Source organism: Thiocapsa sp. C2-2m (assembly GCF_041903745.1).
In the GTDB taxonomy this organism is placed as follows: domain Bacteria; phylum Pseudomonadota; class Gammaproteobacteria; order Chromatiales; family Chromatiaceae; genus Thiocapsa; species Thiocapsa roseilacustris.
Genome location: NZ_JBBWVD010000031.1, coordinates 1 through 56,485, shown reverse-complemented (window position 1 = coordinate 56,485; position 56,485 = coordinate 1). Strand labels below are relative to the sequence as shown.

At 64.1% G+C, this 56,485-nt stretch carries 55 protein-coding genes and 1 pseudogene (1 of these 56 cut by a window edge); 14 read left to right on the top strand and 42 right to left on the bottom strand.

What is annotated here, in order from left to right; all coding sequences use genetic code 11:
• Nucleotides 1–536 carry the 5' portion of an endonuclease III gene (gene nth, locus AADX97_RS21365; RefSeq protein ID WP_374236464.1) on the bottom strand. 103 nt of this gene lie to the left of the window's left edge, so 536 of the gene's 639 nt are visible here — the first part of the coding sequence; its start codon is at nt 534–536; the stop codon falls past the left edge of the window.
• 62 nt (nt 537–598) lie between these two features.
• Between nth and lexA the strand changes: the two genes are divergently transcribed.
• On the top strand, nt 599–1,267 hold the full coding sequence (lexA, locus tag AADX97_RS21360; RefSeq protein WP_374236514.1) for a transcriptional repressor LexA: 669 nt from the start codon (nt 599–601) through the stop codon (nt 1,265–1,267).
• On the opposite strand, the gene AADX97_RS21355 is transcribed toward lexA, so the two are convergent.
• The 11 genes from AADX97_RS21355 to ndk all read right to left on the bottom strand — a co-directional run bounded on the left by AADX97_RS21355 (nt 1,231) and on the right by ndk (nt 13,877).
• On the bottom strand, nt 1,231–2,004 hold the full coding sequence (locus AADX97_RS21355; RefSeq protein ID WP_374236465.1) for a hypothetical protein: 774 nt from the start codon (nt 2,002–2,004) through the stop codon (nt 1,231–1,233). The two genes, lexA and AADX97_RS21355, sit on opposite strands and share 37 nt — an antisense overlap.
• Nucleotides 2,005–2,050: 46 nt before the next feature.
• Nucleotides 2,051–3,412: a TrpB-like pyridoxal phosphate-dependent enzyme gene (locus AADX97_RS21350; protein ID WP_374236466.1), complete on the bottom strand. Its 1,362-nt coding sequence runs from the start codon at nt 3,410–3,412 to the stop codon at nt 2,051–2,053.
• 636 nt (nt 3,413–4,048) lie between these two features.
• Nucleotides 4,049–5,647, bottom strand: coding sequence for a right-handed parallel beta-helix repeat-containing protein (locus tag AADX97_RS21345; protein WP_374236467.1), 1,599 nt, complete (start codon nt 5,645–5,647; stop codon nt 4,049–4,051).
• A 56-nt stretch (nt 5,648–5,703) separates the two neighbouring features.
• Nucleotides 5,704–7,104 (bottom strand): ribosome biogenesis GTPase Der, encoded by a 1,401-nt coding sequence (gene der / locus AADX97_RS21340; protein WP_374236468.1) that lies wholly within the window; start codon nt 7,102–7,104, stop codon nt 5,704–5,706.
• 5 nt (nt 7,105–7,109) lie between these two features.
• Entirely contained in the window at nt 7,110–8,411 is a 1,302-nt protein-coding gene (gene bamB, locus AADX97_RS21335; protein ID WP_374236469.1) for an outer membrane protein assembly factor BamB, read from the bottom strand.
• Nucleotides 8,412–8,428: 17 nt separating this feature from the next.
• Complete coding sequence (locus AADX97_RS21330) at nt 8,429–9,055, bottom strand: YfgM family protein (RefSeq protein WP_374236470.1); 627 nt, start codon at nt 9,053–9,055, stop codon at nt 8,429–8,431.
• 61 nt (nt 9,056–9,116) lie between these two features.
• The gene (gene hisS / locus AADX97_RS21325) at nt 9,117–10,391 is read right to left on the bottom strand and encodes a histidine--tRNA ligase (RefSeq protein ID WP_374236471.1); all 1,275 of its coding nucleotides are present in this window, start codon (nt 10,389–10,391) and stop codon (nt 9,117–9,119) included.
• A 57-nt stretch (nt 10,392–10,448) separates the two neighbouring features.
• A complete protein-coding gene (locus AADX97_RS21320; RefSeq protein ID WP_374236472.1) occupies nt 10,449–11,519 on the bottom strand; it encodes a RodZ domain-containing protein in 1,071 nt (356 codons plus the stop codon).
• Between the two features lie 11 nt (nt 11,520–11,530).
• Nucleotides 11,531–12,325, bottom strand: coding sequence for a type IV pilus biogenesis/stability protein PilW (gene pilW, locus AADX97_RS21315; RefSeq protein ID WP_374236473.1), 795 nt, complete (start codon nt 12,323–12,325; stop codon nt 11,531–11,533).
• A complete protein-coding gene (gene rlmN, locus AADX97_RS21310) occupies nt 12,322–13,440 on the bottom strand; it encodes a 23S rRNA (adenine(2503)-C(2))-methyltransferase RlmN (RefSeq protein ID WP_374236474.1) in 1,119 nt (372 codons plus the stop codon). The genes pilW and rlmN overlap by 4 nt, the downstream gene beginning before the upstream one ends.
• An 8-nt stretch (nt 13,441–13,448) precedes the next feature.
• Nucleotides 13,449–13,877, bottom strand: a complete 429-nt coding sequence (ndk, locus tag AADX97_RS21305; protein ID WP_374236476.1) for a nucleoside-diphosphate kinase — start codon at nt 13,875–13,877, stop codon at nt 13,449–13,451.
• Between the two features lie 290 nt (nt 13,878–14,167).
• Between ndk and AADX97_RS21300 the strand changes: the two genes are divergently transcribed.
• Complete coding sequence (locus AADX97_RS21300) at nt 14,168–15,124, top strand: acetyltransferase (RefSeq protein ID WP_374236477.1); 957 nt, start codon at nt 14,168–14,170, stop codon at nt 15,122–15,124.
• Between the two features lie 200 nt (nt 15,125–15,324).
• Here the strand turns inward: AADX97_RS21300 and AADX97_RS21295 are convergent, their stop codons facing one another.
• From AADX97_RS21295 to AADX97_RS21260, 8 genes are all read right to left on the bottom strand, one after another.
• On the bottom strand, nt 15,325–16,116 hold the full coding sequence (locus AADX97_RS21295; RefSeq protein WP_374236515.1) for a bifunctional UDP-sugar hydrolase/5'-nucleotidase: 792 nt from the start codon (nt 16,114–16,116) through the stop codon (nt 15,325–15,327).
• A gap of 314 nt (nt 16,117–16,430) precedes the next feature.
• Complete coding sequence (locus tag AADX97_RS21290; protein WP_374236478.1) at nt 16,431–17,321, bottom strand: TonB family protein; 891 nt, start codon at nt 17,319–17,321, stop codon at nt 16,431–16,433.
• A 7-nt stretch (nt 17,322–17,328) separates the two neighbouring features.
• Complete coding sequence (locus AADX97_RS21285) at nt 17,329–17,733, bottom strand: ExbD/TolR family protein (protein ID WP_374236479.1); 405 nt, start codon at nt 17,731–17,733, stop codon at nt 17,329–17,331.
• 6 nt (nt 17,734–17,739) lie between these two features.
• Complete coding sequence (locus tag AADX97_RS21280; protein WP_374236480.1) at nt 17,740–18,129, bottom strand: ExbD/TolR family protein; 390 nt, start codon at nt 18,127–18,129, stop codon at nt 17,740–17,742.
• Nucleotides 18,119–18,928 (bottom strand): MotA/TolQ/ExbB proton channel family protein, encoded by an 810-nt coding sequence (locus AADX97_RS21275; protein WP_374236481.1) that lies wholly within the window; start codon nt 18,926–18,928, stop codon nt 18,119–18,121. Before AADX97_RS21275 ends, AADX97_RS21280 begins: the two co-directional genes overlap by 11 nt.
• 46 nt (nt 18,929–18,974) lie before the next feature.
• Nucleotides 18,975–19,400, bottom strand: coding sequence for a Tat pathway signal sequence domain protein (locus AADX97_RS21270; RefSeq protein ID WP_374236482.1), 426 nt, complete (start codon nt 19,398–19,400; stop codon nt 18,975–18,977).
• A 619-nt stretch (nt 19,401–20,019) separates the two neighbouring features.
• Complete coding sequence (locus AADX97_RS21265) at nt 20,020–20,568, bottom strand: L,D-transpeptidase (protein ID WP_374236483.1); 549 nt, start codon at nt 20,566–20,568, stop codon at nt 20,020–20,022.
• Nucleotides 20,569–20,765: 197 nt separating this feature from the next.
• A complete protein-coding gene (locus AADX97_RS21260) occupies nt 20,766–22,346 on the bottom strand; it encodes an MFS transporter (protein WP_374236484.1) in 1,581 nt (526 codons plus the stop codon).
• A gap of 262 nt (nt 22,347–22,608) precedes the next feature.
• On the opposite strand from AADX97_RS21260, the gene AADX97_RS21255 reads away from it, so the two are divergent.
• Complete coding sequence (locus AADX97_RS21255) at nt 22,609–23,172, top strand: hypothetical protein (protein ID WP_374236485.1); 564 nt, start codon at nt 22,609–22,611, stop codon at nt 23,170–23,172.
• Nucleotides 23,173–24,128: 956 nt separating this feature from the next.
• On the opposite strand, the gene AADX97_RS21250 is transcribed toward AADX97_RS21255, so the two are convergent.
• From AADX97_RS21250 to chrA, 3 genes are all read right to left on the bottom strand, one after another.
• Nucleotides 24,129–26,390 carry an NADP-dependent malic enzyme gene (locus AADX97_RS21250; RefSeq protein ID WP_374236487.1) on the bottom strand — a complete coding sequence of 754 codons (2,262 nt, stop codon included), beginning with the start codon at nt 26,388–26,390 and terminating at the stop codon, nt 24,129–24,131.
• Between the two features lie 153 nt (nt 26,391–26,543).
• On the bottom strand, nt 26,544–26,687 hold the full coding sequence (locus AADX97_RS21245; RefSeq protein WP_374236488.1) for a hypothetical protein: 144 nt from the start codon (nt 26,685–26,687) through the stop codon (nt 26,544–26,546).
• A 406-nt stretch (nt 26,688–27,093) separates the two neighbouring features.
• Entirely contained in the window at nt 27,094–28,497 is a 1,404-nt protein-coding gene (chrA, locus tag AADX97_RS21240; RefSeq protein ID WP_374236489.1) for a chromate efflux transporter, read from the bottom strand.
• A gap of 259 nt (nt 28,498–28,756) precedes the next feature.
• On the opposite strand from chrA, the gene AADX97_RS21235 reads away from it, so the two are divergent.
• The 6 genes from AADX97_RS21235 (at nt 28,757) to AADX97_RS21210 (ending at nt 33,306) form a co-directional block, all read left to right on the top strand.
• A complete protein-coding gene (locus tag AADX97_RS21235; protein ID WP_374236490.1) occupies nt 28,757–29,095 on the top strand; it encodes a CbbQ/NirQ/NorQ C-terminal domain-containing protein in 339 nt (112 codons plus the stop codon).
• A 157-nt stretch (nt 29,096–29,252) separates the two neighbouring features.
• Complete coding sequence (gene phnD, locus AADX97_RS21230; RefSeq protein ID WP_374236491.1) at nt 29,253–30,212, top strand: phosphate/phosphite/phosphonate ABC transporter substrate-binding protein; 960 nt, start codon at nt 29,253–29,255, stop codon at nt 30,210–30,212.
• Between the two features lie 312 nt (nt 30,213–30,524).
• A complete protein-coding gene (gene phnC, locus AADX97_RS21225; protein WP_374236492.1) occupies nt 30,525–31,349 on the top strand; it encodes a phosphonate ABC transporter ATP-binding protein in 825 nt (274 codons plus the stop codon).
• Nucleotides 31,346–32,185 (top strand): phosphonate ABC transporter, permease protein PhnE, encoded by an 840-nt coding sequence (gene phnE, locus AADX97_RS21220; protein WP_374236493.1) that lies wholly within the window; start codon nt 31,346–31,348, stop codon nt 32,183–32,185. The genes phnC and phnE (AADX97_RS21220) overlap by 4 nt, the downstream gene beginning before the upstream one ends.
• Nucleotides 32,185–33,000, top strand: a complete 816-nt coding sequence (gene phnE, locus AADX97_RS21215) for a phosphonate ABC transporter, permease protein PhnE (RefSeq protein ID WP_374236494.1) — start codon at nt 32,185–32,187, stop codon at nt 32,998–33,000. Before phnE (AADX97_RS21220) ends, phnE (AADX97_RS21215) begins: the two co-directional genes overlap by 1 nt.
• A gap of 78 nt (nt 33,001–33,078) precedes the next feature.
• Entirely contained in the window at nt 33,079–33,306 is a 228-nt protein-coding gene (locus AADX97_RS21210; RefSeq protein ID WP_374236495.1) for a hypothetical protein, read from the top strand.
• Nucleotides 33,307–33,536: 230 nt separating this feature from the next.
• Here the strand turns inward: AADX97_RS21210 and AADX97_RS21205 are convergent, their stop codons facing one another.
• From AADX97_RS21205 to AADX97_RS21155, 11 genes are all read right to left on the bottom strand, one after another.
• Entirely contained in the window at nt 33,537–34,517 is a 981-nt protein-coding gene (locus AADX97_RS21205) for a LysR family transcriptional regulator (RefSeq protein ID WP_374236516.1), read from the bottom strand.
• 484 nt (nt 34,518–35,001) lie between these two features.
• Nucleotides 35,002–35,271 carry a 4a-hydroxytetrahydrobiopterin dehydratase gene (locus AADX97_RS21200; protein WP_374236496.1) on the bottom strand — a complete coding sequence of 90 codons (270 nt, stop codon included), beginning with the start codon at nt 35,269–35,271 and terminating at the stop codon, nt 35,002–35,004.
• Between the two features lie 12 nt (nt 35,272–35,283).
• Nucleotides 35,284–35,760, bottom strand: a complete 477-nt coding sequence (locus AADX97_RS21195; RefSeq protein ID WP_374236497.1) for a bacterioferritin — start codon at nt 35,758–35,760, stop codon at nt 35,284–35,286.
• 53 nt (nt 35,761–35,813) lie between these two features.
• On the bottom strand, nt 35,814–36,122 hold the full coding sequence (locus tag AADX97_RS21190) for a BMC domain-containing protein (RefSeq protein ID WP_093036077.1): 309 nt from the start codon (nt 36,120–36,122) through the stop codon (nt 35,814–35,816).
• 197 nt (nt 36,123–36,319) lie between these two features.
• Entirely contained in the window at nt 36,320–36,625 is a 306-nt protein-coding gene (locus tag AADX97_RS21185; RefSeq protein ID WP_007195590.1) for a BMC domain-containing protein, read from the bottom strand.
• A 122-nt stretch (nt 36,626–36,747) separates the two neighbouring features.
• Nucleotides 36,748–37,044, bottom strand: coding sequence for a carboxysome peptide B (locus AADX97_RS21180; protein WP_374236498.1), 297 nt, complete (start codon nt 37,042–37,044; stop codon nt 36,748–36,750).
• Nucleotides 37,044–37,319 (bottom strand): carboxysome peptide A, encoded by a 276-nt coding sequence (locus AADX97_RS21175; RefSeq protein WP_374236499.1) that lies wholly within the window; start codon nt 37,317–37,319, stop codon nt 37,044–37,046. The genes AADX97_RS21180 and AADX97_RS21175 overlap by 1 nt, the downstream gene beginning before the upstream one ends.
• On the bottom strand, nt 37,319–39,031 hold the full coding sequence (locus AADX97_RS21170) for a carboxysome shell carbonic anhydrase (RefSeq protein WP_374236500.1): 1,713 nt from the start codon (nt 39,029–39,031) through the stop codon (nt 37,319–37,321). The genes AADX97_RS21175 and AADX97_RS21170 overlap by 1 nt, the downstream gene beginning before the upstream one ends.
• Before the next feature lie 90 nt (nt 39,032–39,121).
• Nucleotides 39,122–41,173, bottom strand: coding sequence for a CsoS2 family carboxysome shell protein (locus tag AADX97_RS21165; RefSeq protein ID WP_374236501.1), 2,052 nt, complete (start codon nt 41,171–41,173; stop codon nt 39,122–39,124).
• Between the two features lie 588 nt (nt 41,174–41,761).
• On the bottom strand, nt 41,762–42,106 hold the full coding sequence (locus AADX97_RS21160) for a ribulose bisphosphate carboxylase small subunit (RefSeq protein WP_374236502.1): 345 nt from the start codon (nt 42,104–42,106) through the stop codon (nt 41,762–41,764).
• Nucleotides 42,107–42,351: 245 nt separating this feature from the next.
• Complete coding sequence (locus AADX97_RS21155; RefSeq protein WP_374236503.1) at nt 42,352–43,767, bottom strand: form I ribulose bisphosphate carboxylase large subunit; 1,416 nt, start codon at nt 43,765–43,767, stop codon at nt 42,352–42,354.
• A gap of 322 nt (nt 43,768–44,089) precedes the next feature.
• On the opposite strand from AADX97_RS21155, the gene AADX97_RS21150 reads away from it, so the two are divergent.
• Nucleotides 44,090–45,754 carry a SulP family inorganic anion transporter gene (locus tag AADX97_RS21150; protein WP_374236504.1) on the top strand — a complete coding sequence of 555 codons (1,665 nt, stop codon included), beginning with the start codon at nt 44,090–44,092 and terminating at the stop codon, nt 45,752–45,754.
• A 108-nt stretch (nt 45,755–45,862) separates the two neighbouring features.
• Complete coding sequence (locus AADX97_RS21145) at nt 45,863–46,909, top strand: cyclopropane-fatty-acyl-phospholipid synthase family protein (protein ID WP_374236517.1); 1,047 nt, start codon at nt 45,863–45,865, stop codon at nt 46,907–46,909.
• Between the two features lie 65 nt (nt 46,910–46,974).
• On the opposite strand, the gene AADX97_RS21140 is transcribed toward AADX97_RS21145, so the two are convergent.
• Nucleotides 46,975–47,298: a DUF2892 domain-containing protein gene (locus AADX97_RS21140; RefSeq protein ID WP_374236505.1), complete on the bottom strand. Its 324-nt coding sequence runs from the start codon at nt 47,296–47,298 to the stop codon at nt 46,975–46,977.
• Nucleotides 47,299–47,454: 156 nt separating this feature from the next.
• Here AADX97_RS21140 and AADX97_RS21135 point away from each other — a divergent pair, with 156 nt between their 5' ends.
• Complete coding sequence (locus AADX97_RS21135) at nt 47,455–48,024, top strand: L-threonylcarbamoyladenylate synthase (protein WP_374236506.1); 570 nt, start codon at nt 47,455–47,457, stop codon at nt 48,022–48,024.
• 126 nt (nt 48,025–48,150) lie between these two features.
• Here AADX97_RS21135 and AADX97_RS21130 read toward each other — a convergent pair whose 3' ends face one another.
• Nucleotides 48,151–48,696, bottom strand: a complete 546-nt coding sequence (locus AADX97_RS21130) for a thermonuclease family protein (RefSeq protein WP_374236507.1) — start codon at nt 48,694–48,696, stop codon at nt 48,151–48,153.
• A gap of 27 nt (nt 48,697–48,723) precedes the next feature.
• The gene (gene nhaD, locus AADX97_RS21125; RefSeq protein ID WP_374236518.1) at nt 48,724–50,208 is read right to left on the bottom strand and encodes a sodium:proton antiporter NhaD; all 1,485 of its coding nucleotides are present in this window, start codon (nt 50,206–50,208) and stop codon (nt 48,724–48,726) included.
• A gap of 215 nt (nt 50,209–50,423) precedes the next feature.
• Here nhaD and AADX97_RS21120 point away from each other — a divergent pair.
• Nucleotides 50,424–50,926 (top strand): annotated as a pseudogene (locus AADX97_RS21120) (acyl-CoA thioesterase).
• Nucleotides 50,927–52,233: 1,307 nt separating this feature from the next.
• On the opposite strand, the gene AADX97_RS21115 reads toward AADX97_RS21120, so the two are convergent.
• Nucleotides 52,234–52,698, bottom strand: coding sequence for a DsrE family protein (locus AADX97_RS21115; RefSeq protein WP_374236508.1), 465 nt, complete (start codon nt 52,696–52,698; stop codon nt 52,234–52,236).
• A gap of 441 nt (nt 52,699–53,139) precedes the next feature.
• On the opposite strand from AADX97_RS21115, the gene AADX97_RS21110 reads away from it, so the two are divergent.
• Nucleotides 53,140–53,547 carry a DUF4332 domain-containing protein gene (locus AADX97_RS21110; protein WP_374236509.1) on the top strand — a complete coding sequence of 136 codons (408 nt, stop codon included), beginning with the start codon at nt 53,140–53,142 and terminating at the stop codon, nt 53,545–53,547.
• Between the two features lie 96 nt (nt 53,548–53,643).
• Here the strand turns inward: AADX97_RS21110 and AADX97_RS21105 are convergent, their stop codons facing one another.
• Genes AADX97_RS21105 through AADX97_RS21090 form a run of 4 tightly spaced genes read right to left on the bottom strand, consistent with a single transcriptional unit; the run spans nt 53,644 to nt 56,277 of the window.
• Nucleotides 53,644–54,243, bottom strand: coding sequence for a DUF4276 family protein (locus tag AADX97_RS21105; protein ID WP_374236510.1), 600 nt, complete (start codon nt 54,241–54,243; stop codon nt 53,644–53,646).
• A complete protein-coding gene (locus AADX97_RS21100) occupies nt 54,240–55,310 on the bottom strand; it encodes an AAA family ATPase (RefSeq protein ID WP_374236511.1) in 1,071 nt (356 codons plus the stop codon). Before AADX97_RS21100 ends, AADX97_RS21105 begins: the two co-directional genes overlap by 4 nt.
• A 4-nt stretch (nt 55,311–55,314) precedes the next feature.
• Nucleotides 55,315–56,076 (bottom strand): AAA family ATPase, encoded by a 762-nt coding sequence (locus tag AADX97_RS21095; RefSeq protein ID WP_374236512.1) that lies wholly within the window; start codon nt 56,074–56,076, stop codon nt 55,315–55,317.
• 9 nt (nt 56,077–56,085) lie between these two features.
• A complete protein-coding gene (locus tag AADX97_RS21090; RefSeq protein ID WP_374236513.1) occupies nt 56,086–56,277 on the bottom strand; it encodes a hypothetical protein in 192 nt (63 codons plus the stop codon).
• Nucleotides 56,278–56,485 lie beyond the last annotated feature (208 nt).

Sequence of the window (56,485 nt, the reverse complement as noted above, 5' to 3'; positions counted from 1 at the left end):
AGCCAGTGGTGGGCGTCCTTCAGAAAGACCTTGGGGACACGGCGCAGCAACGCCTGCTCGACCGCGAGCGGGTTCTTTCCGGGCGCGAGGCCGGTGCGATTGGCCACTCGGAAGATATGGGTGTCGACGGCCATTGTCGGCTCGCCGAAGGCGGTATTGAGAACCACGTTGGCCGTCTTGCGTCCGACGCCGGGGAGTGCCTCCAGGGCCTTGCGCTCGCGCGGGACCTCGCCGCCGTGCTCTGCGACCAGGAGCGTGCAGGTCTTGATGATATTCGCTGCCTTGCTGTTGAAGAGTCCGATGGTCCGGATATGGGCCTTGAGGACCTCTTCGCCGAGGGCGAGCATCGCCTCGGGCGTATCGGCCACCGCGAACAGGCGCGCCGTGGCCTTGTTGACCCCCTTATCGGTCGCCTGTGCCGACAAGATCACCGCCACCAGAAGCTCGAAGGGCGTGCGATACAACAGCTCCGTCGTCGGCGCCGGATTGGCGGCGCGAAGGCGCTCGAAGAGACGACTGCGCTTTTCTTTGTTCATCGATGGATAATCCTGCTGGACTGTCTAAAATGACAGCCCATGACGTCGAGCGCTTCTCCGACATGAGCGATGACCTGACCTCTCGACAGCGGCAGATCCTGGAGTTGATCAGGTCGCATATCCGCGAAACCGGGGTGCCGCCGACACGCGCGGAGATCGCGCAGACCTTCGGCTTTCGTTCCGCCAACGCAGCCGAGGATCATCTGCGAGCCCTGGCACGGCACGGCGCGATCGAGCTGACGCGAGGCCGTTCGCGTGGCATCCGGCTCGTCGATCGGGCCGCCGCCGGTGAGCTCGAGCTTCCGATCATCGGGCGTGTCGCTGCCGGCAGTCCCATCCTGGCCGCAGCGCACATCGAGGACTGGTGCCCGGTCAATCCGGATCTGTTTCGCCCCCGTGCGGACTATCTGCTGCGGGTTCGCGGCAGCAGCATGTGCAATGCCGGCATCCTCGACGGCGATCTTCTGGCGGTTCATATCGCATCCGAGGTATACGACGGTCAAATCGTGGTGGCACGTTTCGGCGACGAGGTCACGGTTAAGCGCCTACGTCAGCACGGGCAAGGGGCCGACCGGGTGTATCTGTTGCCCGAGAATCCCAGTTTCGAGCCGATCCCGGTCGATCTGCGAACGCAAGAATTCGTCATCGAGGGATTGGGGGTCGGCGTGATTCGGCGTTTCGCAAGTGGCCGGACTCAAGGGACGACCAGCGTGACGCCGGGCATCAGTTGATCGGGGTCTTCGAGAACATGGCGATTGGTCTCGAACAGCGTACGCCATCGACTGCTGTCGCCGTAGCAACGGCTGCTGATCAGTGCCAATGAGTCGCTCGGACGAACCCGATAGGCGCCTTGCGCATCGACTACCCTGGCTAGAGCGAGTTGATGTCGGTGCAGCAGCCTCTCGGCGTCGGCGATCGTCTGCTTGGCGGTCGCGTCCCGTGTCAAGTCCGGAATCCGCAGCGTCTCACGCAGCCGCTCGTAGGCCTCGCGGGCAGCCTGCCGTGCCCGGTCTGCGTCGAGTGTGCCGCCGTCCTGTTGGGGAACCCGTGCGCGGAGCGCCTCGAACCGGCGTTCGAGTGCCTCGTGGGCCGTGGTCAGCGAGAGTCGGCGGGCATCGAGCTCGGAGAGTCGCCGATCACGCTCGCTGAGGGTCCGCTCAAGGTCGAGCAGCGCCTCCTTGAGGCGTTGCACCTCGCCGTTCAGGCGCTCGATCTCCTGGCTTCCCTCCGCAAGCCGGCGCTCCGCCTCCGTGCGGGCTTGCTCGGCGCTCTTGCGCGCATGCGCGGATTCCTTGAGTTTCCCCTCCATGCCTAGGAGACGCAGGGACATCGCTTCGATTTCGGCATCGGGCGAGACTGTCGGCTCCCGATCGGCCGACGGCTCCTCGGCCCCCCAGGCTGCAGCCGCAACGAGCAGCATCAAGATCCCGTGAAATGCGCTGGTGTGCCGAGAACGATTCCCGGTCATATGAATCTCCTGGCGTCGTCTCGGCTCGGGGTCTCTTGTCAGGGATCTAAGCCACGCTCGGAAGCCCTGCCAAGGCCATCGCGACCTCGTCCTCGGCGTAGGTCAGATCCTTCAGCTTACCGGCCAAGTAATCGGTGTAGGCCTGCATGTCGAAGTTGCCGTGTCCGCAGAGGTTGAACAGGATCGTCTTGGCCTCGCCGGACTCGCGACACTTCTCGGCCTCGACAATCGCGGCCTTCACGGCATGGTTGGCCTCGGGCGCCGGGATGATGCCCTCGGCCTTGGCGAATTGGATGCCGGCGGCGAAGCAATCCAACTGATTGTAGGAGGTCGGGGTGATGAAGCCGAGCTTGGTCAGATGGCTGATCTGCGGCGCCATGCCGTGATAACGCAGCCCGCCGGCGTGGAAGCCCGGCGGTACGAAGCTGGAGCCGAGCGTATACATCTTGACCAGCGGGGTCAGCTTGGCGGTATCGCCGTAGTCGTAGGCGAAGAGACCCTTGGTGAGGGTCGGGCAGGCCGATGGCTCGACGGCGATCAGCTCGATGTCGCGGCCGCCGCGCAGTTTCTCGCCCAGGAAGGGGAAGGCAATGCCGGCGAAGTTGCTGCCGCCGCCGGTGCAGCCGATGATCATATCCGGGTAGTCGCCGGCCATCTCCAACTGCTTTTGTGCCTCTATGCCGGTCACCGTCTGGTGCAGCAGGACGTGGTTCAGCACGCTGCCGAGCGCGTACTTGGTGTCGTCGCGCTGGGCGGCTAGCTCGACGGCCTCGCTGATGGCGATACCGAGGCTGCCGGTGCTGTCGGGATGCTCGGCGAGGATGGCACGTCCGGATGCGGTGGTTTCGCTCGGGCTGGCGATACATTGGGCCCCGAAGGTCTCCATGAAGGCGCGACGGTACGGCTTCTGTTGGAAGCTCACCTTGACCATGTAGACCACGATCTCGAGGCCGAACATGGATCCTGCCAAGGCGAGCGACGAGCCCCATTGACCCGCACCGGTCTCGGTGGTGATGCGCTTCACGCCCTCCTGCTTGTTGTAGAAGGCCTGCGGGATGGCGGTGTTGGGCTTGTGGCTGCCGGCGGGACTGACGCCCTCGTACTTGTAATAGATCTTCGCCGGCGTCTTGAGCGCCTTTTCCAGTCGACGCGCCCGATAGAGCGGCGAGGGGCGCCATTGCCGGTAGACCTCGCGCACCGGCTCGGGGATCTCGATCTCGCGCTCGGTGCTCATCTCCTGCTCGATCACGGCACGCGGGAAGATCACCGCCAGATCGTCCGCCGTAATGGGCTGTTGGGTGCCCGGATGCAGGACCGGGTCGAGCGGGGTGGGGAGATCGGCGTTGATGTTGTACCAAGTGCGCGGGAGATGTTGCTCGTCGAGCAGATACTTGACTGAGTCGCTCATGCTGTGGTCGAACCTCGGTAGTGGGTATGGCGACCGGCCAACCTCGCCGCCGGTCTTTGTCGTCCGTCGGCAAGTGTGCCATTTTTGTGACCGATCTTGAATCCCGTCAGGGTCAAGAGCGTCGAGATTCTCCGCGCGGGGACGGCCTATGCGGCATCCGAAGCCCTGTCGCGCGACTCGGCAACGTGAAAGATGCGCAAGCGGTGATCTAATGAATCGGTAAGAAGATCTGTGTCAGGATCTCGTTCTCGTTCTCGTTCTCGTTCTCGTTCTCGTGCCGGACCGAGCGCGGATCCTCCGCATCTCTGGAGACGATGCGCTCGGGTGGAAATAACCGTTCAGCATCGCGAGACCCAGGTCGTCATCCTTGGCGATGCCGTTCGGCATCGTCGGCACCACGAAACGCAGCCCGAAGGGCGTCCGCCCCCGCATGCCCCAGGTGACGCCGGAACCGCAACCCGGCCGTGGCGAGTAAGACCTCGCGCAGGAGCACCGGCTCGACCGCGAGCTGGATGGTCTGCGCAATGTCGGTGATCGGGGATTTCCGAATTACGTCGGTCCTCGGTCGTGCGGCACACGGCCGATAGCGGGATCGAATCGGCGTCTTCCCGTCGGGATATTCAACCGTCCCGGTTGTCAGTAGGCGAGCTCATGGGCGCCGATATCGAAAGCGCCGCGTTGAGGCAGGGTGGTGCCGTAAAAGTCTCGCGTGCCGGTCGTTAATCCAAAGTGGGATCCGAGATCGAGTCCGCGGTTGATGAGCGGTGAGTTGGTCGTCAAGCGATACTCAAGCATCTTCGCCAATCCATTCGGGTTATTGATGGTCCCGCCGAGACCCGGTCTCACGAGTCCGGGGTTGAGATTGAATCCGGTCGGAACGCCCTGAAGCATTTCTTGGCCGGTTCCCTGGAAGGACGAGAGACTCGAGTAGATCGTCGACCCCCACTGAATCTTGAAGGGAGCACCGTTGGACCAGTAGGTGTTGCCCTGTACGGTAAGTCCCTGTTGGCCACTCGCCACGCAAAGCAGAGGAGCGCCGCCGGTCGTGAAGATGATGTTGTTGCGAATGGTCAGAGAGGATGTTTGGGATGGCACCCGAATGCCGCAGACATTGCCGGTTGTCGACGGTGAGAGATAGATCGTGTTGTTGTAAATGTGGCTGTTGGAGATCTCCAGCGGTGCCTTGCTCCAGACCATGATCCCGCCATACGTGTTGCGGCGCCCGTCGTTTTGGGAAATGTTGTATCGAATGACGTTGTTTTTGAATGAAGGGGCAGAGTCGTACTGAGCCAAAAGATAACCGGCACCATCATTGTCGTGCGAGTAGTTGTACTGTAGGAATGAATTGGTCATGCCGCCGTCAAGATCGAAACCGCCGCCGTCGGAGGCTCCCGTCGTGGTGCGATTGGCGTAGGACTCGTTGAATTGGATGGTGATTCGGTTCGCTCTCCAAGCCCATATCCCGATCGGGCCGCTGCTCGAGGTGTTGCGCTCACCGTTGGAGTGGGCCACGCATCGCGCAATCCGGCCGCCGTCGACATTCGAGAGCACGATGCCGCTGCCGGTCGGTTCTCGGACTCCGGAGACGCCCCGGTTTCGGTATGCGAAGCTGCCGGTCACGACGACGTTTCGATGGGCGTAGCCGCTGAATCCCGGTGCATCGTATCCCCAAACGGAGATCCCGTTCTTGGCGTTGTCGTATGCGCGAACGCCGTTGATGGAAACGTTCGTAAAGCCTGTCGTCCCGTTCCATGCGCCGATCTCGACGCCTGCATGATGAAATCCGCTTGCATCGATCTTGCTCAAATTGACGCTGTCGAGCTTCACGCCTCCCGCAAGGTCGGTGTAGAAGATGATGCCGGCTCCGTCGTTGACATCCGCTTCCGTACCCCTGACGTTGAGATTGGAAATGACGAATCCGGCCGTGTTGTAGGCAAAGATGCCGTCGCCGTCGCCGGCCAGGATCGTGGCTCTGCCTGTTCCATAGGAGCCGATACGAATGGGCGCTTCCGCTGTTCCTTGATCGAATGCGTCGAAGAATAGATTCCCCGCGAAGCTGTCTCCGCCGCGCAAGAATACGCGATCGCCGGGATACAGAATCAAATCGTTGATTTTGTTTAAGGAACGCCAGGGGGCTTGAGGAGAACCTCCATGGTTTGTATCTCGGCCGGCGGCACTCAGGTAGTAATCGGCGCCGAAAGATGCCGGAGGCAGCAGAAGCAGGGCAAGCAGCAATGGATAGAACATCTGTAGTCTCCAAAGGTTCATATATTGTGTCTCTGCGATATCCGCTATCGCTTACGGTTGACGAACGTCTTGAGGCGCTGGCGATGCTTGATCTGGCCGGGCGTGAGCGTGTTGCGGCGACCGGCGAAGGGGTTGGTACCGCTTTTGAACTCGATCCGCAAGGGGGTGCCGAGGAGCTTGAGCTCGCGCCTGAAACGATTGATCAGATAGCGCCGGTAGGTGTCCGGAACCGACTCGGTCTGGTTGCCGTGGATGATGATGATGGGCGGGTTGCGCCCGCCTTGGTGGGCATAGCGCAGCTTGATGCGCCGCCCGTGCACCAGTGGCGGTTGATGTTCCTGAACGGCGTCCTCGAGCAGTCGCGTTAGCTCGGGAGTCGAGAGGTTGCGGGTGGCATTGGCGTAGGCCTTTTCGACCTCGTCGAGCAGCAGGCCGACACCGCTGCCGTGCAGGGCGGAGACCAGGTGCATCTTGGCGAAGTCGAGAAAGGCAAGCTTGCGCGCGAACTGGGTCTTGATCTGCTCGCGTTGGTCCGGGGCCAGCCCGTCCCACTTGTTGATCGCGACCACGAGTGCTCTGCCGCGCTCGATGATGTGTCCGGCGAGCGTGGCGTCCTGCTCGCCGACGCCCTCGTGGGCATCGAGCACCAGGATGACGACGTTGGCCGCGTCGATCGCCTGCAGCGTCTTGATGACGCTGAACTTCTCGATCACGTCGTCGATCCGTGCGCGACGGCGCATGCCCGCGGTGTCGATCAGGGTGTAGTGGCGACCCTGCTGCTCGAAGGGGACGAAGATGCTGTCGCGCGTCGTGCCTGGGCTGTCGAAGGTGACCAGCCGGTCATCGCCGAGGATGCGGTTGATGAGTGTCGATTTGCCCGCGTTAGGGCGCCCGACGATCGCGACCCGGATGCCTTCCTCGGTCTGTGCGGCGCCGATCCCCTCCTCGTCGGCCGCCGGGAAACCCGCGAAGACCGCGTCGACGAGGTTCTGCACGCCGCGTCCGTGGGTGGCCGAGACCGCCATCGGCTCGCCGAGACCGAGTCGATGGAAATCGGCGGTGGCCAGCACCGGATCCATGGTGTCGCTCTTGTTGACCACCAGGCTGACCGCCTTGCCCATGCGGCGAAGCCGTGCGGCGATCTCGAGGTCGCCCGGGGTGCAGCCGTCGCGTGCGTCGACGAGGAAGAGCAGATGATCCGCCTCGTCGATCGCAAGCTGGACCTGGCGTTCCATCAGCGCCTCGACCCCGTCGACGGCCTGACTGATGCCGCCGGTGTCGACGATGACGTAACGGCTCGGTCCGACGACGCCGATCCCGTACTGGCGGTCCCGGGTCAGGCCGGGAAAGTCCGCAACCAGTGCATCCCGCGTGTGGGTGAGGCGATTGAAGAGGGTCGACTTGCCCACGTTGGGCCGGCCGATCAGGGTGACGACGGGCAGCATGCCGTTCAGGGGCTGGACTCCGGTGGTGCGGATCCCGGCGAATCGGCCGGAACGGTGTCGACATCGCGAGAGGCGGCGCCTGCATCGGCGGGCGCGCTGCCGCGCGGGCCCATCTTGGCCGCAGGCGCACCGCCGACGCTCAATGCGGCTAGGGTGCCGTCGTTGGCGTAAACATAGAGTCGATTGCCGACGACCAAGGGTCGTGCCGTGATCGCCCCTTTCCCCGTGATGCGGGTGCGCCCGACCAGACGGCCGTCGGTGCGTGTGAGCAGATGGACATAGCCGTCCAAGTCGCCGACCGCAATCAGGTTGCCCACCAACGCAGGGGCAGTCACCTGGCGGTAGCGCAGACCCTCCTGACGCCAGCGTCCGGCGCCGTCGCTCGGGTTGGCGCCCCAGATCTGGTCGCTCGAATCGGTGATGAAGAGGTCGGACGCGTCGGCGGCGAGCCCGGCATGCGCCGAGAGCTCGCGTCGCCAGATGACGGTGCCGGTCGTGATGTCGACGGCGGCCAAATCCCCGTTGTAGGAGCCGACGAAGGCAATGGTCCCGATCACGACCGGGTCGGCATCGATATCGGCAATGCGCGAGAGCTCGGAACGCCCGCTCGGGCGGGTGACGGCGACCTCCCAGAGCGGAGCGCCGTCGGCCGGGTCGAGGTTCACGAGCTTGCCGCCCGAGAGGCCGACGAGGATCCCCGCAGGTGTCATGACCGGACTGCTGCTGCCGCGCAAGGTGAGCACGGGGGCGGGATAATTGACACGCCATTGCCGGGCGCCGGTACTGGCGTCGATCCCGTAGACGCTGTCGTCGAGGGTGTGGACGATGACTTGGGCCGTGTCGGTCAGGCGCGGGACCGAGAGGACCTCGCTGCCGAGCTGTGCGCGCCAGAGCTCCTTGCCGTCGCTGGTGGAGAAGGCGAGGAGCTCGCCCCGGCTGGTGCCGATGACCAATCGGTCGCCCTTGACGTCCGGGCCGCCGCTGAAATGCAGGTCCGTGTCGCGTTCCCAGAGGACGCGCCCGCTGTCCGCGGCGACGGCGACCAACCGACCGCGCGAATCGGCGACATAGAGACGGTCTGCAGCAAGCATCGGAACCAAGTAGAGCCGCCGTCCGGCCGTGCCGCGCGTAACCCGCGCCGACCAGAGGGTCGTCAAGCCGACTGTCTGCACGATCTCGGTGAGCTTGGTCGGGGGCGTCGGATCCTTGTCGGCGCCGAGCCAGGGGATCATGCCGCAACCGCTCAATAGGCCGGCGAGCAGCAGAACCCCGAGTCGGGCGGCGCCCGCTTTCGATTGCGTGACCATAGACGGCTCTCCGACCGCTATCCGGCGGCGGGTAGGTTGTCGAGCTTGAGACGGATCAACTGCGAGAACCCGGTCCCTTCGGCGATCGCCTGCTCGTAAGCTGCGCGCGCCGCGACCGTGTCCCCGCGTGCCGCAGCGATGTCGCCCCGCACCGCAGCGAAGTCGCCGGCAAATTCGGGACTGTTGTCGTGATCCGCAACGGTCTTGGCTGCCTCGTCCAAGCGGCCCTCAGCAACCTGGATCCGCGCCAAACGAAGTGCCGCGATGCGGGCCAGAGCCGGATCCGGGGCGGCGCCGATCACCCCCGTCAAGGCGGTTATGGCCGCCTCGGCTTGGCCCGACTCGTAGAGCGCCTTCGCCTCGACCAGCGCTCCGAGCGCCGCATAGGGCGTCGAGGCGAACTCGTCGCTCAGCATGCGGGCCTGGGCCACGACCGCCTCGGTTTGACCGGTCGCGGCGTTCGCGAGCACCTGATCGAAGACCGCCGAGCCCTGACCGGCAACGCTGTCGCGATAATCGCCCCAGTAGCGCCAGCCGACGATGGCGCCCAGGCCGATGGCGATGCCCATGACGATCGCCACGCCGTTCTCTTTCCACCAGGTCTTGATGGCTTCGACTTTTTCGTCGTCGGTCTCGTAACTCACTTCGCTCTCCGTGGTGACTTGGATTCCCGTGCGGCTTGGCCGGCGTCTTCGCCCGCCGCCATCAATCCGGGCTCTCGATCTCTCGGTTCAGGACATCGACCAATTCGTCGAACCCAAGCTCCTGTTGGCCACTCTCGGCCCGCAAGGGTTTGACGCCGACGATACCCTGCGCCAGCTCCGACTCGCCCAGCACAAGTGCGAAGGCTGCGCCGCTCTTGTCGGCCTTCTTGAACTGGCTCTTGAAGCTGCCGCCGCCGCAGTGGGACATGAGGCGCAGACGGGGCAGGGCATCGCGCAGACGCTCGGCTAGGAGCGGGGCCTCGAGCTGGGCTTGATCGCCGACCGCGACCAGGTAGGCATGCACCGCAGGTTCGTCGGCATGGCCCGCGAGCGCGAGCAGCTCCACCAGCCGCTCAAGGCCCAAGGCGAAGCCGACGGCAGGTGTCGCCCGGCCACCGAGCTGCTCGACCAGTCCGTCATAGCGACCGCCGGCACAGACGGTGCCTTGGGCACCCAGATCCTCGGTGATCCACTCGAACACCGTGCGGTTGTAGTAGTCCAGACCCCGCACCAGCCGCGGATTGAGCCGGTAGGGGATCCCCGCCTGATCCAGACCCCGACGGATGCCCTGAAAGTGAGCCAGGCTAACCTCGCCGAGATGATCCATCAGCGTCGGCGCATCGGCAACGACCTTCTGTGTCTCGGGATGCTTGGAGTCCAGGACGCGCAGTGGATTGGTATGCAGACGTCGCAGACTCTCGGCGTCCAAATGCTCGCGCCGTGTCTCCAGATAGGTCATGAGCTGCTCGCGATACAGCCGGCGCTCCTGGGGGTCGCCGAGACTGTTGATCTCCAGACGTAGCCCCGTCAGCCCGAGCGCGCGCCATAGGCGCGCGGTGAGCAGGATCAGCTCGAGATCGATATCCGGTCCCGTGAGACCGAAGACCTCGGCGCCGATCTGATTGAACTGCCGATAGCGCCCGCGTTGCGGGCGCTCGTGACGGAACATCGGGCCGCGATACCACAGGCGCTGGGGTGCGACGAGCAGCCCGTGCTCGATCGCGGCGCGCACGCAGCTGGCGGTGCCCTCCGGGCGCAGGCTCAAGCTGTCGCCGTTGCGATCCTCGAAGCTGTACATCTCCTTTTCGACGATGTCGGTGACCTCGCCGATGGAGCGCTTGAACAGATCCGTAACCTCGATGATCGGGGTGCGGATCTCGGCATAACCGTAGCCCGCGAGGATGTTGCGCGAGGTGTCCTCGATGCGATGCCAGGTGGCAACGGCCTCGGGCAGGATGTCGTGCATACCGCGAATGGCCTGGATGGACTTACTCATGCTCGGCGACTCGGTGTCTGCGGACGACGCTCGGATGGGTTCGGCCTGACCGCACCGTCACTCCGGGGATGCGGGGTCGAACGAGAAGCGCGCCACGTTGCCGCGCGAACGGGCTTCCAGGTCGAAGGGCTTGCCGTCAACCGTCATGCTGCTGTTGTTGACCCGCCCGACGGTGAACCGGAAAGGCGCTTGCCCCGTGACTTCGCGTCGATCCCCGGCCTTCATCTCGCCGACGATGAGGCGCTGTCCCGCGGCGTCGCGGACCTCGAGCCAAGATGGGCCCGCAAACTCAAGGACGATGCCCTTTGTCGCCGGCGCCGTCGTGGGCTCGGGGGCGGACGTCGGGGCTTCGACATCGGGCGTCGCGGCCGTTGTAATCTGCGTGCTCGCGGTCTCGGCGACCGGGCCGGCTGTCGGCTCGGACGCCGGCTCGGGTATGGATGCGGGCGAGACGAGGCGCGTGGTGGGCCAATCCGGGTCGGTCGCGGACCGCTCGGCGATCGGCGGCTCGGGCGGCGCCGGTGTTGCGAGGCGATCCGTCCGGGTCGATTCGGTCACCGCTTCGGGTGTCTGCTCGGCGATCTCGGGAGCCGGCGAAGCGACGCCCTCGTTCCCGCCACCGCCCTCGCCCTCGCCCTCGTCATAGATCACCAACGGTTCCGGGTCTGTCGTGTCGAGGCCCAGCTCCGGGGTGAGCTCGGGGCGATCGTGCCACCAGAGTGCAATCATCGCGACGACCGCGGCGGCCAAGGCGAGGCTGACGAGGCGCACCAAGATGCGGGTGCCGCCCGAATCGCGATCGGATCCCGGGATCGGGCGGGTTGGCTCGATCCCCTTCGGCGTCCTGGCGTGGGCCTGATAGGCGGCAATGAGTGGCGTCGAGTCAACCCCGAGCATGCGCGCGTAGTTGCGCAGATAGCCGGTGATGAAGACCGGATCGGGCAAGAGGTCGAAGCGATCCTGTTCGAGCGCCTCGATGATCTCGGGCTTGAGATGTAGCTGCGAGGCGATTCGCTCGATCGCCAGGCCACGCGATTGACGCTGAACCCGCAGGCGTCGCCCTGGGCTATCGCCGAATTCGACCACGTTCTGGTCGTTCGGATCGGTCGGTTGTGTCTGGTTTGTCACTCGTGAGGTCCCTACAGCTCGCGGGTCTCGGGTGTATTCGGGAAGCTTGCGCGCAACGCCTGCTCGTACTCGGCTGCGCGGGCTCGGTTACCCAGTGCACGTTCGGTTGTGACCGCGGCGGCGAGTGCCTCGCGGGCCGTCGCCGGGGTGCGCAAGGTCGTCGGCTCGAAATAGCGATCCAGATAGACCTTTGCTCCCTGCATATTGCCGCGTTTGAGCTCGATCTCCGCGAGCTTGACCAGCGCCGGGCCGAAGCCGGGGTTGGCGGTGACGGCAGCGCGATAGTAGCCTTCCGCCTTGGCCGCGTCACCGGCGCTCACCGCACAGGAGCCTGCGTTGGTCATCGCGACCCATGGCGTCGAATAGAGTGGATTATCCAGCGCCTTCTTGAAGTAGATGTCCGCCTCTGCGTAGCGCTTTTGTCGACACTGATAGGCGCCGAACGCGTAGAGAACATCCGAGTTGTTCGGCGCGAGCTTGATGGCGCGCTCATAGTGGGTCGCCGCAAGGTCGGGCTTGCCCATCTCTTCGTACATGAAGGCGAGCCACACGTGCGCCTTGGGATAATTCTTGTCGGCCTCGATCGCCTGTTGAGCGCGCCGGAAGGCGACCTCGGTCTGGCCCCGGTTGTAGTACTCCTCGGCCATCTCGACGTAGAGCGACGCGGGACTGTCCTGCGGATCGAGCCCGAGCGGATCGGAGTCTTGCTGCGTCACGTTGCTCGCGCAACCGATCAAGCCGAAACAGAGTGCGCTCGGCATCAGTACGGCATGCATCACGAGGCGCACGGCGCGATGACGCGTCATGGCGTCGCCGCCTTCCGGGTCCGGGCCCGGTCGTTCAACGGAATCGCCACCGCGACGCGCCCGAGCCGACGGGTGCGATCCTCGACCCGCCCGACGAGCTGCCCGCAGGCAGCGGCGATCTCGTCGCCCCGTGTCTTGCGGGTCATGGTGAAGATGCCCGCACCGGCGAGCCGCGCGCGAAATGCCTCGATGCGCTCGGGCGGCGAGGTGCCGTACTGGTTTCCGGGGAAGGGGTTGAAGGGGATGAGGTTGACCTTCGACGGGATCCCCTCGAGCAAGCGGATCATCTGCTTGGCGTGCGCAAGGCTGTCGTTGATGCCGTCGAGCATCACATATTCCCAGGTGATGCGGCGGCGTTTGTCGCTGCCCACGTACGCCTTGCAGGCCGGCAGCAGCTCGGCGAGCGGGTACTTGCGGTTGATCGGGACCAGCTCGTCGCGCAGGGCATCGTTCGGCGCATGCAGCGAGACGGCCAGCGAGACGTCGCTCACCTCGGCCAGCCGGTAGATGTTCGGGACGATGCCCGAGGTGCTGAGCGTCAGGCGCGTCTTCGCGATCATGTAGGCGAAGTCGTCCTGCATGATCTCCATCGCCTTGACGACGGCATCGAAGTTGGCCAACGGCTCGCCCATGCCCATCATGACGACGTTGGAAGGCGCGCTGCCCATTTGTCGTGTCGCATGCCAGATCTGACCGGCGATCTCGCCGACCGTCAGGTTGCGGTTGAAGCCCTGTGTGGCGGTCGCGCAGAAGGAGCAGTTGAGCGCGCACCCCACCTGCGAGGAGACGCAGATGGTGGTGCGCCGTCCCTCCGGGATGAAGACGGTCTCGATGCGCTGGCCGTCTTCCAGCTCCATGATCCATTTGATGGTGCCGTCGGCCGATGGCTGATCGTGGATGATCCGCGGCAGGCGGATCTCGACGGTCTCGCGCAGTGCATCGCGCAGCGCCCTGGACAGATCCGTCATGGCGTCGTAGTCGACGACGCCGTGCTTGTGGATCCACTTGAAGAGGCTGCGTCCGTGAAACGCCTTGAAACCGAGCCCGAGCATCAGCCTCTCGCAGTCGGCAAGATCCAGGTCGAGTAGATTGGGCTTGAGCTCGGCGTAGGCCACGGGGATCCTCAGCGGGTGCGCGGGCAGACGCCTTCCGGGAAGAAGAAGGCGATCTCAACGGCCGCGGTATCCGCGGCATCCGAGCCGTGCGCCGCGTTTTCGGTGAAAGAATCGGCGAAGTCCGCACGGATGGTGCCCGGCGCGGCATTCGCCGGGTTGGTCGCACCCATGATGTCGCGATTCTTCGCAACCGCGTCTTCGCCCTCGAGCACCTGGACCATCACCGGACCGGATGTCATGAACTCGACCAGCTCGTCGAAGAAGGGCTTGCCCTGGTGGATCCCGTAGAAGGCCGAAGCCTGCTCCTTGCTCATGTGGAGCATCCGCGCGGCGACGATGTGCAGCCCGGCGGCTTCGAAACGGCTCAGGATGGCGCCGATGGCGTTCTTTGCCACTGCGTTGGGCTTGATGATGGACAGGGTCTGCTCGCTAGCCATGATGATTCCAAATAGTGGATTCGTAAAGAGGTTGGGTCGGATCGGCGGAATCGCGAGCCGAGGCGCTCGGGGCAATCTACCCGTCGGCTCGCCACGCCGTTCTTATCCGTCGAAGACTTGAGAGGACTTCAAAGTCTACCGATCGCGAACGCCGCGAGCAACGCCGGCTAAGCCCTGTTCGGCGTGAACGGCGTCGTGGAGCATCGGCGAGGGTGGATACGGATTTGGACCGGCCGGGCGGTTGGGCGGATAATCAGACGGCAACCTTCCGCACGCATGGGGTTTTCCAGATGAGTCATTACGATGTCTTCAACGGCGATGCCGACGGTCTCTGTGCCCTGCAACAACTGCGCTTGGCCGAGCCGATCGAGAGCATCCTGGTCACCGGTGTGAAACGCGATATCGCCCTGCTCGAGCGGGTCGAGGCGGTCGAGGGCGATCAGGTCACCGCCCTCGATATCTCGTTCGACAAGAATCGCGGGGCGGTCGAGCGATTGCTGGGGCAGGGGGTGCGCATCCGCTATTTCGATCACCACTTCGCCGGCGAGATCCCAGACCACCCGGCGCTCGATGTCCATATCGAGACGCTGCCCGACAAGGGGACCAGTCTCTTGGTCGACGATTATCTTGATGGCGCGCAACGCGCATGGGCGGTGGTCGGGACCTTCGGGGACAATTTCGACACGTCCGCGCGTCGCGCTGCCGAGCCATTGGGCCTGACCGAAGGCGAGCTCGGCCTGCTGCGCGATCTCGGCATCTATCTCAATTACAACGGTTACGGCGAGACGGTCGACGACCTCTTGTTTGCCCCGGACGTGCTGTTTCGCAGCTTGCGGCCTTACGCCGATCCCTTGACCTTTATCGTCGAGGATCCGACGTTCGCTGCCCTGCGTGACGGCTATGCCGACGACATGGCCCGAGCGCGCGCCGTCGCACCCGCGTACGAGAGCGAGCGGCACCGTCTCTTTATCCTGCCGGCCGAGCCCTGGGCGCGCCGTGCCAGCGGCGTCTTCGCCAACGAGCTGGCCGGGCAGGCGCCCGAGCAGGCGCATGCCATGCTGACCCGGTTGCCCGGGGGCGGGTTTCTCGTCAGTGTCCGTGCCCCGCTCGCGCGCCCGGACGGGGCGGATGTGCTCTGTCGCAGTTTTCCGAGCGGCGGGGGGCGCAAGGCGGCAGCCGGGATCAACCTGCTGCCCGAGGCCGAGTACGACAGCTTCCTGGAACGGTTTCGCGCTGCGTTCGGATAAGGAAATGCCGCAGCGCCTCCGAGGAGGCGCTGCGGCATTGGACCCGGGCTCGGTTTGAGTTCTACTCGACGTCGGCGATGAACGCGCCGAGACTCAGCGTCGCGTGATCCGCCCATCTGTTTGGCCATTCACCGGGCTCGCGGTGCGGAAGCCCTCGATGACCATGTCCGAGATCAGGCGTCCGGTCATGACAGGCTCGGTCATCGTCTCGAGCATCTCGTCTCTGTGTCGAGCTCCCGCTCGGCGTCCAGGGTGATCAGCCGGACCTCCTCCGCGATCTGCGGATCCTCCGGGCTCGCGGCATCGATCGGGATCAGGGTGTAGTCGGTGCCCGTCAGGCGGCCCTCGCGGCACCGGAAATCCATGTGTCCCAGCCAGCCGCCGCGCTCGCCGGCTTGGACGATGGGCACGTTCTCTACGATCACCGGCTGTGCGTAGAGGTTATGGTTGTGTCCGCCCACGATCAGGTCGATACCGGGCACGGATGCGGCCAGCCGGCGATCGTCCGCAATCCCCAGGTGCGAGAGCACCACCACCAGGTCGGCCGCGTCGCGCAGCGCCGGTACCAGGCGTCGAGCGACGGCGATCGGCTCCTCCACGCTGATGCCCTCGATGTTGCGCGGATGGGTCGCCGTGGTCAGCTCCGGCGTGGTGAGTCCCAGGACCGCGACCTTCGGCTCGCCCGGCCGGTCGATGACGACCGAGGCCAGCACCGGCAGCGGTTCTGGGTCGGACGCCACATTGGCGCTCAGGAAAGGGAATGCGGCCTCTTCGCTCAAACGGCGAAAGACCGCTTGGCCGTAATCCAGCTCGTGATTCCCCATGACGGCGGCATCCACACCCATGCGGCCCAGCAGCATCAGGTCGGGCACGCCCCGGAACAGGCTGGATGTCAGCGTTCCCTGCAGGAGATCGCCCGCGAAGAGGAGAACGACCGGGCGGCTCGGATCCTGCGCCCGAACCTCGGCGACCGTCGCGGCAAGGCGGGCGATGCCGGAGCCGAAAGCTTATGTCGAAAGAGCGCGAGACGTCCAACGGGATTGCCTGAATCCCCGGATCGTGCCGAAGTCGATATTGTGACCAACCTTCGTCTTCGTGTTGATTTCGAATCGCTGTTCAACCGCGCCCAGCGCGGTATGCGATGTTCTTGGATGGGATCGGCCCAGGCAGACTTGACGACCGTTGGAGCTGGCGCGGTTTAAGATACTCAAAAATATTCAATTCTAAACCGCGTCCCCCGCTAAGGGTCGTGGATGCACCAAACGTCGAGCTCACTCGAAAGTGAGCATCTCGCTCTGGACGTGGTTTAGCGCAATCGATACGCGATCGGGACCACGATCTCGAGCCGGGACTGGCCCATGCTTGCCGGGATCGCAGGCATCGGGGACGCTCGCCTGAGCAGCTCCGATGCGGCATGATCGAGCGCGGTATGGCCCGAGCTCGCTTCGATGCGATGCGAGATGACCTTCCCGCTGCTGTCGATCACGAAACGGACCCTGACGATGCCTTCCTGACGCAACTTCCGGGCTTGTGACGGGTAGCGTCTGTGTCGCTCCAACCAGGCCGCGAGCTCGGCGTAGTAACGGTTCTTGGACTTGCCGCCGTCAGACGTTCCGGCCGTTCCGCCGCCAACGCCCGCGCCGGTGGCCGAGGGGGCGTCCGCGCCGCCCGTGCTGCGTTCGCCGGTCGCGTTGCCGGCGGCTTCGGCGTCTGCGGATGCCGTATTGGCCTTGGTCGGTCGGGGCTGCTTGGTTTGCTGGGCCGTTTGGGGTTCTTTCTTTGACCTGGGTGCGGCTTGAGCCGTCCGTGGCGGCGGGGTCTCGCGGCCTTTAACCATCTCGGCCTTCGGCTTCGGAGTCACGGCTTCCGCGGCGGAGACCGGTGGAGGCGGTGCGGGCTCGGCGGCCCGGATGGTCTCGGTGGCCGTCGCGGGCACGGGGGCGAGGACGGGAGCGCTGACGGCCTGGATCGCCGTCGCCTCCAAGGTCTCGGTCGGCAGGCTGTCCGCCGCGATGGATTCGACCGCGTCCGCTGCGCCGTCACCACCGGCAGGCCCCGCCCCTCCGAGCGAGATGCGGATGCCGGGATCGTCCGGCGCGATCGGCGCCGGCGGCTCGAGCAGCTTCGCGAGGGCGAGGTGGGCGGCGAGGGCGAAGAGGAGTGCGAGCACCCACTGATGGCGTCGAGGCTCTATCATCCTGCGGTCATTCCTCTCGCGCCAACGTCAAGAGGTCGATGTCTTCGGCCCCGGTGGCGCGCAGCTGCTCAAGCAGATCGACCAGGCGAAGTGCTTCGAGGGTCGCGTCCGCCTTGATCTGCAGGTGCCGTGGGCCGTCCGCGAGCCTTTCGGCAACCCACTCGGCGAGGGTCGTCTCCTCGAGCAGCTCGCCGTCGAGGCTGATCTGTCCGGTTCGGTCGATCAGCAGGACGAGCGGCGCTGCTCGTGTGCTCTGCGGGCTATCCGAGCGCGGGGGATCCAGGGCAACCGACTCGGTCGGGGCGAGTCGGCCGGCCAACATGAAAAAGATCAACAGCAGAAAGACGACATTGATCAGCGGAATCAGATTGGCTTCGCTGTCGGCTGCTGGCTTGGGGCGTTTCAATCGCATCGAGAGTCAGAGGCGCAAGAGGGTCAGGTGCGTGGCTCCGGCGTCGCGCAGGAGGTCCAGCACGTCGACCAGATGCTGGAGGCTCACGCCCGGCGCGGGCTGGACCAGGATGCGTTGCGCCGGGTCTTCGCCGATCCGCGCCGCGACGCGTTCGGCAAGCTTGGCGGCGGCGATCGTCTCGGCGTTGAGATCCAGACCATCGGGCTGCACGCGCACCAGCCAGGATCCGACCACCGGGGTTCCGACGGTCGCCGAGGCCGGCGTGCCCATCTCGATCGCCTGCCAGTTGATCAGGCTGGAGGCGAGCATGAAGAAGACGAGCAAGATGAAGACCACGTCGATCAGCGGGGTCAAGCCGATCAGGCGGCGGCGCGGCGCGGGCGACTCAAACCGCATGCGGGATCCGAGGCCCAACAATCGGCTGTTGCGCTGAAACAACCGGCCCGTCGAGCCGCAATCCTCCGGTGAAGACGCGGGTCACCTGATCCTCCAGGCGACGCGTCACGCCTTCGAGAAGACGCTCCAGCCAATTCAGCGCCACGACGGTCGGGATGGCGACCGACAGCCCCATGGCCGTGGTGAGCAGGGCGACCCAGATCCCGCCGGACAGCACCGATGGATCGACCTGATTGCCGGCCGCCTCCATGGCGCGGAAGGCGTCGATCATCCCGATCACGGTTCCCAGTAGACCGAGCAGCGGACTGAGGCTGGCGATCACCTCAAGCCCGCGCAGATGGCCACGCAAGGCCGTCAGCAGCCCCTGGGCCCGGCGCTCGACCTCTTCGCGCAGCGTCGCCGGATCATTCGCGTGGAGACTCCCGAGCATGGCGGTCCGAACCACCCCGGCGAGCGGATTGCGCGCCTGCGCGAGCCGCTCGACCGCCTCGCCACATCGACCGGCCTGCCAGTCGGTCAGCGCGTCCTCGATGCGCTCGGAGCCGCCGTTTCGCAAGCGGGCAAACTGCCAGAGCTTCATCAGGACGATCGTCAAGGCGAGGACCGACATCCCCGCCAGGATCAGCATTACCGGACCACCGGCGTCGAGCAGGGCGCGCAGTGGCTCGGGGATGGCGATCGTCATCGGAGAAGGGACGACGATGCCGAACCAGGACTCCGCTGCCGTCGTCGGATCCGGCAGGTCGGACGTCGCGGGGTTCAGCGAAGCGAGTGCGGCAGCAGTCTCGTTTTCAGTCATCCGGCTTCTCCACGGGGCTGGCTTCGGCGCGGTACGGCGTCATCGGTCATTTCACCAGCGGCGTTTCGGCGCGCGTCGAGAGTGTCAGGCGCTCGATGCAATCGGTGTGCGGGCCTTCGGCGTCGCGACACTCGAGCACCTCGTTGATCAGTATCCGCCGAATGTCGGCGCAGTCGAGGTCCGGGATATCGAACAGCTTCACGGTCGTTTTCGCCGCCCGCAAGGGTGCGGTGTCGACAGCCAGGCGTCGGGCAATCACGCCTGCTTGGTCGAACAGGATCAGGTCCAGCTGCAGGGCCTCGATCGCCGGTCCGGTGCTGTTGTCGAAGACCAGGTAGGCGCGACAGGCCTTCGTCTCGGGCTGGAGCTCCAGCTTGTTGAGCTCGAGCTTGATCTCCTGTGCGCTGCCGATACCCGTGAAGGTGCCGATGGTCAGGAGCAGGAGGGCCTGCATGAGATTGCGGTGCTTCATCCAATGGAATCCTGTCAGCCATCAAACAGAGGATCTTCGCCGCACCCGGCGCATCGGTCAATCGGCGCCGATCGGACCTTGATCGTCGGTGGTGCCTCCCGGGTGAGGCGTACGATAAGGCCCAAGGCGTGCTCGGGGATGCCTTGCAAGGGACGGCGATGGGGTGGGAGTTCATCGGGCGAGCAGTCACAGTGCAGTCTCCGGAGATCTGGTTCCATGGACTGGCTGGCTGGAAGTCCCGACGGACGATCGAGCTGGCTTTCGGGTCGGCGCGCCGTGGCGTCCCTGAGGCCGGCCGGTAGGCGGTACTCGGACATCCCGGCGCGGACTTATCCGAACGGTCGTCTCGCAAATGATATCGACTCTTATTTGCGATGGCAAACTCGGCTTGGCGGCTGGTTTGGCTGCCCGCGTCGGGAGGTGTCGATGCGCCTAAACCGCATCCAGAGCGACATGCGTCGTTTTCATTTTGCGTTTGGCTTCGGAGATGTCCTCGACCTCGGTGAGACGCGGTTTAATTCGAAATTTCAATACTTTAAACCGCGCCGGCTCCGACAGTGGTCGGAGCCGGCGCGGCCAAGTCAATCCAACACACTACGCATATCGCACCGGGCGCGGTTTAGTCGACGACGCTGACGAGATCGCCGATCTTCATGCGCTCGAACAAGAACCGGGCATCCTTCTCGCCGACGCGCACGCAACCGGCTGAATCCGGATAACCCGGGAGCCAGCCCTCGTGCAGAAAATAGTGGCCGTAGAACTGGATGGCGTAGGGCATCCAGGCCTGCCAGCCGAGCTGGTTGGTGTAGCGCGAGGAGACCTTGTCCTTCTCCTTGCTGAGCACCGAGAAGGTGCCGCGCGGCGTGCGGTGTCCCTCGCGTCCGGAGGAGATGGGGCCGGTGCGGACGACCTGGTCGCCCTCCGCGTAGACGAACGACTGGCTGCCGATCTGGATCGTCAAGGCGCGCTTCCCCTGTTCCGCGGTCGGTTCGGCGACCGTCTCCGCCACGCCAAGATCCGCGTCGGGTTCCGATGTGTGCATGCTGTCGGCGCTCTCGGATGCGTCGACCGGCTTGCGCTCGGGTGCCGGCCTGGTCGGGGATTGAGCGCAGCCGACGATGAAGGCGGCCGCGATGAGCAAAGGCAAGATCCGGTGTAAAAAAAACATGAGATACGCGGGCTCCCGTTGCGTGACACCTGTCCACTAAGCCCCCTATATGAGGTTCCGATCGTCTCGACACCACAACTCGGGGTCGAGCACGGTCGCCTGCGCCCTCCGATTCCGGAGGCATCCATGGGAATGCAGCCGGAATGAGCGGGCCTCGCCGTCCGAGCCGCTCCGGTCGTTCAAAGACGCCCCGGGGCTCACGCCGCCGCCGCAGCGGCGGCCTCTCGTGCCCGATCGTCGATCGCCAGGCTCCGCCCGGCCAGCCAAACCAGGAGTACCACCGGGACGCCGATCAAGGTCGTGAAGACGAAGAAACCGGGATAACCGATTGCGTCGACGATCGAGCCGGAATAACCGCCCAGGACCTTGGGCAAGAGTGTCATGAGCGAGCTGAAGATGGCGTACTGCACGGCAGTGAAGGAGACGCTGGTCAGGCTCGACAGGAAGGCGACGAAGGCGGCGCTGGCCAGACCGGCCGCCAGGTTATCCGCGGCGACCGCGATATAGAGCCAGGTCAGGTCAGGCCCGGCCAGCGCCAAGACGACGAAGATGAGGTTGGTGGCCGCGGACAGGATGGCGCCGAGCATCAGGATCCGCATGACCCCGTAACGGGTCGCCATCAGTCCGCCGAGCAGTCCGCCGAGGATGCTCACGATGACCCCGAAGGTCTTCACCGCGGTCGCGATCTGCGGCTTGGAGAAACCGATGTCTTGATAGAAGACGTTGGAAATAACGCCGAGCACGATGTCCGAGATCCGATAGAGCCCGATCAGGGCCAACAAGAGCAGGGCGGTCTTCAGGCCGTAGCGGCGGAAGAAATCCAATGCCGGCTCGATCCAGGTCTCGCGTGCCATCACGGCGTTCACGGCACCGGCGGCGACCAACAGCCGCCCGACAGCGACCGCTGCGGACACGGCAACGGCAAAATGCAGGGTCTCCAAGAGGAAGCCAGTGATCGGCCCGCCCCCCGCCCACGCCTTCAGCCCGGAGAAGGCCCCGCCCGAGATGAAGAACCCGCCGGCAAAGGCTGCCGCGGCCACGAGGAAGACGCCGACCAGTCGCAGATAGTCCGATGCGCCGTAGACATGGGCGTCGGGACGCCGGGTCTCGGGCTCGGAGATCAGCAGTGTCGTCGCCACCCCGATCAGCATGGTCGAGGCCATAACGAGATAGGTCAGCTGCCAGGCGCGGAAGCTGTAGTCGCCGGCCTCGGATCCGAACAGCGCGGCCAGATAGAGCGCACCTGCACCGGCGACCACCATCCCGATCCGATAGCCCGCGATATAGGTCGAGGACATGAGTCCCTGCAGGCGCGGCGCGGCGGATTCGATCCGGTAGGCGTCGATCACGATGTCTTGAGTCGCCGCCGAGAAGCCGAGCAGCACGGCCGCAATCGCCATGCGCGTGACATGGCCGGTGCCGGTCGACGGATCCACCAGCGCCATACCGACGATGGCGGCGATGATGGCGAGCTGCGAGACAAGCAGCCACGCGCGTCGCCGTCCGAATCGACGGGTCAGAAAGGGCAGCGGCAGCTTGTCGATCAAGGGCGCCCAGACGAACTTGAACGAATAGCCCAGCGCGGCCCAGCTGAAGAAGGTGACCGCCTGACGCTCGACACCGGCCTCGCGCAGCCACAGCGACAGCGAGGAGAAGATCAGCAAGAGCGGGATCCCGGCCGAAAAGCCGAGAAAGAGCATCGAGAGCACTTTCGGATTGGAGAGCTCGCGCGCCGTCGACTTCCAGCCCCCGGTGGTGTTTGTATCGACTGGCGTCATGGGCCTCTCGATGGCGCCGTGCCGGCCGGAGCCGGCGCAAAGGCGACTGCAAATGGACAAAAACACCGGGGAGGATACCGTTCGTCGAGTCCTCCGCTCAAGGTCGAACGGGACAGACTTCGCCTGACGCCGGGCCGCGGACGTACTACCATGGTCTGCGTACGGGAACCGACCTCGCCGCTGCGGTAAGCCGGCAGGCGGGTCGTGCTCTTACAATGCAAGCCGCGACTCGAGTGACGGACAACCATTAGGAGACTCAAACGTGTCGAATGCAAACCAACCCAGTCTGACCCAACCCGATGCCGGCCAGCGCAGTGGCCTTGTTCGTCTCATGCTGGAGCAATGGCCCTACGTTCTGCTCTTTGTCGCAGTGATCGCAGGTGTTGCCTTCACCGACATGCGATTGGAGTTCGCGCTGCTCTACTGGCAGATCTTGATCCCGGTGTTCGGCCTGGTTGCTTTGGCGATCGGTTGGAGCGGCGTGGGTGACGACGGCAAGGCTCGAACAGGTCTCGTCATCAAGACGATCCTGCATTGGGGGGCCCTGTTTGTCTTGGTTTGGATCCTCTATCTGCCGCAGCTAAAGGATGTCCTCAACGCCGAGCTCACCGGACTGCAGATCATCTTCCTGCTCGGCCTGACGGCGTTTCTGTCGGGGGTTCACGGCAATCCGCGGATGTCGGTCGTCGGTATCTTTCTGATCGTCAGCGGTATCGTCGTCGCTTTTCTCGACGATGCAGCGCTCATGATGTCCATGCTTGCCGTCGCGGTGCTGGTGGGATTGATCCTGTGGCAGAAGTTTGCGGGTGGGAGCTCCGCCGCCTGAGGGTGAGAGGCGGCCACTGCAACCCAAGGCTGCAGTGGCCTACGCTGGGCCCGTGCGCGTGGAGCTGTGCGTCCTCGGCGGAACCGCCTCGGGCCTCCCAGCTCACGAGCCCGAACGTTGAAGGGGCAGCTTTAAATGCCTGAAACTGCCCACATCCCGTGAAGAACAGTTTTCGTGCCAGGCGGTGATCCGAGGCTTGGCAGGGTTGCGGCGGCGAGTCGCGGGACCGACTCTAACCCAGCATGTCATCAGGTGACGGTTTCCGGCCGTGTTTCCTCGTCGCGTCCGCTTGTCGTCGGGCCTTCTTATAATACATTGATCGGAAAATAAAAAGGCCATCGTGCTCGCCTTGGCGAACCACGATGGCCTAAGTTCGGAGCCGGGCGGAGGAGGAGACCCGACCCCGAGTGCTTGCTTGGCTTGGCTGAATGTCGCTGTTCGGGGTGGGTTCGGACCACCTCTCCGATCAAACACGTTTTCTGCGTCCCTCTGCGACTCCGAAGCTGTTCCTTAGGGTCGCCTTTGATGGTGTTTCCGATGCCTCCTGTCGCCGTGGCTCGGTGGCGCGTCGCCCGGTCTATTGAGCGAGCGACGCGCCGATGCTCCCTGCGTGCTCCCTGCTCGGTTCCGTCCTGGTCCCTGCTAAGAGTCCCTTGAGCTCCTGTCGACTCGTGGTTTCTGCTTTCGCCTTTCTGTACGCATTGGACGTGCCACAGTTCGGTTGCGTGCGACGGTAGGCCGGACTCGCCGGTCAACCGGTACCGCAGATCGCTTGCTGCACAGCACTTCGCAAACACAACAAACGAAAATATGTAAGAATAAAACCGCCCAATGGCGGGCGGTTATCCGTTCGGCAGCAGCCGGAGTCGTCGGGCGAGGCGGGCGGCGGGCTCCGAGGCACGAAAGCGGTGCCCCATCGACGATGACCTAGATCGTCATCTGATGACGCATTTGGGTCACTCGGCCTGCACCGCGGCCAAAGCCGTCATGTTGAGTAGTCCGCGCACGGAGGTGCTCGGCGTCACGATATGGGCAGCGCGGTCCGCCCCGAGCAGCATCGGGCCGAAGGCGCCGCCTTCGTTGATGGTCCGCAGCAGGTTGAAGGCGATGTTGGCCGCGTCCTGGTTGGGCATGATCAGAAGATTCGCGCGACCGCTCAGCTTCGAGTCAGGGAAACGCGCCTCGCGCACGGCGGCGTCCAAGGCCAAGTTGGCGTGCATCTCGCCTTCGACCTCGAGGTTCGGGGCGCGGGTGCGAAGCAGTCGCATCGCTTCCTGCATCTTGCGTGCGGCCGGCGTATCGTGGCTGCCGAAGTTGGAGTGCGAGAGCAGCGCGATCTTGGGCCGCAACCCGAAGCGCTGCACCTGCGCCGCGCACAGGAAGGTGATCTCGGCGAGATCCTCGGCACTTGGGTCCGCCTGCACATAGGTGTCGGCGATGAAGAGCGCTCCCGCCGGCAGGACGATGGCGTTCATTGCGGTCAGGTGACGCACGCCCGGTGCGGTGCCGATCACCTCCTCGACATGCTTCAGGTGTCGTGCATAGCGTCCGACCACGCCGCAGATCATGGCATCGGCGTCCCCGCATCGGACCATGGTCGCAGCCAAGACTGTCGGATCGTTGCGGATGTACTCCTGCGCCTCGTCGGGCGCGTAGCCGCGTCGTTGGACGCGCTCGTAGAAGGTCCGCCAGTGCGTGTCGAAGTCGGTGTTCTCGCAAGGCACGATCAGATCGAAATCACGCTCCGGGCGCATGGTCAGGCTCAGATCCTTGATGCGGTTTCCGATGACCTCCGGACGGCCGATCAGCATCGGGCGGGCAATCCCCTCGAGGATGGCCTGCTGAGCCACCTGCAAAACACGCTCGTCCTCACCCTCGGCATAGATCACGCGTTTCGGCGCGGCGCGGGCCTGATCGAAAACGGGTTTCATGGTCATCCCGGTGCGATAGGCCCGTAGATGCATGGCGGTTCGATAGGCGTCCAGGTCGGCGATAGGTCGGGTGGCGACACCGCTCTCCATCGCGGCACGCGCGACCGCAGGGGCCAGATTTTCCATGAGACGCCGGTCGAAGGGTTTGGGGATCAGGTAATCGGGTCCGAAGGTCAGCTCGCCCCCACCATAAGCGGCTCGTACGATGTCCGACGGCTCGGCCATGGCGAGATCGGCGATCGCCTTGACACAGGCGATCTTCATCGCCTCGTTGATCTCGGTGGCGCCGCAATCGAGCGCGCCTCGGAAGATGAAGGGGAAGCAGAGGACGTTGTTGACCTGATTCGGGAAATCCGACCGCCCGGTGGCGATGATGGCGTCCGGTCGGGCGGTGCGGGCCAGCTCCGGCATGATCTCGGGGACCGGATTGGCCAGCGCCATGATGATGGGCGCGTCCGCCATCTTGGCCAGCCAGTCGGGCTTGAGGATGCCGGCGGCGGAGAGTCCCAGGAAGATATCGGCGCCCTCGATGGCTTCCTGCAGGGTGCGCTGCTCGGTCTCGATCGCGTAGCGGCCTTTGTAGGGATCCATCTCCTCGGTGCGACCGCTGTAGACCACGCCGGCGATGTCGGTGAGTGTGACGTTCTCCTTCGGCAGTCCCATGCTGACCAGCAGGTCGACACAGGCCAGCGCGGCAGCTCCGGCGCCTGCCGTGACCAGGCGGGCCTTGCCGATGTCCTTGCCCACCACGCGCAGGCCGTTGAAGATGGCGGCGGCGACGACGATTGCGGTCCCGTGCTGGTCGTCGTGGAAGACCGGGATGCCCATCCGTTCCTTCAGCGCGCGTTCGATGATGAAGCACTCCGGCGCCTTGATGTCCTCGAGGTTGATGCCGCCGAAGCTCGGCTCCATGCGAGCAACCGTCTCGATGAATTTTTCCGGGTCGCGCTCCTCGATCTCGATGTCGAACACATCGATGTCCGCGAACTGCTTAAACAGAACCGCCTTGCCCTCCATCACCGGTTTGGACGCGAGCGCGCCGATGGCGCCCAGACCCAGCACCGCCGTGCCGTTGGTGATGACAGCGACCAGGTTGCTGCGCGCGGTGTAGAGCGACGCGTTCATCGGATCCTTCTCGATTTCGCGGCAGGCTGCAGCGACGCCGGGCGAATAGGCCAGTGCGAGATCGCGCTGGTTGCCCATGGGCTTGGTCGGTTTGATCTCCAGCTTGCCGGGCTTGGGATAGCGGTGGTAGTCGAGCGCGTTCTGGTCGAATGAGTCCGGCATCCGGGTCTCCGTTGGTTGGTGTGCGGCGCGCTTGACCGACTCGATCGGTGCGGCCGTCATCTCCCGGTCATTATGCTGCGGCGCAGCAGATGGCTGCAAAGATTTCGACAGATTCGTTTTGAGCGGCGCAGGGCATGCACGCGCCTTCTCGAATCACCCCTTGATCATCTCAATTGGTCCGCTGCTCGGCGGACCCAGCTCGACGTTGTCTTGGAGCTCCGCGACCTCGCCGAGGGCGGCACGGTCGAGGATGGCGACCTCGGCGCCGAGGACCACATGCGTTGCGTGTCGGCTCACGCGCTCAAGTTGGTCGTGGCTCAGGCCGCCCAGGAGGGGCGGTCTTCAACTCGTCGAGCATCGGATACCTTGCTGCGGGTTCGCCGTCGGTTGGCTCTTGGGTGGATCTATAGGGAGCGGAGCGGATGTGTCAAGCCGCCGGCGGGTCGCGATCCTCAGCACCGATGTCCCATGTGCATGAAGCACTACGGCGTCGCCGAGACGGATCTGATCCCCGGTGCTCAGGTCGGCAACCCCGAGCTGACGGGTGGCGCTCTCTTCAAAGACAACACTCAAACCTTGACCTGGTAATCGCCTCGACCTGGTAATCGCCTCCGAAGGGCCAAGCCGTCGCCGGCTTTCGCCCTTCGATCACCCTCGAGGACAGGTCGATGAAGCGCATGCTTGATCCGAGGCCGCTGCCGGACTAAAGCAGGAGCGAGTAACCTAGTCCCGCCAGCGCGCAGGCCGCGATGACCGGGATGACGCCGACGTTGAATCGCCACAGCGCGACGAACGCAGCGATCGTAAGCAGCAGCGAGAACCACTCGAAAGGTCCGGCGAACGGTGCCGCCTCGCTGCCCTCGGGCCAGAGGACATGCCAGGCAAAGAACACTGCCAGATTGACGATGACCCCGACGACGGCCGCGGTGATGCCGGTCAGCGGCGCGGTGAACTTCAGATCATGCCGTGTGGCTTCGATTGCGGGGGCACCGATGAGGATGAAGAGGAACGACGGCAGGAAGGTGAAGAAGGTGGCTACACTCGCCCCCGCGATCCCGGCGAGCAGCAGGGCATCGGGGCCGAAGATCTCCTTGGTCCAGGCACCCACGAAGCCGACGAAGGCGACCACCATGATCAGTGGCCCCGGGGTGGTTTCGCCGAGCGCGAGGCCGTCGATCATTTGGGTCCCGGTCAACCAGCCGTGGGTCTCGACCCCGCCCTGATAGACATAGGGCAGCACGGCGTAGGCACCGCCGAAGGTGACGAACGCCGCCTTGGTGAAGAACCAACCCATCTGGGTCAGCGTCCCCTGCCAGCCGTAGCCGAGCCAGAGAAAACCCTCGACGATGCCCCATAGCGTGAGCCCGATCAAGGCATAAATCAGGGTATGCCGCCAAGAGAACCGGGCGCGCGTCGGCAGCGGCGTGTGGTCGTCGATGATCGCCGGACCGTAATCGCCGCGGCAGGACCCATGCCCGCCGCCGGTCTTGAAGCGATCGGGCGCGATGCGCCCGCCCAGGTAGCCGATCAGGCCCGCGCCGAGCACGATTGCCGGAAAAGGCACGTTCAGCGCGAAGATGGCGACGAAGGCCGCCGCGGCGATTGCCCGGAGCGCGCCGTTGCGCAGCGCTCGAGACCCGATGCGCCAGGCCGCGAATACCACGATCGCCGTCACCGCCGGCTTGATCCCGTAGAGGACGCCGGCCACCACCGGCAGGTCGCCGTAGGCCAAATAGATGAAGGTCAGCGCGATCAGGATCGCCAGCGACGGCAGCACGAAGAGCACGCCCGCCATCACGCCGCCGAGCGTCCCGTGCATCAGCCAGCCGATATAGGTCGCGAGCTGCTGCGCCTCCGGTCCGGGCAGCACCATGGTGTAGTTCAGCGCATGCAGGAACCGATGCTCGCTGATCCAGCGTCGCCGCTCCACCAACTCGGTGTGCATCATCGAGATCTGTCCGGCCGGTCCGCCGAAGCTGATGAAGCCGAGCTTGAGCCAGTAGCGAAAGGCATCCCCGATGGTCACGGGCCGCGGCGGCGAGGACGCAGTCGATTCTGCGGGCGATCCACCGGATGATGGGTTAGGGGTCTCGGGTGTCGTCGACATGGATGATCTTGGAGCGGGAATTCTCTCGGACCTGCCGGTCTACTGAAATGGCCTTGCTCAGGCCGAAAGGAGTTTTCGATAGGCCGGCTATCGATGTGATGGCGCAGTATGATCACAAAGGCACTCGACCGCGATGGCTATCGGTGTGTCCGCCGGCCGTCGCGTAAGGCTGTCTCGTGATTGCTCGCTCCGTGGAGAGGCGTCCGCGTCGGCCTCGACAACCGTGCTCGAAGGCCAGTACAGGCCGCAACCCGATTTGATGTCGATCAAAGCCGATGGCTTTCCCGCGCCACGCAACAAGGTCGCGATTCTGATCGGCGTAACGGGGATCGACCGCGCATGGGCAGAGTTGCTGGTGCGGATCGGCGGCGCGTTGCGAGCGCTCAAGGACCACGACCTCGAGGAAGGCGTCTCGACCCGACTGCTCGTCTACGCGGCGACCCTGATTCCGGCCGGGTTGGACCCAGGTGACGCCTGTCTCACTGCGCCGGTCGAGCTACTCTGCGACCGCCCGGGCGGCTGGTGCTGCAGTCGATCGGCTTCGAATGTCCGCTCGACGTCTTGTACGAGGACGTGGTGTTTGTGCAGACCGAGGTAGCGGATACCGAATGACAGCGCGCCGCGGCCCGATGCTCGCGCGGCCCGATGCTCGCCGTTTGCCGGTCGTCCCGGCGATCACCCGCACCGTCAAAGAACGGTCACATCGGTTCTCTACAATCACCGACTCTATGTAACCGGGTAAGGAGGTTGCCGTGATGGGTTTCGAGAGATCGCGCCGTTTGTTGTTGGCTGGTGCGGCTGTGCTGGCCGCGATGTTGGCCGCGCCTGCTGGCGCCATGGACCCGCGCTATACGGACGCCGACGGTGACCTCACCGCGGATCCGCCTGCGGATGCCAAGAACTGGCTCGACCCGGATGTGCTCATCTTCGCCTATACGCCGGTCGAGGATCCGGCGGTCTATGCGAAGGTCTGGGAGGGCTTTCTGAAGCATATGGAGGAGAAGACCGGCAAGCAGGTCCAGTTCTTCCCGGTGCAGTCGAACGCGGCTCAGATCGAGGCGATGCGGGCCGGTCGGCTCCATGTCGCCGGCTTCAATACCGGATCCAACCCGCTCGCGGTCAACTGTGCCGGCTTCGTGCCCTTCGCCATGATGGCCTCGGCCGACGGCAGCTACGGCTACGAGATGGAGATCATCACCTATCCCGGCAGCGGGATCGAAAAGGTCGAGGACATCAAGGGCAAGAAGCTCGCCTTCACCGCGCCGACCTCCAACTCGGGCTACAAGGCACCCTCGGCGATGCTGAAGGCCGAATACGGGCTTGAGGCCGAGAAGGACTTCGAGCCGGTGTTCTCCGGCAAGCACGACAACTCCATCATCGGTGTCGCCAACAAGGATTACCCGGCTGCGGCGATCGCCAACTCGGTGTTGCAGCGCATGGTCGCGCGCGATGTGGTCCAACCCGACCAGTTGGTGAGCCTGTACAAGTCACAGACCTTTCCGACCACGGGTTATGGCCTGGTCTACAATCTGAAGCCGGAGTTGGCTGAGTCGATCCGTGACGCCTTCTTCAGCTATCCATGGGAGGGATCGGCGCTGGCTGCCGAGTTCGAGAAGTCGGGCGAGTCCCAGTTCGTCCCGATCGATTACAAGACCCATTGGGAGGTGGTTCGGCAGGTCGATTCCGCGATGGGGGTGAGCTACGACTGTCGGTAAGCTCTCAGCTTTCAGCTCTCAGCTCTCAGCTCCCAGCTCTCAGCTCCCAGCCACGGGTCTTGTAGGCTTGCCGGTTTTCGTGACAGCCACGATTGATGCTCCCCGAGACGCGTTGTTCTTGACCTGCTCCGACCGTCGACCCAACCATGCTGACGGCTGACGGCTGACGGCTGACGGCTGACGGCTGACGGCTGACGGCTGACGGCTGACGGCTGACGGCTGACGGCTGACGGCTGACGGCTGACGGCTGACGGCTGACGGCTGACGGCTGACCACCACGCCAATCCCAACTCCGAGCGCGCCCCATTACCCATGCTCCGTCTCGACTCCCTGACCAAGCGCTATCGCACCGGCGACCTGGCCTTGTCCGAGATCTCGCTCGAGATCCCGGCGGGGCAGGTGGTCGGACTGATCGGTCCGTCCGGGGCGGGGAAGTCGACGCTGATCCGTTGCGTGAATCGTCTGGTCGAGCCGACCTCGGGTCGGATCTGGTTGGGTGACCTGGAGTTGACGCGGCTCGGCCGCCGTGGCCTCAGGCATGCGCGCCGTCGCATGGGGATGATCTTCCAGGAATATGCCCTGGTCGAGCGTCTGACGGTGATGGAGAACCTGCTCTCGGGGCGGCTCGGATACGTGTCTTTCTGGAGCAGTTTGATTCGCCGGTTTCCCCCTGCGGACATCGAGAATGCCTTTCGGCTCTTGGACCGTGTCGGCCTGATGGAGCATGCGGACAAGCGTGCCGATGCGCTCTCGGGTGGTCAGCGCCAGCGTGTCGGGATCGCTCGCGCGTTGGCCCAAGAGCCGGATATCCTCCTGGTGGACGAGCCGACCGCGAGCCTGGATCCCAAGACCTCGCGTCAGATTATGCGGTTGCTGCGCGAGGTGTGCGCGGAGCGAGATCTGGCGGCGATCGTGAATATCCACGACGTGGTGTTGGCCCGCGAGTTCATGATGCGCATCGTCGGACTGCGCGCCGGGGTAATCGTCTACGACGGAGGACCGGATGGACTGACGCCGGCGGTCCTAACCGAGATCTACGGCGAAGAGGATTGGACCGCGTCGAGCGATCTGGCCGACACCGGGCCGTCCCCGCGCCCGGGCGTGCCGGGTACCGACGAGCTGGTCGGCGCCTTGTGAGCGGGCCGGTCGTACTGCCCGATCCCGCGAGCGGCCGGGCCACGCGCTACCCGAGACACTGGCGCCGTCCACCGCTGATTTCCGATGGTCGACTGCGCTGGGCGATCTACGCCGGTGTCCTCGTCTATCTGGTCGTCGGCATCGGTGCCGTCGATGTAAACTGGGGGCGACTGAGTGAGGGATGGGAGCGCGGTCTGCGCTTTCTCGGTGGCTTTCTCGAGCCGGACTTCATCTCGCGTTGGGACGACATCCGCGCGGGTTTGATCGAGAGTCTCACCATGACCCTGACCGCGACGGTGGTCGGGGTCTTGATCTCGATCCCGGTCGGGATCGGCGCCGCGCGCAACATCGCACCCGCCCCTGTCTATTTCGTCTGCCGAGCTTTGATCGCGCTCTCGCGCTCGCTCCAGGAGATCATCGTCGCCATCGTCTTTGTCGCAATGGTCGGGTTCGGGCCGCTCGCGGGCTTTCTGACGCTGGCCTTTGCGACCATCGGATTTCTTGCCAAGCTCCTGGCCGAGGACATCGAGGATATCGACGCCGCGCAGGTCGAGGCGATCCGCGCGACGGGTGCCGGCTGGTGGCAGGTGCTCGACTACGGCATCCGCTCGCAGGTCACGCCGCGTCTGATCGGGCTCTCGCTCTACCGACTCGACATCAATTTCCGTGAATCGGCGGTGATCGGGATCGTTGGTGCCGGTGGGGTCGGCGCGACCCTGAATACGGCGCTCGATCGCTATGAGTACGACTCGGCGGCGGCCATCCTCATCCTCATCATCGCGATCGTGCTGGTGACCGAGTATGTCTCGGGTTGGGTGCGCGGGCGGGTGCAGTGATGGCGATTCGGCAGACGCCCGATGGCCCGATCTGGCGCAAGCGCACGACGCCGCAGTCCATCGCGCTTTGGTTCGGCTGGCTGCTGTTGGTCCTGTTGTTCGTCCTGGCCTGGGAGGCCATGACCCGCAACCAGATCTGGGTCTTCGTGTGGGACGCCCCTGAGCAAGCCGCGGATCTCTTCGGACGAATGGTGCCGCCGCGCTGGTCCTACATGGATCAACTCTGGGTGCCGCTGTGGGACACCATCAACATCGCCACACTCGGGACCCTGCTCGCGATCGTCCTCGCCGTCCCGGTCGCCTTCCTCGCGGCGCGCAATACGACCCCGAGTCCTCTGCTTGTGCGCCCGATCGCCATCTTCATCATCGTCGCCTCGCGCTCGGTCAATGCCCTGATTTGGGCACTCCTACTCGTGGCGATCCTGGGCCCGGGCTTGCTGGCAGGGATCATCGCAATTGCGCTGCGCTCGATCGGGTTCATCGGCAAGCTCCTCTATGAAGCGATCGAGGAGATCGACCTGCGCCAGGTCGAGGCCGTTCGGGCGACAGGGGCCGGTCCCGCCCAAGTCCTGGACTACGGGATCGTGCCTCAGATCATGCCGGCGTTTGCCGGGATCACGCTCTTCCGCTGGGACATCAATATTCGCGAGGCGACCGTCTTGGGTCTGGTCGGCGCCGGCGGGATTGGGTTGCAGCTCAAGGCCTCGGTCGACGGCCTCGCTTGGCCGCAGGTGACCCTCATCTTCATCGCCATCCTCGCGACCGTGATCCTCAGCGAGTGGGTCTCCGCGCGGGTGCGGGCGGCCCTGATCTGAGCGGAGCCTTGCGACGGATACGCGGATCTGCGATCGGATAAAATGCCCGGACTCTGTCGAAGCATCCGATGCATCCCGATGGCCAGACCAAAACGCAACCTCACCCCTGCCGAGAAGGCGGCGAAGAAACGACGACGTGAAGAGACCATGGTCGTCTTAATGAACGGCAAGCAGAAGCGCGTCCCACGTCCGCCGACGATCGATGGCCTGCCTGTGGATGAGTTTATCCGCAGGAACGCCGACCCCCTTTGGCTCCAGCAAAACGAGATGTGGGAGTACATCGACGAGGCCAACAAGCGGGCCTGATGGTCATGACTCGGGGTTATGGGCTCAAGTATCGGTTGGCCGACGGGACGAAGCGTCTCAGCGAGACGGCACGGGTCTTCTTGTCGAGCGGGCTCGAGGTTTGACGGCGCGCTCTGATCGAGACCGCGCTGAGCGAGGGCGTCGATGCGGCCTGTCGGGCACTGGATGCGAACCCGAGTCAGATCCTGCGTGCCGGGGGGTGACATGGCCGGAAAACCATCGACATCTCCTCAGGGTGTTGGCGGGATCCGCAGGGTCTCGTAGGTGCGATCGAGTGCAGCGCGGATCTCGGGCTCGCGGTCGACGGCAAAGGCGAGGAATGCCTTGGCGATGGTCGAAAGATCACGACCCTTCGGGTGGACCAGGTACCAGGTCCGCTCGATCGGGAAGCCCTCCACGTCCAACATGGCGAGACGTCCGGCACCTCCGTCGAGCGTGAGGGTGTGCAGCGAGAGCGCGGAGATTCCGAGGCCGGCGATGATGGCGTGCTTGATCGCCTCGTTGCTGCCGAGCTCCATGCGTACGTTCGGACGCAGCCCCTGCTCGGCGAAGCGGCGCACAACCGAGTCGCGGATGCCCGAGCCGGGCTCGCGCAGCAGGAAACGCTCCTGTGCCAGACGTTCCATCGTGATCCCGCATTGACCGACCAGGGGATGATCGGTTCGCGCGAGGACGATGAGTGGGTTGGGTGCGAGAAAGGTGGCCTCGACATCGAGGCCGGCGTGGGCGGGCTCGCCGAAGATGTAGAGATCGTCGTCGTTTGCTGCCATCCGCTCGATGATCCGCGTGCGGTTGGTGACCTTCAGCGAGACGTCGATACCGGGAAACTGGTCGCAGAAGGCACCGAGGATCTCGGGCGCGAAATATTTCGCGGTCGTAATGACGCCGAGACGAAAATGGCCGCTTTTCATCCCCTTGAGGTCGGCGAGCTTGATTTCGAGGTCGGTGAGCGAGCGCAGGATGGTACGACACGCGGCGTAGACCTCGCGTCCGGCATCCGTCGGCTCGACGTTGCGACCTACATGCAGGAATAGGGGCGTCCCGACCGTGTCGGTCAGTTTCTTGATCTGCATGGAGACGGTGGGTTGGGTCAAAAACATCTCCTCGGCGGCACGTGTGAAGCTGCCGAGCCGGACGATGGCCTCGAGAAGTTGAAGCTGACGCAAGGTGGCGTGTCGCACGAAGCGACCGGTAGCCTCGATTTGGGACAACGCCTTCTGAGTCTGGATCGACGTGGTCATCCTTTTGCCCTGCTTACGTTTGAACCGGATCCGGCAGCCGAAGCAGCCATCACGCGGCCGGTAAGCGATCGGATGATTGCATTCGTCAAGTCCGTCGAAGCCTCGTGCGGAACACGAAGCGGACAACTGCCGGGTAAAGGTTGATGGGCCTGTAAACGCTCAGTCCGGCCAAACTCTGGGGGAGCGTGCCCCCGTGTTTGTCGGCTGTGCCGTCGTTTGGGCGGGCTTTCGCGGCGTCGTTCCCGTACCGGCGACGATCGCGGAGCGTGGTCCGGACTCGCTCTGCTCCGTGTGCTTGTCGGTTGTCGACGAGGACGCAGTTCTGCTCGTCGTCGATCGAGTTGCCGCTTTCGGCTTGGCAGATACCTTGCGTGGTGCCGGCGGTGCCGGCGGTGCCGGGGATGCATCGGTCGGCGCCTCGGATGTTGCGGGCGCGTCGTCTTTGTTCGGCTGGTCACTCATCGAGGGTCTTCTCGGTTTCGAGCAGCGCATCGATCTCGCGTGCGAAATGCCGAAGCGGTTCTCCCGCCTGGGTCGCGTCGTCCTCGGCATGTAAAGTGATGTTCACATAGGTCCGCCCGAAACTCATGTCCGGATAGATGCCGACACGCTCCGAGAGGCTCGCCGCTCGATCCAGAAAGTCGCGAGTGGTCTCGTAGTCGGCGAACTCCAGACGGCGTTCGAGGCGTACGGGCCGCTGACGCTCGGTCCAGCCTTGATTCATGACGGGGGTCCCTTAAAAGTAGGCACGTTCAGCGGGCTCACGATACCGAGGGACTCCAAGTGAGGCCAGCCAGTCGTCGATCTCGCGGGCATGCGCAGATTCCTCGTTCAACAATGCCTCGAAGAAGTCGCCGTTGTCCTGATCCCCGATCCGACGACAGAAGATCACGGCCTCCCGATAGAGGGCAACGATCTCGGCTTCGAGCACCGCATCCTGCCGCAGCAGATCGACGAGGTTGCGTGCGACGCCGGCGGGGCGCAGGTGCGAGCCGTTCGGTGCCACACCCAGCGCCAACATCCGTTGGATGATGCGCTCGGCATGCTGCATCTCTTCGACTGTTTCCTCGCGCAGACGTACTGCTGCCTCGGGCAGACCCCAGGCTTCGGCGAGCGAGGCCTGGGTCATGTACTGCTGGACTGCGGACAGCTCCAAGCTCAAGGCGCGACCGAGATAGCCAAGGGTACGAGGATGAATGCGTGCGTGTCTCATGCTTCAACACCCTTTCCGCCGGTATCGAGCGGCTCAGGCTGAGTGCCGCTCGATCAGTCGGCCGCCGCCGGCAGAGTCCGGTTCAGGATCGGCTCGACCTCGCGGTGCGGACGGGCAATGATGTGCGCAGCAACCAGACCGTCGCCCACACGCTCGCAGGCATCAGCACCGGCGCGCACCGCGGCGTTCACTGCACCCGTTTCGCCGCGCACCAGCACGGTCACGTACCCGCCGCCGACGAACTCGCGTCCGATCAGGCGCACCTCGGCGGCCTTGGTCATGGCATCCGCCGCTTCGATGGCGGGTACCAGTCCGCGCGTCTCGATCATCCCCAATGCGATTCCGTAGCTTTCACTGGCCATCTGTGCTCTCCAATCTTAAGTGTCGTGTTGATGAGGTGGTTGCGATTTGCTCTAGCTTCTTAGCTAGCCTCCAGCTATCAGCTATCAGCTATCAGCCACTAGTCACCAATAACTAGTAACTAACAACTAACAACTAACAACTAACAACTAATAACTAATCACTAGCTTTCTGCTCATCGCGTACTGCTGACCTTTATTCAGTCGACGGCCGGGCCGCCGACCGGGAGGATCGGCTCGACCTCGCGGTGCGGGCGGGCAATGATGTGCGCCGCGACCAGGCCGTCTCCGACGCGCTCGCAGGCGTCGGCACCGGCGCGGACTGCGGCGTTGACCGCGCCCGTTTCGCCGCGCACCAGCACGGTCACGTAGCCCCCGCCGACGAACTCGCGCCCGATTAGGCGCACCTCGGCGGCCTTGGTCATGGCGTCCGCCGCTTCGATCGCGGGGACCAGTCCGCGGGTCTCGATCATCCCGAGCGCGATTCCGAATTTGTCGCTTGCCATCGTTCGTGTCTCCTCTGTGTACCAAGTCGCCGCGGGCGATGCTGCCCGATCATCTTCAATCCAGATTCAAAGCCCTTCGTCGATGCCGACCACGCCGGGCGATCCCGGCCGGACGGTGCCCCTCATGCCGCTTGGGCGGTGGTGACGGCGGCCGGCTCGACCGCCGCGGCCCGCTCTTCCTCCCACCGATCGATGATTCCGCCGATCGTCAGGTCGGTGAGGATCCCGGCGTCTCCCATCGCGTACCGGGCGGCCGACCCACTGACCACGAAGACCCAGTCTCCGGGGCGGGCATCCACCGGGTCGGTCGCGACGTAGTGCTTACCTTTCGTGTCCTGCAGCACCCGCAGATCCCAGTGTCCGAGCCCAGTAACGCGATGTGTGCAGACCAGCGAGCCGATGACCTGCCTGATCTCCATCAGCCTGCACCTCCCGACCCGGCGGCGCCGGTCTCGGGCGGCCAATGATCAATGATGCCGACGATGGTCAGATCGCTCGGATACTCCTTGCTGCCGGCCGCCTCGCGGGCCGCGGAGCTGCCGACACAGATCACCCAGTCACCGGGCACGCAGCCGACCGAATCGACCGCGACCTGCTGTGTGCTCCCGTCGCGCACCACCAAGAGGTGTTTGTGCTCGAACCCCGGAATCCGGTTCGTCGAGACCAGTGGACGCTCGACCTGACAGATCTTCATCAGTGGCCCCCCGCCGTAGGGGCGGTGAGCGAGCATCCGACGACTTCGATGCCGGCGCCCGCGTCGCTTTCGCGCACGACGAGCAGTCGGTGCAGCAGTCCCCGGTCTGCCAGATCGGCGAACCGGCCGGCGAGCGCGGCATCGAGCCGCCGACAGCGTGTCACCGCGCGTTCGCGCGCACCGGGCACCCCGCCGTGATAATCGAAGCGGATGACGATCGGGATGGGCAGACCGCGCGATACATTGAGCCCGCCGAAGATCTTGCGTCCCACGTCCAGATCCGCGGCCCCTTCCTCGACCGTGTACAGATAGGCGAAGTAGGTCAGGTTGCGCAGTTGGATCTCCTCGAACCCGATGCCCACACCCATGAAACGCTCGGCGTGACCCACATCCGCGTAGTGTCCGCCGTGCACCTGGCGCACATAGTCGATCTGCGACAGGTTGTTCTCGATCAGCCGTGCGACCATCCGAAGCATACCCGGATCGGCGGTTGCCGGGGCGTGCGCCTTGATCAACTCGGCGACCCGCGCACGCGCTGCGGTCGGCTCCAGGTCACGCGTAATCGCGTGCACCTTGATCGCGTCGACCGACTGCGCCAGATCCATGTTGCCCTGTCCGTCGGGCACATGGACCCGGATCGCGTCCGTGTCCGTGTCTAAACCGATCAGCAGCAGCGCCACCGATGCACCGCAGCAGAAGCCGTTCTCGACCGATTGGCGGAAGGCCAAGAGTCGGTCCAAGGCGGCCTGTGCGGCCGCCGCATCGTTCGACCCGTGGGCCGCGCAGCCCTGATGGTGCGGATCCACCGAGCTGTAGTGATAGATCACCGTCTTTAGATAGCGAGTCGGCGCATCCGCGGTGTTCGGTACGCCCTCGCGGAACCGCCCGAGCTCGACCTCGCCCCACTTGGAGACCGTATTCTCGACATCGAACAGTCCGCCGGCGTAGGGCTTGCGCCTCACCGCGCCGAACGGCAGACGCAGCACGTAGCTGATCGCATGGGCCAGGCGTCCGTCAGCACAGGGCGTCACATCCAGCTGGTGGAAGCCGCAGTCCTGGAGAAAACGCTCGAAGTCCCGAACCTCGCGTCCTCCGAGCGGGTCGTTCGAGAAGAAGTCATCCGCCATGCGACGGTAGGTCTCGAACACGCACCAGGCGAACAGGCGCCGCAGATCGAGCTGGGTCACCCAAGCATCCGCCAGCATGTGCTCGGGCAGGTCGAAGCCCAGCTCGGCCCGAGCGATCGACTGGGCCTTCGGCTCGAAGTCGGACTCATGCTGGAGGGCCGAGATCTGCTTGAGCACGGGTACGATCCGATCGAACGCCGTCTTGATCCGCTCCTCGTAACGCTGCAGCCTCGCGTTGCCCTCATGGTCGGTCAGCGGGTGTTGTCCGTTCGGACCCCGAGCCTGTCGGGACTCCGCTGCCGCAACGACGGCCCGCTTGGTCTGGCCTGCCGTGCGCTTGGCGGCATCGGCACCGGCTGCTCGAGACGGAGGCCGCGGCCGAATCCGCTGCCCCCGAGCCTTTGTCGCCTGCTCGGTCGTGGCCGGTGTCGGCCTAGCCGATTCGGCCGTCACCGGCTCCGGCGTCGCTGCGGGCGCACCGGACCCGGACTCGCCTCGCGCGCGCGGCCGGTAGGCCGTCGCGGCGGGTGCGGGTGCGGATGTCCAGATCAGGCTCGCTCGGGTTGGACGGCGTTGGCTCGACATGACCTCGTTGTCTCGTCAGGTTCCGGTGTTGGCTTGCATTCGGCTCGGTCGGGCAGACCCGATCCCTCGTGCCGGTCGCTCGTGCGGGGCTCAGCCCCGCGCTCCACCCGAGTAGGTGATGAGCGACCCGCGGTCCGTGTTGCCGCTGGCCCCGGTTACACGACTCACCGGCGCCGGAAGCTCCTCGTTGCGTTTGGGCTTGACAGCGGCCATCGCGGCCATCGGGCCCGGGCGGGTCGGGTTGCGGCGCCGTGCCGAGGGTCCCTCGGTCCCGGTGACACGCTCGCCACGCTCCCAATCGTCACCCGTGATCTTTTTCCCGGCGGATTGGCCCTCGCCCGTCACGCGGGAGCGGACCGCTGCCGGAGCCGTGTCGGATTCCGCCGTCTCGGTAGTCGCCATCTGTAGGAGGTTTTCCGGCACGGACGAGACACGGTCGAAGCGAAACTGCTCAGTGCCCGTGATCTTGCCCGTGCCCATCCCAAAAGGGCCGGTAATCCGCCCCTCCTGCTCATAGAGGGTGCCCGTCACACCGGTTCCTTGACTTGGCTGAAACGCCTGGCGTGCCGGCGACGCGACGCTGAAACTCTGCCAGGGCGCAGCCTCGATCGGCTGTGGCAGCGGTTGGGGGAAATCGCTGTGACCGGGCAGGGCACCGCTTCCGCAGGTCTCCTCGATTTGGTCGATCCCGATGTAGGGAGTCCCGCTGATCTCCTCGCAAGCACCCCTGGACGCACCCGTCATGGCCCCGCCGATCCCCGGCCGGATGCCGGTCATTCGCGCTGCCATTGCCGCTGCCATCGGGCGCATCCGCTCTGCGATCAGGCGCTGCTGCTCGGGGGCGCAATAGGTCGCCGTCTGCTCCAGCCCCGCATAGGGCGTGCCGGTGACCGCCTTGCAGGTGCCGGGCTCGTCACCCGTGACCCGACCCGAGCGCCCGGTCTGGGTGCCGGAGACCGACAGCCCCTTTCGTGTCGAGGACAGCCCGACCTTCGGTGCCTCCATCGGGGCCGGCTGGATGCCGCAGAACTCTTTGTACTGCTCGGCGCCGACATACTCGTCGCCGGTCACCAGCCGACAGCTGCCGGGCTCGTCGCCGGTCAGCTTCGCACTGCGACCGACCCGGGTGCCGGTCACGGAACCGCCGCCGAGTGTCTGCGTCAGGTTGACCTTCGGCGGCGCCTTCTTCAGATCGGGCAGTTCGCCGTTGGCCGAGGACATGTACTGGCTGCCGGTCGGCTGGATCCCCGCGCCGTGCTCGTTGCCCGTGACCTTTGCCGAGAGCCCCGGGAGGACGCCCGAGACGGCACGACCACCGGTGGTTTGGGTCCGCCCGGTCTGACGCGGGTTCGGCGTCAACTGAGTCCCGCAGAATGCGCTTGCCTGCTCGGCCGACAGATATTCCGTACCGGTCACGCTCTTGCAAGTCCCGGGCTCGTCGCCCGTCACCCGGGTCGACCGCCCCACCTCGTTGCCGGTCACGGCGTTGCCGTGACTTGTCGTGGTGACGTGAACCTTCGGGGCCTGTTTGGGTGGCTCGGCCTGGCAGAACTCGCGGAAGATCTCAGCGCCCATATATTCGGTACCCGTGACCTCGCGACAGACGCTCGGCTCGTCGCCCGTCACCGAGCGACTGCGCCCGACCCGGGTGCCGGTCACGAATTGACCTTGCGCGGTCTCGCTCAGACCGACCTTCCAGGGCTGATCTTCGGCCCCACCGACCGGACGCTCGCGCCCGGGCCTGACCCGGCCCGTGGCTTGGACCTTGCGCGTCCCAGCCGAGCCTGCGGCACTGCGATGGGCGCGGACGGTCTGGGCCAGATCGCGCCCGGACAGCTGCGGGTTCGCCTGCCGTGCGAGACTCGCCGTGGTGGCCGGCGTATTGACCGCGGCCTTGCCGCGCCCGGAGGTGGCGGAGCGTCGGGCGAGCGCCAGCATGCGCCCCGTGGGCTTGACGGCGGTGATCCGCTTGCCGTTGCGTCGCGACCCATTAGTCGTGCTGCCGTGTGAAGACGCGCCACGGCGATCCGACGAGAGACGCGCCGCGTCCGCCATCGAGCCGCGCTCGCCTGTCGTCTCCGGGTTCCCGCCGCAGCCACAGCCGCAGTCCGGCCTGTCCTCGCGAACGACCTTGGTCGGCATTTTCGCTGCAGGGGCGCGTGTGCGATCCGCCCTGCGATCCGCCCGCTTGCCGGCCTTCGACAGCGCTTCGCGCCGAGCCCTGGCCTCCGCGCGACTGGAGCCGGACGGAGACACCGGAGCCTGAACGCGCCGAACGGGCGAGGTGACCCTGGTCGCTGAAGGAGTCGATGCGCCACCGCTCCAGCCGCTGCTCGACACCGATTCCGCCGTGGCAGCCGGAGCAGACTGCGGCTGCGATGGCACAGGGCGACGCACCGCGGCGACGTCGGGCGTGCGGCTGCGTTCCGCCGCTCCGACGGCAGCGGTGGTTCGCTTGCCCTGAGTGGACAAGGCACGGCGACGTGCCAAGGCCGCCTCGCGGCCGCTCGATCTCAGATTCGCTTTGCTGGGCATGGTCGTTCCCTTGGACGTGGAGCGCGTGAGCAGTAACCGCGACGGAGGGACGGATCCCTGACTCCGTTCGCATCACCGGCTCGGCGATCGCGCCGCCCGCTCGGTGTTGAAACACTGGATCTCGGGTGCTCGGCACCGTACGGTCGGGCGATGCCTACAAGCAACGCTCGACCTCGACTGCCGTGGACCTTGCGATCAGCCGCGACCCTCGAATACCACGAAGCAGGAGCCCTGGCTCTGGGTGTAGTTGTCGTAGCCTGTCACCCGGACATGGTGATCCGGATAAGAGCGATGGCACGCCTCGAGCTCGCTCACCACCTGGGCTAGATCGGTCACGCCGAAGAAGGGCAGCTTCCACATCGTCCAGTAGTGGTTCATGGACTTCGCGGGATGGATATGCTCGATGCCCGGAGTCCAACCCTGAGCAATGATGTAGGCGATCTGATCGAAGATCTCCTCTTGGGTCATCGGCGGCAGGAAACCGAAGGTCTCTAGGGTGTATTTGGTCTGATAGTCGCCCGTGGTGCTTTGGAAAGGCATGATTTCGGTCCTCGTTGTGCGAATGCGTTGGGTTCGAGTGAGTGGTTCGGATGCGTCAGCTATCAGCTATCAGCCTGAGGCTCCGCCTAGCCCAGGGTTTGGCTCCTAGTCTGCCGCGTCGATGTCGCGGAGCGAATCTCAACGCGGCGAGAAGGACTCCACCCGGCATCGACTTGCTGGTAGCTGACAGCTGATCGCTGACAGCTAATAGATGCTCGCTGATAACCGGGGTCGGAGGCTTGCCCTCACCCCACGTCGAGCTTGTCGACCGTGTCGAACTCGAACTTGATCTCTTTCCAGGTCTCCATCGCGATCGCTAGCTCGGGGCTGTGCTTGGCCGCGCCAGCCATGATCTCGCGCGCTTCCTTCTCGAGCTCGCGACCTTCGTTACGGGCCTTCACGCAGGCTTCGAGCGCTACACGGTTGGCCGCCGCACCGGCCGCGTTGCCCCAGGGGTGCCCCTGGGTACCGCCGCCGAACTGCAGGACCGAGTCGTCGCCGAAGATGGTCACCAGTGCCGGCATGTGCCACACATGGATGCCGCCGGAGGCGACCGCGAAGACGCCGGGCATGGAGCCCCAATCCTGATCGAAAAAGATGCCGCGGGCGCGGTCTTCGGGGATGAAGGATTCGCGCAGCAGGTCGACGAAGCCGAGCGTGGAGCCGCGGTCACCCTCAAGCTTACCCACCACCGTGCCGGTATGCAGATGGTCGCCGCCCGACAGGCGCAGGCACTTGGCCAGTACCCGGAAGTGGATGCCGTGCTTGGGATGACGGTCGATGACCGCGTGCATCGCGCGATGGATGTGCAGCAGCACGCCGTTCTTGCGGCACCACTTGGCCAAACCGGTGTTGGCGGTGAAACCGCCGGTGAGGAAGTCGTGCATGATGATCGGCTGGCCCAGCTCCTTGGCGAACTCGGCACGCTCGTACATCTGCTCCGGGTCCGGGGCGGTGACGTTCAGATAGTGGCCCTTGCGCTCACCGGTCTCGGCCTGCGCCGCGGAGACGGCCTCGGCGACAAACTCGAATCGATTTTGCCACCGCATGAAGGGCTGAGAGTTGACGTTTTCGTCGTCCTTGGTCAAGTCGAGGCCGCCGCGCAGACACTCGTAGACCGCGCGTCCGTAGTTCTTGGCCGAGAGGCCGAGTTTCGGCTTGATCGTGGCGCCGAGCATCGGCCGGCCGTACTTGTTGAGCTTGTCACGCTCGACCTGGATGCCGCTCGGCGGTCCCATGCAGGTCTTGACGTAGGCGATGGGGAAACGGATATCCTCCAGGCGCAGATGACGCAGCGCCTTGAATCCGAACACGTTGCCGACGAGCGAGGTCAGGACGTTGACAACCGAGCCTTCTTCGAACAAATCGATTGGGTAGGCGATGAAGGCGTAAAAGGCCTCCTTGTCGCCGGGCACGTCTTCGATGCGATAGGCGCGACCCTTGTAGAACTCGAGATCGGTCAGGAGCTCCGACCACACCGTACTCCAGGTCCCGGTCGAGGACTCCGCGGCGACGGCGGCGGCGACCTCTTCGCGCGGAACACCGGGCTGCCCGGTGCATTTGAAACAGGCCAAGAGGTCGGTGTCGAGGGGGACATAGTCCGGTGTCCAGTACATGGCCCGGTATTCTTTCACACCGGCATCGTAGGTCTTCACGCTCATGGTCAGCTCCTGTGGTCTGTGCCTGATCCGCCTCGCCTGCGGAGGCTGTTTCGAACTCTGGGTGTAACCTTACTCTAGGGCGAGGTATAGAAGATATTCAATAATCTCTATCAATCGCATCGACGATAGTCTATATGTTTCGGCGATAACTTGACCCCGATGCGGAATGCAGTTTATTGCCTGTTGATGATAGGGTAATCGATTAGTCCTCCGCGAATCATAGATCTTTCTCGATATAGCGCTTGAGAAACTTCGATTATCGCTTAACTCACTCGGGCCGGATACTAACTTTCGTCTACAGTTGATGACTTCGGAGTAGTGCATGCGTGTACTCAACGAGATCCGTTTCGACAATCTTCGCGGGGACCTCTTCGGTGGCGTGACCGCCGCCGTCGTCGCGCTTCCGATGGCGCTCGCGTTCGGCGTCGCCTCGGGCGCCGGTGCCGAGGCCGGTCTTTACGGCGCCGTCTTGGTCGGTCTGTTCGCGGCGCTGTTCGGGGGCACACCGACGCTCATCTCCGAGCCGACCGGCCCGATGACCGTGGTCTTCACCGCGGTCATCGCCTCGCTGATCGCCGCCAACCCGGAGCAGGGCATGGCGATGGCGTTCACGGTCGTCATGCTCGCGGGCCTGTTCCAGATGGCGTTCGGTGCGATGAAGCTCGGCCGCTATGTCACCATGATGCCCTTCACGGTGATCTCCGGATTCATGTCGGGGATCGGGATCATCCTGATCATCCTGCAGCTGCCGGGACTCATCGGTCAGGCAGCGCCGGGTGGCGGGGTAATCGGGACCCTGCAGGCCCTGCCCGAGATGATTCGTGCAATCGATCCGCAGGAGGCGATCCTTGCGGGTCTGACCCTCGCGATCCTGCTCCTGATGCCCGCACGCATCAAGCGCATCCTGCCGCCTCAGCTGGTGGCGCTGGTTGTGGGCACGTTGATTGCCGTCTGGTGGCTGGGCGACCAGGATATACGTCGCATTGGGGAGATTCCCTCCGGTCTTCCATCGTTGCAGCTTCCGGTGTTTACCCTGGACCAATGGCAGACCATCCTGATCGACGCGGTCGTCTTGGCGATGCTCGGCTCGGTGGATGCCCTGCTGACCTCGGTGATCGCAGGCAGCTTGACCCGCAAGCAGATCGACTCGGACAAGGAGTTGCTCGGGCAGGGTGTCGGCAACCTGGCATCGGGCCTCTTCGGCGGTCTGCCGGGCGCCGGGGCGACCATGGGGACAGTTGTGAATATCCAAGCCGGCGGACGGTCCGCACTTTCGGGTCTGACTCGGGCGGCGATCCTAGCCGTGGTGGTGATTTGGGCGGGTGCACTGACCGCGAACATCCCGTTGGCGGTGCTTGCGGGCATCGCCGTGAAGGTCGGTATCGACATCATCGACTGGAGCTTTCTCGCCCGCGCCCACCGCGTGTCGATGAAAGGGGCTTTGATTACCTACGGCGTGATTCTGATGACGGTGTTCGTGGACCTGATCACCGCCGTGGCGATCGGCCTCTTCGTCGCCAATGTCCTCACCATTCGACGTCTTGCCGACCTGCAGGAGGAGTCAGTCTGTGTTCTCCCTGCACGGCGCAAGCAAGACGAGGCGCCCTGCGCGGGTCTGTCGTGCGAGGAGCGCTCGCTGCTCGCTCAAGGGCGCGGTCGGGTGAAGATCCTCTACCTTAGCGGCCCGCTGGTCTTCGGTGCCGCTGCCGCCATCAGTCGTCAGAGTCCCAAGCTAGAAGGCGCACAGGCGGTCGTCATTGATCTGAGTCAAGTCCCGCACATGGGGGTCACGACCGCCGTTGCGGTGGAGTCGACGGTACGCGATGCGCTCTCGCAAGGTCACGCGGTCTACATGGCCGGTGTGCACGGCCAGCCACGCGAACGTCTGGAGCACCTGGGTCTGCGTGGCGCCATGCGCGAGGATCGGTGGGTCGAGGATCGCGAGTCTGCATTGAAGCTTGCGTTGGAGCAGTTGCCGCCGCGGTAGCTGCGGGCCTGCGCGTCGGGACTTGTGCGCCGGGCCGTCTTGCCCTCGAGGTTACTCGCCAATACCTCCGGGACACCGCGGTATGACGGAACGAACGAGGAAACGATGATGGTGAGTGCAACCGAAACGGCAATCCGCTGGGTCGAGCAAGGCAAGATCCCCGACAGCGTGACGCGCAGCGGCATTCGTGCCTTGCTGCGCGGACGCCTGGCGACCTTGCCGACGGAGGATTGCGAGGCGGCGATGCGCGAGAAGCGCGACTTTATTGCCATGATGGACGCCTCTCCGATCGCGGACGTCCCGGAGCGGGCGAACGAGCAGCACTACGAGCTGCCGGCCGCCTTCTTCGATCTGGTGTTGGGGCCGCGTCGCAAATACAGCTCCTGTTACTGGCCCGAGAGCATCAAGTCTCTCGAAGAGGCGGAGGAGGCGTCTTTGGCGATCACGGCCGAACGGGCCGGCATTCAAGACGGCGATCGGGTGTTGGAGCTGGGATGCGGCTGGGGCGCCTTGAGTCTTTATCTGGCCGAGCGGTTTCCGAGCTCCCGGATCACCGGCGTGTCGAACTCAAGCGGGCAACGCGCCTTCATCGAGGCGCAGCGGGACCGACGGGGTCTGACGAACCTGGAGATTGTCACGGCGGACATGAACGATTTTCAGGCCGACGGCCCGTACGACCGAGTCGTTTCGCTGGAGATGTTCGAGCACATGCGCAACCATCGCAAGCTGTACGCGCGGGTGCATGACTGGCTGAGGCCTGGCGGGCGCCTCCTGATGCACATCTTCGTCCATCGAGAGCACCCCTATCCCTTCGAGGACGTCGGCCCGAGCGACTGGATGAGTCATTATTTCTTCGCAGGCGGTATCATGCCGAGCGACGATCTGCCGCTGCACTTTCAGGAGGATCTCAAGCTGGTGACACGCTGGCGCTGGGATGGCCGGCATTACGAGCGCACGCTAAATGCCTGGTTGGAGCGGATGGATGCCGGGCGCGACCGGATTTGGCCGATCCTCGAAGAGACCTACGGCAGCGATCAAGCAGGGGTCTGGTGGATGCGCTGGCGGCTCTTCTTCATGGCCTGCGCGGAGCTGTTCGGATATCGAAGGGGGCAGGAGTGGTATGTGAGCCACTATCTGTTCGAGCGTCCGGCCTGAGTCCGCCCCGACGATCATGGCCTTGGTGAGGCGCGTGACCGGCGGGGCGGTTACTGCGGCGTGGATCAGGCCTTGTCGTCCTTGTTCGTGTTGATCTTCAGCGGCATGTACGCGGGGCAGGTGCCGATCGCGCCGGTCGCGAGTACGACCAAGCCGATAATCGAGAAGAGCACCGTGCTGTTGACGATGCCCAGGAACACCAGGACGCCGCCGGCAGCCAGTCGGATGTTACGGTCGGTCTTGCCAACATTTTTGATCAGGGTCATGAATTCAACTCCGGTAAGTGAAAGGGGAAAAAGGATCGGGCACCTGCCGAGCTTCGCCGAGGGTGCGGGAATGTCGAGGCTGACCCCGATGGATTCGTCTGAATGGCCCGGCCGCTCCTGCATCGGTAACCGTCAGCGGAAACCGATACAGTATACCCGTTCCCGGGCCCTGGATTTGTTGCGATCCGGCAATGCGTGCCGACAATCGACTTGCAACCCTGACCCTGCGCGAGCCTCCGATGCTTCCGTGGGAGTCCCGGCGCTCCCCTTGGTTCCCCGATGAACCCACCTTCTCTTCCGAGTCAGCGGCTTCGGTGTGCCGCCCGCATCATCGCGGGAGGTGGTGTGGTCGCTTATCCGACCGAGGCCGTGTTCGGCTTGGGTTGCGATCCCCGCGACGGCGATGCGGTCGCGCGGATTCTGAGCATGAAGCGCCGTGATGTCGCCAAGGGGTTGATCCTGATCGCAGCGGATCCGAGTCAGCTCGAACCCTTCGTCCTGCCGCTCGCCGCCGATCGGATGGCGGAGATCCGAGCAAGCTGGCCGGGTCCGAACACCTGGTTGCTGCCGGCGCGGTCCGAGACACCGGGTTGGCTCACCGGGCGTTTCGACACCCTTGCAGTTCGGGTCACGCGACATCCACTCGCCGCCGCGCTTTGCCGCGCCTACGGCGGCGCCATTGTCTCCACGAGCGCGAATCAGGCCACCCGACGACCGGCGAGAACGGCCTTGCAGGTTCGGCTCGCGCTCGACGAGTCGCCGGACCTGATCCTCGCCGGGGTCTGTGTCGGCTCGGATCAGCCGTCCTGTATCCGCGACGGGCGGACGGGGCGGATGCTGAGGGCCTGATCGGCCGAGGGCAGGCACGATGGCCCTGAGGGCAGCAGCCCAAGGAAAAGGCCGCCGGTCCGGCGACGGCGGCGAGACGCAGGCCGGGGTCGCGCGGCGGGTGAGGGATCCCACGAGTGCGAAGCCTCAACGCCGATGTCGGAAGGTCCACGGCGTCTGGTGTTCCCCTTGGGTGCCCCAAATCCCCAACTCGGCAGCACGCGCCTTACGCTCCGCTCGGAAGAATCGCGACTCCTCGCAATAGCGAGGATAGACCGCAGCCTGCCCCTGCTTGACCTGCTCGAGGTTCAGCGAGAGTCGCTCACCCTTGGCGGTGTACACCTCGGCCACCGTCCGCCCGAAGCGGTCGGTCTCGATGGGCCGCATCTCGACCCGATCCGTAGCGAGTCGCTTGAGGTGCGCCCGCGACCGATTGCCCCAAGGCTTTTGGCCCTTCTCGGGCGCGTCGATACAGTACAGGCGAACTTCGACGGACTTGCCGCCGCAGGTCAGCCGGAGCGAATCTCCATCCAGCACCTGATCCATTGCGCAGAGTCGACCCGACCCGGCAAATGACCAGTCGACCGGGATCAGACCCGGTCCCCAACGCTCGATCACCCAAGCGCCGGTTACGGTGAGCGCGATCAGAAGGCTCGAGACGGCAAACCGACGCCCTCGCCACCATCGCCTCAAGGGCGCGAGCGCCGCGGCAGCCGGCCGTCAGCCATTGAGCCACAAATGCACGACGATGCTCGCGAAGTACCCCAAGGCGATCTCGGGCGTCCATCGCAGATGCGCGAAGAAGGTATAGACGCCGCGGGCTTGTCCCATCAGAGCGACCCCGGCGGCCGACCCGATCGACAGCAGGGATCCGCCGACCCCGGCGGTCAGGGTGACCAGGAGCCACTGGGTCTGGTCCATGTCCGGGTTCATAGTGAGGACCGCGAACATGACCGGGATGTTGTCGATCACCGCGGACATGAGGCCGATGGCGACGTTGGCCGGGATCGGTCCCCATTGCTCATACATCACATCCGAGGCCATGCCCAGATAGCCGATGAACCCGAGACCGCCGACACAGAGCACGACCCCGTAGAAGAACAGCAGGGTGTCCCACTCGGCGCGCGCGACCTTGTTGAAGACATCGAAGGGCGTGATGTCGCCGATCAGATTCGCGCGCTCGACGTTGCGCTGCTGCCAGCCGTGATGGCTCATCCGCAGGTAAAAGCCGAAGAATTGCAGATATCCGAGCCCGGTCAGCATGCCGATGACCGGTGGTAGGTGCAGGAAGTTGTGGAAGGCGACCGCTGTTGCGATCGTCAGCAGGAAAAGCAGGATGATGCGCCTGGCGCCGCGTCGCATGTGGATGTCCACCGCTGCCGTTTCGGCCTTCGTGTCGGCTGCTCGGTGGTTCGAGAACGATACCCGTCGAGTCGGTTTCGTCGGCACCGTTTCGGGCTTGGTGTCGGGCACGGCGTGGTGCATGAAGAGAGCGGGTATCAGGAAATTCACCAGCGCCGGAATAAAAAGATCGAAGAAGCCGAAGAAATCGATGATGCCCTTCTGCCAGACCATCAGCGTCGTGATGTCGCCGAATGGGCTGAAGGCCCCGCCCGCGTTGGCTGCGACCACGATGTTGATGCAGGCCAGTGTTACGAAACGGGTATTTTCGCCGCCGACCGCCATCACGACTGCGCACATCAAGAGCGCCGTGGTCAGGTTGTCCGCGACCGGCGAGATGCAGAACGCCAGTCCGCCCGTCATCCAGAAGAGCGCACGTAGACCGAAGCCCTTGCGGATCAACCAGGAGCGCAAGGCATCGAACACCTTTCGCTCCTGCATCGCATTGATGTAGGTCATGGCGACCAGCAGGAAGAGCATCAGCTCCGAGTATTCGAGCAGGTTGTGCCGCACCGCCACTTCGGCCTCGTGGGTGAGACCGTTCTGCGAATAGACGTAAGCGATCAGCGCCCAGATGAGGCCGGCCGCGATGATGACCGGCTTGGACTTGCGCAGGTGCAGGAACTCCTCGGCCATCACCAACGCATAGGCGATGGCGAAGATGATCAGGGCCGCATAGCCGACGCTATGCGAGGTCAAGTCGATCCACTGCCCGGACTCGCTCGCGAGCGTGAGGCCCGGCACGAGCAGAGCAAAAAGACCCATGAGGGGCACAAACGAAAGGCGTCCGGGGACACGCATCATGATGAATCCTGCCGGGATTGGGGTATCGGAGCCGCAGGCGATCGCGTCGGTGTTAAAGTCGACCGCGCGGTCTATCCTCAAGCGCCTGCATCGGCCGTCCTGCGCCGCAAGCGCTGTCGCCCGATGCGACAGGCCGTAAACTCCGCGCTCGCGCCGTGCGCCGACGGCGATACTCACGATACTAGCGGATTCATCAAGCGCCAAGCGGCTTTTGCATGGAACCACTACACAAGACCTTGACCATGACCCTTCTGATGACCCCGGACATGGCTAATTTTTCAGGCCATGTTCACGGGGTGCGACCCTGCGGTTGCTCGACCAGGTCGCCTATGCCTGCGCCGCGCGCTACTCGAACAACGACGTGGTCACCCTATCGGTGGACCAGGTCTTCTTTCGGCAGCCGCTGCGCGTGGGCGAGCTCGTCACCTGCCTGGCCTCGGTCAACTACACGGGCAACACCTCGATGGAGGTCGGGATCCGGGTGATCGCCGAGGAGATCATCCACAAGACCACCCGCCATGCCATGACCTCCTATTTCACGATGGTCGCGGTCGACGACCAAGGGCGTCCCGTGAAGGTGCCCACGCTGCAGGTCGAGACGCCGAACGAGCGTCGCCGCTAAGAGAGCGCGGCCCTGCGGCGGGAGCTCAGGCGCGAGATCGAGCGACGCAACGACGAGATTCGTCAGGTACATAAGAGTCGGGCGGGAGAGTCGTGACAGTCGCGGCCAATGCGTATCAAGGGCAGGCCCCGAATCTTCGAGCCGGATTTGAAACGTTTGTTTCCAACCGGCTCTCGTCACGAATGTCCAAGATTTGCTCACCCGATGGCTTTCTTACTGCGTTACGATACCGGCTGAGAGGTGGGGAACAAGGTCCCGACCCGACCTGGACCTGCCGCTCGGTGCTTGGTCCTTAGCGACCGTTCCGGACGCATTCCGGCCCTCGGCCGAAACGGCACCACTCAGGGCAAGCATCCGGACAGCGGACGCCGGGCTTCGATGCTGCGCGGGCGGCTAAACCTAAATCCGGCATTTAGAACCGCAACTGCGCAAAGGACGCATAGGAAAACAATAATTTGAAATACGAACGACGTTTACCCTTTGGGTGAGTAGCGTCACTGAAGCAAGGCATTGAAACCCAATGCGTCCTTTGCGGTTCAACTACTTTCTTAGGCTAAACGTTGAAGACGCCGAGCAGAGCGCTGCCTGCGTCACCCAGACTACACCCATCGAGCGAGCTCTCGTGGCTCTCGGTGAGCCGTCACGCGCGCCGCCAATCGCGCCCGCCCGCGGACCGCCCACCTGGAGGATGCTCCCGAGCCGATGCCGGACTGCGACCTCCGCGGCCAGCCCGAGCCTGACGTCAAGTTAGATCAGCGCGTCTCCTGGTAACCGCCATGCTCTGCCACAGATGGTGCCGTCGCCCCTGATCTCACGCCTGCCCGCTGCGCCTGCAATCTCCTCCCAAACCCCGCCGAAGTGCGTTCCGACACCTCAGAGCATGTCATTACCCAATTCTCTTCGAACAATCTGGATGCGGCTGTGCAAGTGATTGTTCTGGCGATTACGCGAAGATCTTGGGCAACGGCGAGCAGATCGAGCACGCCTTCCGGTGTACGCAATGCCGTCCTCTTCACCGACCGCCGGCTGATCCTGATCGACAAGCAGGGGCTGACAGGCAGAAAGGAACAACAGCGGCGAAGCGAAGAACGTGAAGAACCGGACCAAGCTCGAATGGCGCGACTGCTACCGCTAAGACTTGCCCGATCGGAAGGAACAGGCGTAGGTTGTGCCGAGCCGCGCGAGGCACAACCAACCGTCGGCGCAAGTTGTGCCTCCTATCGTCAGCACAACCTACGGGTATGGAAGTTTGCGGAAATCACCTAAGACTTGCCCGATCGGAAGGAACAGGTTCGGGTCTTGGCAAAAGTCAAGACCCGACCCCGACCCCGACCCCGAACTTCGGCTGTGGTCTTGGGTCCCGCGAAGCTCGTCGAAACAGGATTCGCGGTGCACCTCGAGGCTCAGGGTTTGATGTAGGTATACCCTTGCTGCTGGAGCCGAGACAACTCGGCCACGCCGCTCGGCACGATGTCGGCCTCGCTCACGTCGTACATCTCATCCATCTCGACTTCGCGGCCCTTCAGTGTATTGGCGCAGACCTCGAAGGCGACACCTTGCTGCTTCAACCCGTCGATCCGAGCCGCCATGTCCGCATCGGCGTTGGCGGCCTTCATTTTGGTGTCTGCCAAGGCGTCGGGCTCGACGAGTAACGAGATGCCGTCGCCGTGCATGACCACCTTCACTTCGATATTGTCGACCCCCACCGCATCGATGTGGTTTTGAATGTTGCGTAGTGCGGCGATTTGAGTCGCTGCATCGTCGACGTTGAGATGGTAGACGACCTTCTGTTGCGCGTACCGCTCGTCCGCGTGCGGCGCGCCGATCGCGAGAAGGCAAAGGCCCGAGGCTATGGTCAGTCGTTTCATCTTTAACTTGCTCCGATGGTGATCTTATTGTGGTTGAAGCTCCGCCAGTCGCTTCGAGACGACTCGCAAGCTTTCGGCACGCGTGTGAAGGACGCGTTCGATAGGACTCCGGCGTTGGCTCGTTGCCTAAGCATACGTCGGACGATCCGGACGGATTTCAATGTATGTGGCGAGGGATTAATGCTTCAGCTTTGTTTTTAGCAAAAAAGACGGGGGACGATTTCGGTCGCTATCCGCGCTACGGCGCGACACCGGTCAGGGATCGCCATCCCCGCGTCAGATGGCAGCCAACGCCGACTGTTCCGCGCCTTTCGGCTTTCTTAGGGGTATCCAACACCCGGGCGGCCGGGATGATATTTCCCGGCAATCACCTTAAAATCCGCCGTGCATTGCGGATCGCAATGACCAATGAAGACCATCGAGAGCGTAAAGGAGCTGCCAATGAGTATATCCATCAAAGAGTTGAAAGGGATTACGGACGCCATTGTCGAGGCGCTCAAAGCCAAGAACATCAGTGACAACGAGCACCTGCTTACGGCCGCCGCGACGCCGGCACAACGCAAGTCGCTCGCCGCCGAGTGTGGCTGCGACGCGCCGCAGATTCTCGCACTCGCCAACCGAGCGGACCTTGCGCGGATCAAAGGCGTCTCGGGTGTCTACTCCGATCTCCTTGAGCATGCCGGGGTCGATACCGTCAAGGAGCTCGCGACCCGCCGCGCCGACAACCTACATACCAAGATTCTCGAGACCAACTCGGCGCAGGATCTCACCCAGCGTCCTCCCACCCTGGCCCAAGTCGAAGACTGGATCGCGCAGGCGAAAGACCTGCCGAAGGTGCTGAGCTACTAAGGGTGTTGCACGGGGCCAACCAGGCCGCGCGTGGCTGCCGTCGCCGGGCGTTGATTGGTCTGTTCGGACCAGGTCGTCGATGAGTTGCGCAGCCGCTCAGCGGTTATCGGTTTGGCCCATCTGCTTCGCCCATTCGCCGCATAGCGTTCTGAAGGAGCGGCTGAGATCGAAGGCTTGCTCAAGGTCCATGAGCGCCGAGAACGCAGGTTGATCCGTCGTCTCTCGGTAATTGCCGCCGGCTATCCGTTCACCAAGCCAGCCTTTCGCGTTGCGTGGTCGTTCGGGGTCGAAATCGGGTGGGCTCTCGAACGCGAATCCGCGCTGCCCGTTTAGGGACGGTGCCGCAGCAAGAAACCATGCTTCATACTCGCGATTGGCCAGCACGACCGAGACGGACCGGTGCGGGACAACAGCGCGAGCACGCTCCAGAACCTGCAGCGCCAACTCTGCCGGACAGTCATCATCGGCGTCGAGCAGCACCAAGATCCAGCCTTGGTCGCCCGCTTTGGCGGCAGCCAACAGCAGGTGGCGACGAAACTCATCGTCTCGGTTCAAGAATCGATCGCGCCGGACGCGGATCGGCTGGGAAACGGCGGCGTTAACGTCGGGTGTCAGCCAAGCGCAGATGCGGCGCAGCAGAATCGGCAGGGCTGCAACTTCTCCGTCCCCCTCGACAATCGAGACGACAGTCATCATGTGTTGGGATCGCCGAACAGATCGGCCTGGCGCCGATCCTCGGCCGCGAGGACCTCGGCGTCGGGCGCCAGCTGGTTAAGTCGTAGAAGCTCACCAGCCGTGAAAAGCTGATCACTCAACGTGGAACGTGAAGCCTCGTCGAGCGGGGCGATGCGTGTCTCGCCTGCAATAGACACGACGGCAAGCAAGGCGTCTGCGGACAGACTCAAGTCATCGAGCAGGTGCGGGCTATGGCTCGTGACGATCACCTGCGTCTTCTCCGACGCCCGTTGCAGGGCCTCCCGCAGCGCGGCCGAGGCAGCGGGATGGAGCGCCGTCTCGGGCTCCTCGATGCCGATCACCGTTGGCGCGTCGTCCCGATTTCCCTGAAACAGCGCCGTCAAGACGCCCAGTGCGCGGAGTGTCCCGTCCGACATGTTCTGGGCGAGAAATCGCCTGGGGTGCTTGGCGCCGGCCATGTCCTGGCGGAACTCCAGGGTTTCCATAGGACCGATGGCCTTGCGCTCGACACCATGCACCATCGGCACGACGATCTGCAGGTATTCCTGGATGACTCCCAGCGCATCCGGTGCCGTGCGCTCGAGATGACCGATGACACTGGCGATATTCTCTCCCGCAGGCTTCAGCAAACGCCCATCCTGGGGTTTCTGTAGCTCACGGATCAGCTTCGGATTCAGGTTGTAGAACCCCATGGCCGTCAAAGCATCGAAGACGGGGCGAAACACCGATAGGCCCGATGCACTGACCAGGGCCAAGCGATCAGACGCCACGGAGGGGAAGGTGGCTTCGCTACTGGCCTTCAACTTACCGCGTTCGAGTCGAAAGTAAGGCCCCTTGCCGACACCTTCGAGCACGCATTCCTCGGTCTGTACCTCGTATCCACCCCCGGAGAGCGCACCGACATTGAAGGCATAGTGACCCGGTCGCCCGTCGCGCAAGCGAAACTCCAGGCGCATCCCGCAATGTGTCGGATGGCCACTCGATCGGCGACGCACCTCCGACAACCCGCCACGTTCGCTCAAGGCGTTGTCCAGCGAGCCCATCAAGGCATCCCGTACCAGGTGCAAGGCGTCAACGAAGTTGCTTTTGCCAGATCCGTTGGCCCCGACGAGGTAGGTCAAAGGGCCGAGGCGATCTGCTCGCAATAAAGCATGACGCATCGGGCACCTTGGAGCTGCTGGACCACGTCTGAAGGTACCGCCTTGGTCCGATTGAGCTCAAGGTAAAGGATACGCCCCTTTTTCTCCGAAGCAGCGACGATGGCGTAATCGGCACGTTTACATTCCCCGTTGTGGCAACCGAACAAGGCGTCAGGGGAAGGGAAGCAGTCGATCTTGATGACGATGGTGTCGGCAGGGAGACCGCGGATCCTCGGCTTCGAGTCCAGTGCTTGGGCGATTTCCGCAAACTTCCATACCCGTAGGTTGTGCTGACGACCTTGATGATGTAATCGCTGTGCGTCGTGATAAAGACTTTGACGCCGATGTTCAGCAGTCTGGCAAAAAGCCGTGCCACCTTTCTCTGATTCTCGGGATGAAGATTCAGCTCCGGCTCGTCCACAATGAGCAGATCGCCCGGTTGCGCCACGTGAGCCAAATAAAAGCCTACATCCAGCAGGGATCGAACCGCGCTTGAGCTTTCATCCATGGACAAACGGATCCGCTTCCCATTCGGGATATAGTATAATTCGTCGTTTCGTGTGACCGTGTATTCGCCACCGATGATGTCGGCAAAGTCGGTCAATAAATCGGGGTGCTTGTGTGCGACAAAGCTCTTGTGCTTGACGAGCGTTTCGATCTGCCGGGTGAACTCGACATTGGTCTTGACCGGCAACGCGTAATCCTAATACGCCTTCGACAACCATTCGATCGGGCTGAGGTCTTTGTCGGATTGAGTGACATGCTCCAGCAATCGATTGCGTGCAAAGTTAAGTTCTTTCCGAAAAATCGCTGCACCTGTTCGTTCAGCGCTGGCGATAAAGGGCGGTGGAAACAGATGTCCAAAGAGGATGTCCTTGATGGCGTCACCGATCACGCGCTGGATGACCTCGGACGGGATGCGAACCCAATGCCGTTAAGTTAGCGTTTTTTCAATTATAAATCGCTGAAAATGTTAGAATCGTTCTGTATTCACAACCCGATGCGAGGGCACCCAAATGGTACTCAAACCCAAGGCGACTGAGTTCACTCCCACTGAAATCGCACACATAACGGGAATTTTCTTCTATCTATAGGGCTATAAG

What these genes read in the sequence shown, in the direction of transcription:
- lexA (WP_374236514.1), top strand. Translation starts at nt 599, where the DNA reads ATGAGCGATGACCTGACCTCTCGACAGCGGCAGATCCTGGAGTTGATC.
- AADX97_RS21355 (WP_374236465.1), bottom strand. Translation starts at nt 2,004, where the DNA reads ATGACCGGGAATCGTTCTCGGCACACCAGCGCATTTCACGGGATCTTG.
- AADX97_RS21350 (WP_374236466.1), bottom strand. Translation starts at nt 3,412, where the DNA reads ATGAGCGACTCAGTCAAGTATCTGCTCGACGAGCAACATCTCCCGCGC.
- der (WP_374236468.1), bottom strand. Translation starts at nt 7,104, where the DNA reads ATGCTGCCCGTCGTCACCCTGATCGGCCGGCCCAACGTGGGCAAGTCG.
- bamB (WP_374236469.1), bottom strand. Translation starts at nt 8,411, where the DNA reads ATGGTCACGCAATCGAAAGCGGGCGCCGCCCGACTCGGGGTTCTGCTG.
- hisS (WP_374236471.1), bottom strand. Translation starts at nt 10,391, where the DNA reads ATGAGTAAGTCCATCCAGGCCATTCGCGGTATGCACGACATCCTGCCC.
- pilW (WP_374236473.1), bottom strand. Translation starts at nt 12,325, where the DNA reads ATGACGCGTCATCGCGCCGTGCGCCTCGTGATGCATGCCGTACTGATG.
- ndk (WP_374236476.1), bottom strand. Translation starts at nt 13,877, where the DNA reads ATGGCTAGCGAGCAGACCCTGTCCATCATCAAGCCCAACGCAGTGGCA.
- AADX97_RS21300 (WP_374236477.1), top strand. Translation starts at nt 14,168, where the DNA reads ATGAGTCATTACGATGTCTTCAACGGCGATGCCGACGGTCTCTGTGCC.
- AADX97_RS21290 (WP_374236478.1), bottom strand. Translation starts at nt 17,321, where the DNA reads ATGATAGAGCCTCGACGCCATCAGTGGGTGCTCGCACTCCTCTTCGCC.
- AADX97_RS21285 (WP_374236479.1), bottom strand. Translation starts at nt 17,733, where the DNA reads ATGCGATTGAAACGCCCCAAGCCAGCAGCCGACAGCGAAGCCAATCTG.
- AADX97_RS21280 (WP_374236480.1), bottom strand. Translation starts at nt 18,129, where the DNA reads ATGCGGTTTGAGTCGCCCGCGCCGCGCCGCCGCCTGATCGGCTTGACC.
- AADX97_RS21275 (WP_374236481.1), bottom strand. Translation starts at nt 18,928, where the DNA reads ATGACTGAAAACGAGACTGCTGCCGCACTCGCTTCGCTGAACCCCGCG.
- AADX97_RS21270 (WP_374236482.1), bottom strand. Translation starts at nt 19,400, where the DNA reads ATGAAGCACCGCAATCTCATGCAGGCCCTCCTGCTCCTGACCATCGGC.
- AADX97_RS21265 (WP_374236483.1), bottom strand. Translation starts at nt 20,568, where the DNA reads ATGTTTTTTTTACACCGGATCTTGCCTTTGCTCATCGCGGCCGCCTTC.
- AADX97_RS21260 (WP_374236484.1), bottom strand. Translation starts at nt 22,346, where the DNA reads ATGACGCCAGTCGATACAAACACCACCGGGGGCTGGAAGTCGACGGCG.
- AADX97_RS21250 (WP_374236487.1), bottom strand. Translation starts at nt 26,390, where the DNA reads ATGCCGGACTCATTCGACCAGAACGCGCTCGACTACCACCGCTATCCC.
- chrA (WP_374236489.1), bottom strand. Translation starts at nt 28,497, where the DNA reads ATGTCGACGACACCCGAGACCCCTAACCCATCATCCGGTGGATCGCCC.
- AADX97_RS21235 (WP_374236490.1), top strand. Translation starts at nt 28,757, where the DNA reads ATGTCGATCAAAGCCGATGGCTTTCCCGCGCCACGCAACAAGGTCGCG.
- phnD (WP_374236491.1), top strand. Translation starts at nt 29,253, where the DNA reads ATGGGTTTCGAGAGATCGCGCCGTTTGTTGTTGGCTGGTGCGGCTGTG.
- phnC (WP_374236492.1), top strand. Translation starts at nt 30,525, where the DNA reads ATGCTCCGTCTCGACTCCCTGACCAAGCGCTATCGCACCGGCGACCTG.
- phnE (WP_374236494.1), top strand. Translation starts at nt 32,185, where the DNA reads ATGGCGATTCGGCAGACGCCCGATGGCCCGATCTGGCGCAAGCGCACG.
- AADX97_RS21210 (WP_374236495.1), top strand. Translation starts at nt 33,079, where the DNA reads ATGGCCAGACCAAAACGCAACCTCACCCCTGCCGAGAAGGCGGCGAAG.
- AADX97_RS21200 (WP_374236496.1), bottom strand. Translation starts at nt 35,271, where the DNA reads ATGAATCAAGGCTGGACCGAGCGTCAGCGGCCCGTACGCCTCGAACGC.
- AADX97_RS21195 (WP_374236497.1), bottom strand. Translation starts at nt 35,760, where the DNA reads ATGAGACACGCACGCATTCATCCTCGTACCCTTGGCTATCTCGGTCGC.
- AADX97_RS21190 (WP_093036077.1), bottom strand. Translation starts at nt 36,122, where the DNA reads ATGGCCAGTGAAAGCTACGGAATCGCATTGGGGATGATCGAGACGCGC.
- AADX97_RS21185 (WP_007195590.1), bottom strand. Translation starts at nt 36,625, where the DNA reads ATGGCAAGCGACAAATTCGGAATCGCGCTCGGGATGATCGAGACCCGC.
- AADX97_RS21180 (WP_374236498.1), bottom strand. Translation starts at nt 37,044, where the DNA reads ATGGAGATCAGGCAGGTCATCGGCTCGCTGGTCTGCACACATCGCGTT.
- AADX97_RS21175 (WP_374236499.1), bottom strand. Translation starts at nt 37,319, where the DNA reads ATGAAGATCTGTCAGGTCGAGCGTCCACTGGTCTCGACGAACCGGATT.
- AADX97_RS21170 (WP_374236500.1), bottom strand. Translation starts at nt 39,031, where the DNA reads ATGTCGAGCCAACGCCGTCCAACCCGAGCGAGCCTGATCTGGACATCC.
- AADX97_RS21165 (WP_374236501.1), bottom strand. Translation starts at nt 41,173, where the DNA reads ATGCCGACCAAGGTCGTTCGCGAGGACAGGCCGGACTGCGGCTGTGGC.
- AADX97_RS21160 (WP_374236502.1), bottom strand. Translation starts at nt 42,106, where the DNA reads ATGCCTTTCCAAAGCACCACGGGCGACTATCAGACCAAATACACCCTA.
- AADX97_RS21155 (WP_374236503.1), bottom strand. Translation starts at nt 43,767, where the DNA reads ATGAGCGTGAAGACCTACGATGCCGGTGTGAAAGAATACCGGGCCATG.
- AADX97_RS21150 (WP_374236504.1), top strand. Translation starts at nt 44,090, where the DNA reads ATGCGTGTACTCAACGAGATCCGTTTCGACAATCTTCGCGGGGACCTC.
- AADX97_RS21145 (WP_374236517.1), top strand. Translation starts at nt 45,863, where the DNA reads ATGGTGAGTGCAACCGAAACGGCAATCCGCTGGGTCGAGCAAGGCAAG.
- AADX97_RS21140 (WP_374236505.1), bottom strand. Translation starts at nt 47,298, where the DNA reads ATGCAGGAGCGGCCGGGCCATTCAGACGAATCCATCGGGGTCAGCCTC.
- AADX97_RS21135 (WP_374236506.1), top strand. Translation starts at nt 47,455, where the DNA reads ATGAACCCACCTTCTCTTCCGAGTCAGCGGCTTCGGTGTGCCGCCCGC.
- nhaD (WP_374236518.1), bottom strand. Translation starts at nt 50,208, where the DNA reads ATGATGCGTGTCCCCGGACGCCTTTCGTTTGTGCCCCTCATGGGTCTT.
- AADX97_RS21115 (WP_374236508.1), bottom strand. Translation starts at nt 52,698, where the DNA reads ATGAAACGACTGACCATAGCCTCGGGCCTTTGCCTTCTCGCGATCGGC.
- AADX97_RS21110 (WP_374236509.1), top strand. Translation starts at nt 53,140, where the DNA reads ATGAGTATATCCATCAAAGAGTTGAAAGGGATTACGGACGCCATTGTC.
- AADX97_RS21105 (WP_374236510.1), bottom strand. Translation starts at nt 54,243, where the DNA reads ATGATGACTGTCGTCTCGATTGTCGAGGGGGACGGAGAAGTTGCAGCC.